This window comes from Kitasatospora sp. NPDC094028, from assembly GCF_049543595.1.
GTDB lineage: Bacteria > Actinomycetota > Actinomycetes > Streptomycetales > Streptomycetaceae > Kitasatospora.
In genome coordinates this window covers 1-55214 of the sequence record NZ_JBMVFA010000043.1, presented here as the reverse complement: position 1 = coordinate 55214, position 55214 = coordinate 1, and the positions used below count along the sequence as shown (strand labels likewise).

Sequence of the window (55214 nt, the reverse complement as noted above, 5' to 3'; positions counted from 1 at the left end):
GGCATGCAGCAGGTCGCCGACGGCACCACCCGCCTCGCCCCGGCCGCCCGCCGCGGTCTCGCCCACCTCGCCCGCCTCGCCGGCGACTTCCCCGCCGCCCTCGCCACCGCCCACCAGCTCGGCTGGGAGGGCCGCGAGCACCGCGTTGCGGGCGACGTGTGGTGGCCCCATGCCGACATCGAACGCGCCACCACCGCCTACCGCGCCGCGGTCGCCGACGCCGAACAGCACACGGCCGCCAGCGAACGCGCCACCGCCCAGGCCCAGCTCGCCTTCACCACCGCCCTCGCCCACCCCGACCAGGCGGACGCCGAGCTCGACCTCGCCGAGCAGTACCTCGCCGGCCTCAACCTGACCGCCACCCGCATCACCGTCCGCATCGCCGCCCTGATCCGCGACGCCGGCAACCCAGACGTCACCGACCGCGCCCGCACTCTCGAGGCCGAGATCGCCGCCGCTGGCGTCGCCTACCAGCAGACGACCCTCGTGCTCGCCCTCGCCCTCCATCACGCCGTCCAAGACGACCAGGCCGAGATCGCCGCCGACATCGCCTGCCTGCGCGACCTCACCGAGAACGGCGACCACGCCTACTACGCCGACATCGCCGCGTTCATGGGCGCCCTCCCCCTCCCCTCTCCCTCCGGCACCCGGTGGATCGACGGCGACGAAGCCGTCCGCACCCGCTGGCGCACCCTCGTCACCACCCGGCAGGACCGCCTGCACCGCGACAACCGCTAGCCCAGGATCCGGACCCGGCCTGCGCCCCGGTGCAGGCCGGAAGGCGACCACGGCGGGCGCGGCCCGGCGACCGGCTGGCACCGGATACCGTGGAACCCAGAGGCAGAGGCAGGAGGAACCCGATGAGCGTCCAACCCGTGTACCACCACCCCCCGCAGCCCCGAGTACCCCGCACCCCGGACGGCATCGCCGCCGCACTCCAGGGCGGCCGCCGGATGGAGTTCTACCGCGAACTCGGCCAGGCCCCCATCGACAAGGCCGAGCAGGTCCTCAACCGCTGGTGGTGCGAAGCAGAGATGGACACCGACCCCGACCAGGACCGCATCATCGCCGCCGCCCGCAACGGCACCCTGCCCACCACCACCATGGCCGACGTCCTGCGGCTGCGCCGCGAACGGGGCGGAGACCTGCCGGGTGAGTAACGAAGAACCGGACGACCTGTGGCCGGTCCTGCCGTCCGAAGCCGTCCAGGACGCCCTGTCCGACCCTGGCCTGCCGGTCGAACTGTTCTCCGCGATCGTCGCGCTCACCGTCGCGATCGCCGAGAACCCGTGGCTTCCGGAGAGCAGCGCCCGCGACAGCGCCGGCGACTGGCGCCGGCTCCCCATCCCCCATGGACGCGGCCTGGTCGAGTACGTCATCGACACCGACAACCACCTCGTACGCCTCACCCGCGTCATCCCCCTCTGACGCGCCGCCTCGCCGCGCGGGCCTGGCCTCCGAGCCGCTGGCGGACGCAGACGGCCTGAAGCGCGGCGCCCGGCGTAGCAGCGGCCCGCCACACCTGGAAGGGACAGCGGGCCGCCAGCACACCGGTCAGGCCTGAAACTCGGCACGCTTCACACCGTAGAACGTGGCGTTAGCCAGCCGCTTCTTCGCCAGCCGGCGGAGACACGTACCGTGTCTCCGCCGGCTTCGTCATGCGGTCAGGCCGTTTCCTGTTCAACCCCGGCTGCGGCGCGCGTACGCCTGGGCGTTCGCCTGCAGTGGCACGGCCGCGCCCTTGGTGGCGGCCCGGGCCTGGAAGTCCCGCACCAGGGAGATGGCGAGGCCCCGGAGGCGATCCTCGCCCAGTTCACGCGCGACGTAGTAGTCCACAAGGTACTGGAAGGCTTCCAGCTCGCCGCCGGTCACCGTGATCTGGGTCCTCGCGTCGTCGGCGAGGATGGCCCGGCTGGCATGGTCCAGACATGCGTTCATGCGCAGGTCCCTGATCCGGTGTTTGCCACCGCGGTATTCGAGGCCGGCCACCGCTTGCAGTTGCCTCACGAGGCCGGGCAGGTCCGTTCCCGGGCGCCGGTAGAGACGACGGTCGGGGTGTCCGACTGCGAGGATGTCGGCCGAGGCCTCGGTGAAGAACTCCGCGACGGCCTTGGGGCTGGGGGTGAGCCCGGCGTTCATCCAACGGGTGGTCTCGGTGCCGTCGAACGTCGCGCCGACGTTCCAACCGGAGATGGCCGACCAGTACAGCCCCAGGTCTTCGCAGCCCTTGCCGCCGCCGAACCGGCGGGCGACGTCGAACGGGAATACCAGCCGGCCTTCGTCCAGGATGTCGGAGAGGTCCTTGGGCATGTCGGTCCACCCGATGCCGTAGAAGTCCACGAGGACCGTCCCGATCGGATATCCGGCCGTGAGCAGCAGCTCGGCGACGTCGGCGAGGTATTCGCCGAAGGTCTTCTCCAGCGTGCTCAACAGCTTGGGGTCGATGCTCTCCCCGTCAGTGGTCACGTGCAGTCCTCTCGTGAAGCGGGTGTGGCCGCGACAGCTTTTGACCAGGCTGACGTGCCGTCAGCCCTGGCGTCCTGAAAATACGTGGAATGGCTGGCCCTCGCGCACGGTGAAGCAGCACCGGTCACGCGGCACCGCTGAGGGTCATCGGCGGGCGGGTCGGGCGCAGTGGGACGGCGCCGGCGCGGAGCGCTTTGTCGTGGCGGGCGCGGCGTTCGGCGAGGGCCTGGCTGCTGTTGGCGGCTGCGGTGCGGGCGGCGGCTTCCTCCTGGTCGGCTTTCTCGGCGAGGCCTTGGGCGAACTGGTCCTCGGGTTCGCGCTGCTGGAGGATGGCCTGCTCCTGGCGGGCGATGGCGGCGACGATGGCCGGGTCGATGGCGGTGGTGGTGCGGCGGATCTCGGCGAGCGCGCGGTGGAAGCCGGGGCTAGCGACGTTGTTGCGGGTGCGGGCCGGGGCCTCGGGCTGCCTGACGGCCCGGTGGTGCTCGGTGTGCTGGTCGGGGCCGGCGGCGATGGCACGGGGCGCCAGGACCCGCAGGTCCTGTACGACGGTCCGGCTGACCTTGCCGTTGATCCGGGCGACGAGCTGGCGGCCAAGCAGGCGCAGCTGGGTGGCGTAGGCCGAGGAGGTGGGCTGGAGGTCGAGGCGGCCGGTGCGCGCGTCGAAGTGGACTGGGATGACCTTGCCGACGAGCTCGGGGGCGATCTCGGCCCACTGGGCGAGGACGTTGCCGCCGGCGGTTGGTGTGTCCCAGGCCCGTTCGGCGACCAGGCCGGCCAGGGCGGCGCCGAGCCCGATCGGGTCGCGGCCGCCGGTGCGGACCATGGTGCGGCGGGTCGGTCGGGTGGTGGAGCTGCGGCCGCCGGGGGCGTCGGCGTTGCGGGTGCGGGCGGCTTCTCGGGCAGCCTTGAGGGCGACGCGGGCGATGTCGACACCGCTGGTGGATGTCTCGGTCACGCGGACCTCCAGGGCTGGTGGATGACCATGCGGGCGGTGTGCCGCAGGCGCAGGACCTGGTCGACCAGGCCGTGGGTGTAGAGCTGGCGGGCGTAGTCCTCGCCGCAGTCCCGGATCGCCATCAGGACCATCTCCGGGTCCTTCTGGCCGAGGGTGCGCAGCTCGAGGACGTTTTCGCGGGTGAGCTGGTGCAGGTCGGTCAGTCCGTCCTGGTCCTGGGCGAACAGGGCCAGCTCCTGGGCGCCGGGGCCGCCGGCCTTCCGGACCTGGGCGAAGGCGTCGTCGACCAGGCGGGCGGCGGCGCGGGTGGCCGGGTCCTGCCAGTCGGTGAACGTCCACTCCGCCGAGGTGCCGTCGTGGCGGGCGCGCTCGGCGGAGCGGGACTCGCGCCAGTGCTCGACCTGGGCGGTGCGCTCCTTGGGGGTGCGCCAGCCGGGCATCTGGGTCATGCCGCGCAGCCGGTGGGCGAGCAGGCCGGAGGGCCGGTAGGTGCCGCGCTTCGGCTCCTCCAGGGTGGAGAGCCAGGCGATGACCTCCTCGGCCGTCCAGCCCGCGTCGGACACCTCCTGCACGACCCAGGCGATCCGGGGCACTAGGGCGCGGCGCAGCCACGGCACCTGGCGGACCAGCTCGGCGGCCAGCTGGTAGCGGCGGCCGACGCGGTTGACGGTGCGCTTGCCCCGGCCCTTCGTGGACTTCTTCGCGGTGGTGGACTTTGGCTTCCCGCTGGCGACCTCTGTCTCAGAGGGGAGGTGAGTACAACCGTCAGCAGGAGAAGGACAGCAACCACCCCCCATTGGGGTGCAATGGCTGATCGTTGCTGAGGTGCCGTCAGCGGCCTGTGACACTTGGGACGAGACCCCGGCCAGAGGTGCCTGATTGGTCGTCGCCGAGGCCTTTGCAGACGCCTTCGCCCTCGGAGCCCGAACCTTGCGCGAGGCCCGCCTGCCGAGCACCGCCATCACCGCCCGCCCCGCCTCCGCGATCCCGACCACCCGTCGCCCGGTGCCCTCCCCGGCGACGCGGACGCCCAAGGCGACGTCGAACTCGGCCGGAATTACCCGCGCGAACTCGCTGGCCTTCGGCTTCTCGCCGCGGACCCGGGTGCCCCTGGCGATGTAGGCGAGCAGGCCGGCCTCGCGCAGCATGTCCAACTGGTACTGCGCGGTCCGCTCGGTCACGCCCAGGCGCCGAGCCAGGTACTCCACACCCGGACGGCACGGCGACAGCTCCATGAGCAGCTGCGCGGTCCGGATCGCGGTGCGGCCCATCTCCCGCGGACCGTGCGAGCGGGATGGCCGGTAGCAGCCCGACGCGACCACCCAGTGCACCGCCTGCATCCAGCTGTACGGGTCCAGCGCGACCCGGCCACGGGTAGTCGTCACCCACTGCTCTGCCGCCAGCACCAACAGCCGAGGCAGCACCGGCACACACGGCACGAACCACCGGGTCGCCTTCGACACCCCCGCAGCAGGGGTTGACTCGACGTCGGCGGTCTCCTGCCGCTGGCCAGGAACGAACGGGGCGGCCGGAAGTGCATGGTTCGGACTCGACCGTGTGACACTCGGAGCCTCAGCCAAACGAGTGATGTGCATCACATTGCTGGCGGTGCGCGCGGCGAGTTCGCCAACCGGTCCGCCAACCGGTCCCTCAACGAATCCCATGGCAGGAACGGGGAAGGAGATCTCTCCCCTCTCCCAGACTGCATCCTCCAAGCTCAAACCGGGGACACCACCCGCCTCGACGGAGACACTGCGGGACTGGAACGGGGCTGTGAGCTGCTGCAAAATGGCAGAGCCTTTCTAGTTAGCTGCTGCAAAGGCAACAGGACCGGCCCGCACTAGCGGGTCGGCAACGGGCCCCCTTGCGGGGGCACGGCAAGACGGCTCCCTCCCAGGCGCCGGTACAGCAAGGCGGGCCCCCTCGGGGGTCCTGGTTCGCCACGAACCGCACTGCGCCCCTCCCGGGCCCTGGCCGCCAAGCCGGAGCCCGTTCCGGGCCATCGCTCGACCTGCAAGTCGAGCGGATTCGTAGGACCGCAACCGGTGGTACCACCCACTGGAAGCGACCCGGGGTTGCTGGCCTCGCCAAAGGCCGGCGCCCCCAAGACGACTAAGTCACACCAAACCCCCTCGGGGGAGAGGTGTGTCCAGACACGACGACGGCACCCCGCCGGAGCGACCTCGAACCGGTCGCATCCACGGCGGGGTGCCGCGCGTGTGCCTCGTGGCGGGTACGGGTACCCTTCACTGCGTCACCACCCTTCTCGTGGTCGACCGGGACGGGCCCCCGGCCAGGGGCGCCGATCCACTCTGATGCCGTCCGGGCTTGTCCAAGGCCCGGACGGCAAAGCTTTTTGATCACTGCATGGCAAAGCGTACCCCTGTGGACAACGCTGAGCGTAGCCGCCAGCACACCGTGTCGATCTGATGCGCCGACGATCCGACGGCCCGACAAGCGCCTCATCCGGCGGACTCCCGCAGTATCTCCAGAGCGTCTTCCACCGAGAGCCCGCCACTGTCCTTCGCGTCCGTCCAACACCGCAGCGTGCTTGCAACCGCGCGCATCACCTCGTCCGGTAGTCCCGACGCGACCAGCGTGTCAGCGGCCTCCTCCAGTTCGGGTGCCCACCTCCACGCCCTCGTTGCGGTTTTGGCGATGTAGTCGGTCTCGAGTAGGTAGCTGCCCGGCCGCGCGCTCGCAACATCCAGCAGTGCCTGGTCTACGCCGTGGTGGTGCGCCAGGCCGTAGGACAACGCAGCGACCACCCGGCTCGCCTTCTGGTACGTCGTATAAGCGACCTTCAACGCGCTGGCCTTACCGATCTCCTCGCCCAAGACCGGCGTCGACACCGAGCTGTTGGTGAAGAGCCTCGCAACGAGACTGGTCGCGTTGGCCGGGCCCGAGAGGAACAGCCGGGCGGTCTTGCTGCCGACCGGAGGCGACCCGATCACCGCGCCGTCGACGACCGCCCGAGCGCTGCGGCCGACGAGACCAGCGATCCGTTCGGCCCGTTCCGGACTGATTGCGTTGCCTTCGATGTACACGCCGGCGAACTGGTGCTCGGCGGCCTCGTGAGCGACATCCTCAGCGGCAGCGGGCGGGCACAGGCTCAGCACGGCCTCTGCCTGAGCCAGCAGCTCGGACAGCTCGGCCACCGGCTCGAGCCCGGCTTGCTCGGCGCGCCGTACGGTGGCTGCGCTGCGTCCGGCCGGGCACCACAGCACTCGCGCGCCAGCCGACGCTGCGCAGGCCGCCACGGCCGCGCCCATGCTTCCCGGGTGGAGCACCCCGAGAACTGGCAGATCTGATGTCACCGCGCCCCACCTCGAACGTGCGCGAGTGCATCCAGGGCGGTCTCGGCGATGAAGTCCGGCTCCGGCCCGCCCGGCCAGGGCCGGCCGTGCGAGATCCAGACGGTGCGCAGCCCAGCATCGCGCCCGCCGACGACGTCCAGCTCGGCGTTGTCTCCGATCATCCACCCGCCCTGGGAAAGCTCCCGGCCGGCTGCCGCGGCGGCCGCCTCGAAGATTCGGGCGTGCGGCTTCCGGGCACCGATCTCCTCGGAGATACAGACGACGTCTACGACGTCGGCGATGCCGGACGCGGTGAGTTTGGCACGCTGGATCGGGCCACCACCGTTGGTGACGACGATGACCTGGTTGCCGGCGTCCCGTGCGGCGGCCAGCGCATCCAGCACGCCGGGGAAGGGCCGCACCGATTTGGCGAGCTCCTTCTTGTAGCGTGCCCAGAGCTTGTCGGCTGCTTCCGGCAGGCTGAGTTCCGCGCACAAGATCTCGAATGTGCCCGGGTCCGCACGGACGCGCATCGTGTCGAGCATCCGCTGCTCGGGCTCCGGCCCCAGACTGTGTTCGGCGCAGTACTTGGCCACCCAGGCCGTCACCGCCGTCAGCCGATCGATCAGTGTGTCGTCGACGTCGACCATCAGCATCTGCCCGCGTGGAGCGGCGAGCGTCCGATGAATCTGCTCGGCCGCTTGCTCAGGCGAGATGGCGTCCGTACGAATCACCACGTCGAACCTGAAGTCCGGGTTCGTCTTGAGGTCGACTTGGGTGGCGTCCCACGCGGCAAGCCGAGCTGGAGTGTCGGCGTCGCCCCGGCCGATTGACCGGGCCTCGGTCACCTCCCGCGGGCACCACAGCAGAACGGTCAGCCAGCCGGCCGCGTAGCCGGAAAGCACCGCCCGGACTCCGTCGACCTGGCCCAGGTGCATCACTGGGACCCCGGTCTCGAAGGCGTCGTCCAGGCCCGGCCGGTCCGTCACGTACGTGCTGTCGTACCTGGCGTTCTCGTACACCACCGAGCCCACCCGTCGCAGCTCCTCCAACTGCTCCTGCGTGGCCATCCGGTAGCCAGTGGATCGGCCGGGGCCGGCCTTCAGCCGTGAGAACAGCCGGAAGGTGGGGTCAAGGCGGTTCAGGGCCTGGGTGATGGTGTCCTTGCCCGTAGCCGGTGGGCCGTAGAGCAGCACTCCCCGCTTCGCGCGGATCATGCGCGCACCTCGGCGAGTGCGAGGCGAGCTTGGTCCGCCAGAGAGATCGCCGCGCCCATGCGGTTGTCCACCACCAGGTGCGGGACCACAGGCCGGGTTTCGACATCGATGGTGGCGATGTACTCCCCCCAGTTGGCGAGCTTCCACGCGTCGCGGGCTGCGGAGCGGAAGGTGATGTAGTCGCGCATGCTCTCGGCATCGCACTGCACCCAGATCGGCGAGACGTCGACGCCCTGGGAGCGGCAGCGGTTGGCGAAGCGGGTCATCCAGCCCTCGTCCGTCATCTCGGCGATGAACGGGGCGGTCAGCACGGTGGAGATACCGCAGGCGATGTTGGCGTAGGCGGCCTGCATCAGGCAGTCGTACTCCAGCCCCCGTACCTGCGTCCGGTACGTCTCGGAGTGCCGGTCGTTCGGGTCCGAGCCGAGAGAGATCAGGAGCTGTTCGACCAGCGGTCTGGTGAGCGGGTCCTTGTCCAGGAGTGGCCACCCGGTCAGCTGCGTCAGAAACCTTGCGAATTCGGACTTACCGGAGCCCGCGAACCCTCCGACCAGCACGATCGTGGGACGGTGCGGGTCTCCACCGGTGTGCCGTCGGCGCCACGCGTCCATGATCCGCTGCTGCAGCATCATGTTGTCGGATTCCGCGGTGCCCGGTGCGATGCGATGAAGTGCCCGCTCGACCGCCAGTACGTGAGCGCCGTTTCGCGTTTCGGAAGTCGGCGTCAGAGCGAATGCCGCAGCGTCCTCTCCCGGCAGAGGATTCCTGAAGCCGAGCTGGGGCTCGGTCGCGCGGTAGAGGGCGCAGTACGCGCGCCGATAGTCCGGCCTGGGGTAGATCTCGCCCTGCTCATGCCCCCAGATCGTCTGGGCGTGAGCAGCGGGAACGCTCTTCAGCCCGGCCTGCTCGGCCACGATCCGCAGGCGCTCACCGGCCTGTTCGAGCGTGAGGCCATGGGCTTCTCGTTGGTCGCGCAACTTGTCCGGCCGCCATCCGGGCCGAGCCCTCACCATGGCTTGTACCTCCGCTGTCTTCATACTCGGGAGCGTAGGACTCGAGTTCGGAAACTCATGTATACGCAGACATTGAAAACGTATTGATGGAGCCGGGTACGGATCTCACCACGGGGATGTGATGGTCACTCACCTGGGAGTCGGATTTGATCGAAGCATCAAGAACCGGCCCAAGGGAGTGCCTGTTGATCACGTTTGGAAGAGCGCCTGCTCGACTCGCTCAAGGCGAGCAGTCAGGTCCGCAACCTGCCGTTGCAGCTCCTGAAGTTCAGAGGACGGGTGGTCTTCGTCCGGCGACTGTCGTACGAAGCTCCCCTTCCCCTGGTGCGAGTAGATCAGCTCGGCCGAGCGGAGCTCTGCGAGCGCCCGCTGCACCGTCCCATGGGCAACGCCGTAGTGAGTAGCCAGTTCGCGTGTGCTGGGCAGCTTGTGGCCCGGCCGAAGTTTGCCTAGACGGATCTGATCGCGCACGTCCTCCACGATCCGCTGGTAGGGCTGGGCGAACTGATCAGTCATGAGCCACATCGTAGAGGCACCTCCTCGCCATAGATAGCTTCACCGACTTAGTTGACACAGTCCGAACTGTATCAGCTAAGCTGGCTAAGCCAACACGGAAGTGCTCGTGAAAAAGGCCCCGGTGCGCCTGGACAGCTTCCACCGGGGCCTCCACGGACCAGCTCGTCAAGGAGAGATCCGCAATGACCAGCATGACCGACTCGCGCGGGGGCCGGAGCACCACCCCCACGATCAACCACCAGCTGATCACGGGCCTCGAGGGCCACTACGAGGCCAAGGTCCTCGCGCTCGTGATCCACGACCTGGCGACCGTCGCCCCGGCCGCCGGCGAGAGCGTCGTGATGAAGCTCGTCGCCGAGGTCTGGGAGCAGGCCGCGGACCACATCGAGAAGACCACCAACACCACCTGGACGCACCTCTCCTGGTTCGTCCAGAACGCCGTCGCCGAGTTCATCAACGGCCTGCGACCGCAGATGGCGGGGTGCTGACGTTGATCGACATCACGACTGGCGCTGCGCCCGGGCCCATTCCGCCCATCGACTCCAAGCAGATCGCCGACGCCGCCAAGGCCGCCGGCCGCCTGCTCGCCGGCCTGCTCGGCCGCAAGGGCGGTGGAAGGTGACCAGCGAGCAGCTGTACTCCGCCGTTGCGAACCTCAACGGCCAGATCGCCGCGCACGCCGCCACCCACGGCATGACCGGTCAGCCCCCGGCCGACGCCCAGATCCCCAGCCCCCAGCCGGCCCCGCAGCCGACCGCCGGCCAGGGCGCGGGAGGTGCGGTCCGGAACTTCGGGCGTTCCTGGGGCCCGCGCGGCGACGGGGGTGTGGAGTGACGATCACCTGCCTCTGTCGCAGCTACGCCGGGGGCGGCACGCCGGCCCCCGCGCCGTCGAAGCCCGCCCCGAAGGCCGGCGGCGGTTCCAGCCCCGGCAAGTAGCCCCTCCCCCTTTCTCCGCTGTGTTCTGCAGCACGGCTTCCCGCCGCCTGCCACCGGCACCGTCCTGGCATGCCCATGCCTGGACGGCGCCGGGAGTGGCGCGGCGGGCCCGCCAGGGCCCCGCCACCACCGTTCCCCCGTTCCACCCCGGTCCAGGAGGCACCCGCATGTCCCGCACGCTGACCGGCCGCCACCAGGCCGTACACATCGCCCGCACCACGGCCTCGTCCTGGTCCTGGGTCGCCGAGGCGCAGGGTCCGGAGCGCGTTCGCCGGGCGGCCGCCCGCCGCCTGGCCCGCCTGACCGGCACCACCCTGGTCCGCTGGGACGGCAAGATCACCGACACCGACTGGCAGACCCTGCTGTCGGCCGGCGCCGACGCGCTGCGCGTCCAGGCCGCCGCCGACGACGAGGACCGGCCGGTCAGCCCGGGCCTGGTCGACGCCGCCAAGGAGTTCGCGGCCGAGGCCGCCGCCGCGGCCGACACCGTGCTGGAGCGCACCACCGTCCTGCCGGACCTGCCGGACGCGGACCTGCCGGTGCCCGGCCGGTTCGTCGACGCCGCGGCCGCCGAGCCCGAGCGCCTGCCCGGCGAGCAGCAGTCGGTCGAGCGCTGGTCGCCGTTCGAGGGCGGCCCCCGCTGGATCTGCCCCTCCGGCCGCTACGGCGACGGCACCTACCCCGATGCCCCGCACTAGCCCTCCGGCGCACGGCCGGCACCACCCCGTCGCCCGCCCGGGCCCGTCCCACCAGCTCCGTTCAGAGCGGCCCCGCTCAGGACCCGTTCACCACCGCACAGAAACAGCGAGGACTGCCCTGACCGTACGGCCGCCCTGGACCGCCGACGCCGCCCCGCAGCCGGCCGTCCAGGGGAGCCCCGGGCCCAACGGCCCCCTCCCACGCCCGGCACACCCGTCGACTCCCAAACAAGGGGGGAAGCACCATGCACCACCAGCAGTTGATCCTCTGCTTCTTCGCCGGTGCCACGGCCGTCCCGGCCCTGGTGCTGCTGCTCTGGGCGATCAAGCAGCACCGCAAGAAGCCGGCCTCGGCGGAGGAGGCCGACGCCACGCTCGGCCGCTGGAGCGCCCGGAACACGGACCCGGCCGCGTTCATGGCCGAGCAGATCCGGAAGGCGGCCAGCAGCGATGTCTGACACCAGGGCCGGCACGGACGCGTTCTCCGGCCTGTTCAACACCGCCACCGCCGGCGCCGGGTCGGGGGGCCTGGACGGTGTCGAGATCGTCGACGCCGAGATCGTCGAGGACGACACGCCGCCCGCCGGCGGGGCCGGGCAGCCGCCGCGCGGGGGACAGCGGATCCACATCCCGCCCCCGCCGCCCGCCCCGCCCGTCGCCGAGCCGGACTGGGCGCAGTACGCGGCCGCCGCCGCGGCCGCGGTGGCGGCCCACTACCAGGCCCCGCCTCCGTACGTGCCGATCCCGCCGCAGTACAGCTACCCCGACCCGGGGTCGGTGGTGCCGGTGGAGGTCGTGGCCCCGCAGCCGGTCCCGGTGGTGGTGGTCGCCCCGCCCGCGCCGCCCGAGCCGTTCTGGGACTTCTCCTGGCTGCAGCTGGGCGCCAACGCCACCGCCGCGGCCCTGGCCGCCGTCCCCGCCTGGTTCCTGCACCACTACCAGCCGGGCCTGGCCGGCAGCTACGGCGTCGACGCCGCCGCGGCCATCGCGATCCTGTGGGGCGGCAAACCCGCCCTGCGCTCCCTGGCCCTGGCCGGCGCCGCCTACTACGGCTGTGCCGCCGTCCACGCCGACACCGCCACCACCGCCGCCGTCGAACTCGTCGCCATCGCCCTGCCGCTGGCCAATACCAAGCGGGCCGAGGTCACCGCGCTGCGCCGCGCGGCGGTGTGGTTGCCCATCCTGTCCGGCTGCCTGTCGCTGCCGGCGCTCACCGATGCCATCACCTGGCTCACCACCGCATTCACCGGAGGACACTGATCATGGACGTCACCCTCGGCACCTACGCCGCTGTCTTCGGCCTGACGGGCTGGCAGCTCGCCCGTACCTACGGCATCCCGATCCCGAAGGTGGGAGGCCACGGCGGCGGGAACTTCGGCCGCAGCGGCGCCGCCGACCACACCCAGCTGATCCCCTACGCCATCGGCACCGGGTTCGGCGCCCTGTGCGGGCTGTGCGCCGGCGGCATCCTCGGCGGCCTGGGCTGGCTCGGCTACAAGGCCAGCGCCTGGGGCGGGCAGCTGTCGCTGTGGAGCAGCACCGGCGCGGACTCCACCGCGCAGTTCCACGGCGCCGACGCGGTGCCGGTCGGCGGCGGCGGCGCCCTGCTGCTGTTCGTCGTCGCCGTCGTGCTGGCCGGTGCCCGCAAGTCGGCCCGGGGCTCGGCGGGGCCGCGCACCTCGGGCGCCACGGCCTCGGGCCTGGACAAGTGGAAGGTGCGGGCCGGCTTCGTCAACGGCTCCGCCCTGGCCGCGATCCCGCTGGTCACCTACTACACCAACGAGGCCCTCTCCAAGGGCGGCCAGGCCGTCCTCGACGCCCTCAACCACGTCGCCTCCACCCGCTGAGAGAGACCGAGAACAAGAAAGGAGGACGTGCCCGTGAGCATCGACCTGTACGCGGAGCCGGCCGAGGACGAGATCCTCGAAGGCGAGCTCCTGGACGACGACGACCCGGGCCCGCGCCCGGCCGGGCCGGACCCGGTCGGGCTGCGCCCGTGGTGGCGGCGCCAGCTCGGGCACCTCCCCGCCGGCCTGCGCGTGCTGGCCGCCGAGCGCGGCGCCTGGCTGTTCGTCACCGAGGACCACCTGACGGACCGGGCCGTGGCCCTGCACATCCTCAACGACCGCCACCGGGTGTGGGAGCAGGGCCGCAGCGCGGAGCACACCGCCCTGGCCGGGCGCGCCGCCCAGGAGATGGCCGCAGCCAAGGCCTCGGGCGCGGCAGCCCAGGCCCAGGGCGTCACCCCGGCCGGCCACACCGCGGCCAAACGCGCCGAACTCGCCGCCCGCACCGCGGCCGCCCAGTGGGAACAGAAGGCCGCCGCCGTGCTGGCCCTCACCTACACCGGGCACGCGCCGGTGGTCACCGGGGAGATCACCCACCACCGGCGGCGCATGTCCCACCGGCGCCGAATCCGCCTGGCGCTCACCGTGCTGGGCACCTACGGGCTGCCCGGCCTGCTCGGCGGCCTGCCCACGCTCGCGGTGGAGGGCGCGGCCACCGGCGCCGCCGTGGTGCTGGCCGCCTGGGGAAAGAGCGTTCTTCCCCGGTGGCGCTCCGGCCGCCGGGCCGAGCCCGACCTGGCCTACACGATGCCCGACGGCGGCCAGGTGATCGCCCCGGCCGGGCAGCAGGCCGCCGGGAACCAGGCGGCCGCACCGGGCGGGGCCGGCTCTCCCACCGCGCCGCCGGCGCCGCCCGCCGGCAACCCCTACCCGATCCGCCAGGCCCAGGGAGTGCAGCAGGCCGGAGAGTGCATCCACCTCGCACTGCTCGCCGAGGGCCTGGCCGTCGGCGCTGTCACCGACATCACCCAGGAGCGCTGGGGCTGGCGGGCCGTCGCCCACCTCACCAAGGGCCGGCCGTCCGGCCTCGTCGCCAAACTTGCCGACCTCGAGGTCCTGCTCGGGGTCCGCGAGGGCGGCGTGATGGCCCAGCCGCAGAAGGCCGCCGCCGGCTCCGTCGTCCTGCGCGTCCTCACCGGCGACCCGTTCGACCCCATGCCCCCGCACCCGCACTACCCGCCGCGCTCCAACAGCATCCTCAAGCCCGCCACCCTCGGCCCCTCCATGGACGCCGAACCCACCCAGGTCATCCTGGCCGGGCAGAACATCATGGTCATCGCCGTCTCCGGCGGCGGCAAAAGCCAGATCGTCCGCAACCTCGTCGACTACATCACCAGCTGCACCGACGCCATCGCCCTCGACATCGACCCCACCGGCCGCGGCTTCGGCCCGCTGCGCCGCCTGGCCGCGATGCGCGCCTACGACGAGGAGCAGATCGACGCCGTTCTCGACTGGGCGATCCGCGAGGCGGAGATCCGCACCGAGCGGATGGGCGACGACGTCGACAACTGGCAGATCACCGACGACGCGCCGGCGGTGTTCGCCATCGTCGACGAGCACCCGCAGCTGACGAAGGAGCAGAAACAGAAGGTCATCAAACTGTCGCGGATCGGCCGCAAGGCCCGCGTCACGGTGGTCCTGCTCTCCCAGGACGCCACCAGCGACGTCGTCGGCGACGCCATCGCCGACACCTTCGGCATCCGGATCATGCTGCCCTCCCGCAAGGCCGACGTCCCCCTGGTCGTCGGTTCGGACACCGCCGTCAACGAGGGCTGGATGCCGCACCGCCTCGTCCCCTCCCCCGGCGACTGGGACCCCGCCGACGCCGGCTGCTTCTACATCGTCGCCCCCGGCCTGCGCGATCCGATCCTGCGCAAGGCCACCCACCTCGACGCCCAGGCCGCCACTCTCCGTACACAGGAACGGCTCGCAGTCGGCACCGTCACCATCACCCCCGAGCCCGCCGAGAAGGACGACGACGAGGAACTGCCGCCGGTGCTGCTGGCGATCCGGGCCGCGTTCGAGAAGCACGGCGACCCGGACTTCCTCACCACGGACGAGGTCCTGGACCACCTCGCCACCATCGGCGACGGGTGGCGGAAGTGGGACGGCCAGGAGCCTGCCGACCGTCGCCGGGAGGGCGCCAAGAAGATCGGCAAGGAGCTCAAGGAGGCCGGCATCAAGGACCTGTCGACGGTCCGCCGGTTCGACCTCGACAAGAAGAACCCGCCGTCCGGCTACTGGCTCAGCAACGTCGAAAAGGCTTTCACTTCGCTCCCCGACGAGAACGCAGCGTAGCCACACGGCGGCCCCGCTGATCCGTGCCGCGATCCGTGGCTGATCCGTGCCGATCCGTGGTGGACACGGATCAGCCACGGATCGGCACGGATCGCCCACGGATCACGAAACGGATCGTGACCTGCGAAAACAGATCACACGGATCAGATCAGCGCACCCCCCGGAAACGGCCCCGACACCGCCGGTCGGGGCCGTTTCCACACCCTGGCCGCCCACCGCCGCCGGGACCCCGCCCGGCCGCCACAGCCACCACACACCGTCACCACGCGAGACAGGAGTCTCCCGCCATGACCCCGGCCCGCACCACGAGCCGCCGTACCCGAAACTCTGCCAAGAAGACTGCGCCCAAGGCCCCCGTGAAGGCGCCCTCGGCCCGGCCGGCCGCCGACCCGATCCTGGCCGACGCTCAGGACCGTGCCGCCGACGTCCTGGCCCTCGCCGAGGACCAGGCGCTCGCCGTCCTGGAGCGCGCTGCCGAGCAGGCCGGCCGCGAGGTGGCCACCGCCGGGCAGTGGGCGGCCGAGGCCGAGCAGCTGCGCGTGGACGCCGCCGCCGAGGCCGAGGCGGTTACGCAGCGTGCCGACCGGGCGGTCCGGCAGATCCTCGACCTGGCCAACGACCAGGCCGACCTGATCCTCCAGTACGCCCGGGAGCAGCGCGAGGAAGCTGATGCCGACGCTCACGCGGCGGCCGACCGGCTGTTGGAGGAGGCCACCGAGCGGGCCGCGGTGCTGCTGGCCGCCGCCGAGCAGCGCGCCGCCGCCGTCCGCGCCCAGGCCGAGGAAGAGGCGGCCCGGATCGTTTCCGAGGCTGAGAAGCGGGCCCAGGCGGTGGCGGCCGGCATCACCGCCACCGCCGAGGAGCAGGCCGCCAAGCTCCTCGCCGAGGTCGAGCGGGAAGCCACCACGGTGCGGCGCCGGGCCGACGCCGCCCTCGCCGATGTCCACGACCGGGTCGCCGACGCCGAGCAGAAGTCGGCGGCCCTCACCCGGGACGCCGCCGGGCAGGCCCAGACGGTGCGCAGCGAGGCCAGCGCCGAGGCCGACCGCATCCGCGACGAAGCGCGGCAGGCCGCCGAGGCGCTGACCCTGACGGCCAGCCAGCAGGCCGCCCTCACCCGCGACCAGGCGCAGCGCGAAGCTGCCGAGCTTCGCGAGCAGGCCGAACGGCAGGCCGCCAAGCTGCGCCAGGGCGCCGCCGAGCAGGCCGACGTTGTGCTCGCCGAGGCCCGGACCACCGCGGAGGAGCTGCGGCGGGCCGCCCAGGCCGACGCCGACCGGGTGCGTGGCGAAGCCCGCGAACTGCGGGAGAGCGCGGACCGGGAGATCGACCAGGCGACGGCGGCGGCCCGCGAGGTCCGCACCGGCGCCACGGCCGAGGCCGACCGGATCCGGAACGAGGCCGAGCAGGCCGCGCAGCGCCGGCGTTCGGAGGCCACCGCCGAGGCGGGCAGGGTCCGGGACGAGGCCCGGCAGGAGGCCGCCCGGATCCGTAAGGAAGCCGAGGAGGCCGCCGCCGCGGACAAGACCAGCGCCGCCAAGGCGCTGGGCCGGGCGCAGAAGCTGGAGGCCGAAGCCCAGGAGAGCAAGCAGCTCGCGCTGCAGGAGCTCGGCGCGGCCCGCGAAACGCTGCGCGAGGCCACCGGCCGGACCGCCCGGAAGTTGGAGAAGCGCCGGCTGAAGCGGGAGGCCCGGGCCGCCGAGCGGGCCGGCAGGCCCACGCTCACCGGCCGGACGGGGTCGTTCATGCGGGCCAACAGCGAGCGGCTGCTGGTCGTCGTGCCGATCACCGCGCCGATGGCCGTCGCCTGGACCGGCCAGGCGCAGTTCGCCGGCGACATCCTCGGATGGATCGCGCCATTCACGATCCTCTTCGCCGCCGCGTGGGAGCTGTCCACCACGTTCACCGCGTGGATGTACCACCAGGCCCGCAAGACGGGGGACGCCGGGACGCTGTACCGCCTGAGTACCTGGGCGTTCGCGGCCGGTGCCGCAGCGATGAACTTCTGGCACGCCTCCGGCAAGGTCGTCGGGCGCACGTTCAACCCGGCGAACGGCGAGTGGGTGGACCAGGTGACGTACTGGAACACCACGCCGAAGGCCGTCTCGTTCGCGGCCATGTCGATCGTCGGCATCGTGCTGTGGGAGCTGTACGCCAGCCTGATCCACCGCAAGGCGCTGCGCGACGAGGGCCTGGTGGCCCGGGTACGGCCGCGGATCGGCGTGATCCGCTGGCTGCGCTACCCGGCGCACTCCTTCACCGCGTGGTCGCTGGCGATCACCGACGAGTCGCTGTCCACGGTGGAGCTCGCCTGGACGGCCGCAGCCGAACACCGCGAATTGGTTCGGCGAACCGGCTTCGGCACGGTTCGCCGGTTCGTCGCCGGGATGATCGGCGTCGGCAACTGGGTGCCGGTTCGCGCACTGCCCCGCATCTCGAACTCCAGCCTCGCCGTCGCACTGGCCGGTTCGCCGAACCCGGCCACCATCCCGCAGTTCGCGGTTCGCCTCACCCGCGCCGGTTCGCCGAACCGCAACCCGAACCCGCCCGGCAGTTCGGCGAACCACACCCTGCCCGCAGCCCGAACCGGCGAGGTGGCCGCGCGCCGCGAACTGGAAGCCGCGAACCACCCCGCGCCGGTCTGCGAACCGGCTGAGGCGGACGGCGAGCCGCGAACCGCCGCTGAGCAGGCACAGTTCGCCACCGCCCAGGCCGGTTCGAACCGGCGCAGCGCCGCGCAGCTGGCCGCCACTGAGCAGGTTCAGCAAGTTCTCGAGCTGATCGAGACCCGCGGCTACGACACGGTCGACCTCGAGTACGTCATGACGAACACCGGCATGAAGAAGACCACCGCGTACCACCGTCTCGCGGACGCTCGCACGAAGTTCACGAACCGCGTGGGCGTCTGACGGCGAACCGCGAACCGCTCCTCGCGAGCCGCGAACCGGTTCGCCGAACCGAACCGCGAACCACGCAGTACGGCCCCGGGATGCATGAACCACCCCGGGGCCGGTTCGGGCAACCAGAGCCCGGCGGGCCGGTCTCGTCCCCGGTCCGCCCTCATCGTCCCGCACCCCGAACCACCCACCGCCCCGCTTTTCCGAAAGGACTCTGCCCCTTGATCGCTCTGAACCGCGACGACAAGATCGCCGCTCTGCGCAGGGCCCGCCGCCCCCTCGGCGAGGAACTCGCCAACATGCCCACAGGCTCCGCCTCCCACGCCCAGCTGCTCGGCGAGTGCGAGGCCATCACCTCCCGGATCGAACAGCTCAAGAAGTGCGTCAACATCCCGTCGAACGCGCTGCTCACCCTCCTCGCCCTCGCGGCCGTCGCGGTCCTGGCCCTCATCAGCTGACCCGGCCGCCGGCCCCGCCCCGGCCCGTACCGCCCGCCCGGCCCCCAGCCCGGCGGGCGGCGCGCGCTCCGGGGACAGGGGCCGGCCGCCCGGCCAAGCCCGAACCCCGCCACCGCACCCGAGGAGACCCGTGAACTTCACTTACGACCCCGGCACCGTTGTCGTCCTGGTCGGCCTGAGCGGCGCCGGCAAGTCCACCTTCGCGCGGAACCGCTGGCCCGCCACCTGGCGGCTCAACCTCGACTCCTACCGCGAGATGGCCACCGACAACGCCGCCGACCAGTCCGCCACCCCGGTCGCCGCCCAGATCCAGGACCTGCTCCTGGACGCCCGCCTCTCCCGCGGCCTCACCGTGATCGTCGACTCCACCGGAATCCTCCCCCACGTGCGCGCCCACCTGCTCGCCCGCGCCCGCTACTGGCAGCGCCCCGCCGCCGCCGTGCTGTTCGACCTGCCTCTCGACCTGTGCAGGCGGCAGAACACGGACCGGACCCGCGTCGTGCCGGACCACGTCCTGGCCGAGCAGCACCGCCACCTGCCCACCACCGACCAGCTGCTCGCCGAAGGCTTCCGCATCGTCGACCGCATCACCACCACCTCCCCCGTCTACCTCGAACCGGCCCACGCCCGCTGACCACCGGACGACCGGCTGCGGCTCCCTGCCTCCCGGACCGTCCGCCCGCCTCACCCGCACCACCCGGGTCAGCACCGTGGCTGACCGTCACCCGGACCGGTCGAAAGTCACCAACTCCCGGATCCAGCGCCGCATCACTGCCGAAAATCACCCGCACCACTCACGAAGGGAACCCGATGCACCATCTCGTCACCCTGTCCGGCGTCGCCGCCGTCGTCCTGGCCCTGTGGGCCGTCCAGCTGACCGTGCTGGGCCTCCACGTCCGCTACACCATCCGCTACGGCGTCAACGACGCCGCCACCGAAAACTCCAGGTTCTCCCTGCAGACCGCCTGCGTCATCGCCACCCTGGTCAGCGCCATCGGCGGGGGAAGCGCCATCGGCACCAGCCTCAAGGCCACCGAATGGGGATGGGCTCACGGGATCCTCGCCATCGGCACCACGGCGTCCTACATGCTCCTGGCCTACGCCACCGGCTGGGACGCGAAGTCCTGGTGGGACGGGCGGAAGGCCGGCAAGCCCGGCCGCGCCGACGAAGCCGTCGAAACCGCGGCCTGACAGCCCTCACCCGGGCCCCCTGCTCCACCCCGGAGCAGGGGGCCCTTTCCCTGCCCGCACCGCTCGCCCGTCGCTGACCCGGGCCGCCACGGTGCCCGCCGAACCGTCCCCGCCCGCCCCGCCGGCGGCGCGGTTCGGTGCGCGCCGCGGCCACCCGGCCGACACCCGTACCACCCGAACCGGAGGACACCGTGAACCTGTTCCGCCGCTCCCCCACCCTTCTCCAGCCCGCGCCCATGCAGCAGCAGATCGGACCGGACCACTGGACCCCGGAGGGCCTGCTCGTCCGGATCCGCTTCGCCAACCTGGCCGGCGCCCGCGTGCTGCTCTACGCCCGCGCCCTGAACGACGGGAAGGCCTCCGCCGAGCACGGCATCCACTGCCTCGGCTGCACCGGCACCTGGACCACGACGGGCTCGTCCTCCTACACCCTGGACTTCTTCGAGGGGCGGGAGAAGGCCAACGAGCACGCCGGCCAGTGCCGCGCGCTGCCCGGCCCGATCCCCGGCCGCCCCGACGACGAGGCCGCCACCCGCATGCTCACCAGCCGCATCGCACGCGGCCAACGCGACCACGAGTTCAGCCTCTACGTCAGCGACTTCACCGCGGACCGCGTGTTCCTCCAGCGCACCGACGCCTGGATCCACGAGCAGCTCGCCGACATCGCCAACCGGTGCCGCGACCTGCTGGCCGTCAGCACCGACACCACGTCCATCGGCACCACCCATGTCTACCACCGGGTCCTCGCACGCCCCGGGGCCACCGCGACCCGCTGAACAGCCAGCCGGCGCCCGTCCACCACCCACTCCCCGAACCGACAGGACGATCATGACCCCGACCGACCCCGCCGAGAAACTGCTCGCCGACTTCACCCCCGACCCGTTCGACCGGCGACTGCGCCTGGACGACGCCTACCGCGTCCTGCTCGCGATCCTCGACTACCAGCGCGAGCTCGGCCAGGCCCGCACCAGCGTCCGCGAGATCCACCAGACCCTGCTGGTCCTGGACGGCGGGACCGCGGTCGGCCACCACGACCGCATCCTCCACCTGCTGCAGATGGCCGCCGACCACGGTGAGGTGCGCCTCAACGGCGCCGAGGCCTTCCTCGGCGACGCCCCGCAGGGCCCCGGACCCGGCCACATCTGGATCCGCTACGCCAACACCGCCGGCGCCACAGTCGAGATCACCGGCGCCGACCCCTGGCCCGCCCACTCCATGCGCCCGCCGGCCGAGCACAGCTGGTGGCACTGCACCGGCTGCCGCGACGGCAACGGCATGACCGGCATGCCGATCGACGTGGCCCGCAAGGCCGCCGCCGACCACGCGGCCGCCTGCACCGCCCTGCCCCCGCTGCCCACGACGAACTGAGCCCGGCAGCACCCCGGCCCCCGGGCACCACCCCGGGCGCCGGGGTGCCGCACGGCCGGCCCCTGTCCCCGGCCCGCCCCGCCCGCCCGGCACCCAGCCCGGCGGGCGGCGCGCACTCCGGGGACAGGGGCCGGCCGCCACGGCCGACATCACCACAACCGGAAGGACACCACCGTGCGCACCAAGAAGGCCGTCACCTACTACCTGGCCACCCGCCCGGACGGCACCGTGCTGACCCACGCCACCGGCCCCACCCCGATCCCCCTGCCCGCCACCGCGGACGGGATCGTCCGTCACCCCACCCCCGGCGAGCCCGGCCGCTGGTACTCCGGCGGCCACTTCATCCTGACCACCGCCCCGGGCGAGGCCCTGCACCGCCTGTGGACCTGGCCGGTGCGGCTGTTCGTCGTCGAGCCGGTCGGCGAGAACGAGCGAGGCGGCCGCTACGAAGGCCACACCCTCATGACCCGCGCCCTGCGCGTGGTGGAGGAAACCGAAGCGCACCAGGTCTTCGGCCCCCGAGGCCGCCAGGTCCTGGAGCACCTCGACGCCGTCCCCGACCTCGCCCGCCAGTGGGCCTCCGACTGGGCCGCCGACCCGGCCGGCCGACACGAGGCCTACGAGAACTGGCGGCTGTGCGCCCACCACGAGCACACCAGCGGCATGCGCGCCGTCTGCACGGCCGGGATCGTCGCCGGCCGCGCTCACCGGCAGGCCGCCGACACCACGGTGGAGCGGATCGCCATCCAGCGCGCCACCGACGCCACCGAGGCCGCCGGCGCGGACCACCGCGCCGCCCACTACGCCGCCATGCGGGCCGCCCACACCACCAGGGCCGTGCTCCTGGAGGACCGGCTCTCCGAGTACATCCTCACCGCCCTGCGCGGCACCACCCTCGACCGGCACCTGACCGCCACCAGCCACTGACCGGGAGCCCCGCCATGAACGACGCCCACCACGGACTCCAGGCCCGCGACCCGGACCCGGAGATCGACCGCGAACTCCAGGCCCACGCCCTGGACGCCACCCAGCTCGCCGACGCCGCCCGCCAATACACCGCCCGCCTCATCTACGGCGTGCGGCCCGAGGACGCCGACCACCTGCACGCCCTCGCCGCCCGTGCCGGCCAGGCCGCAGGCACGGCACGCCGCGAGGCCGCCCGACCGAACCCACCACACAGAGAAGAGCCGAGATGACCGAGACCTTCGAGACCATCCGCTACACCGCCGACGTAGTCGCCCTCACGCCGGACGGCCGGATCCTGCTGATCGAGCGCGGCTGGCCGCCCCACGAGGGCGCCTGGGCACTGCCCGGCGGACACGTCGACCCGGGCGAGACGAGCCGTCAGGCAGCCGCTCGGGAACTGGAGGAAGAGACCGGCGTCCGGGTCGCCCCCGCGGACCTGATCCAGATCGGCGCCTGGGATGCCCCCGGCCGCGACCCCCGCGGCCGGTACGTCACCGTCGCCTACCTCGCCGACGTGCCGGACGACACCCCGATCACCGCCGGGGACGACGCCCGCACCGCCCGCTGGTGGCCGTGGAACGAACTCCCCGGGCAGCTGGCGTTCGATCACGCCGCGATCCTCGCCACGGCGCTGCGCGCAGAGCCGGCCAACACCGGCGACTCCGCCGGCACCGCGACCTGACCGGATCCGCCGAACCGGCCCGGCCCGCCGACACCCGGCAGGCCGGGCCCCGCGTGCCGGAGGCCCGATGACGCGCGCCAGCCGTGCGATCGGTCTCGACCGCGCGGGCGTCCCCGTCTCGGCCTGACCCGCGGCACATCGAAGGGCCCGTACTCCTCTGGTGTCGACACCAGAGGAGTACGGGCCCTTTCGCGTTTCCGACCGAGCCTGCGCGTGGCTGAAATGGCGGTCTTGCCCCGATTGCCCGTCTGGCCTCACCGTGCACGCAGGGCCCGCACGTGGCCCAGGTGAGGAGCCGGCCATGTCCACCACCCCGACCGCCGCCAGACCGACCGCCGTCCAACTCCGTGCCCGCGCCCGTACCTGGCAGGGCATCGCCGCCAGCTGGATCGCGGTCGCGATCCAGCGCACCGTCGCCGGTGCCGGGATCCGCCAGACCTACCGGGCAGCCCGCGACCGCGCCATCCGCGTGGCCCTGCGCCAGGGAGTGCCGATCGACCGCCTCGCCCGCCGGCTGGGTCTGGCTCCCGCGACCATCCGCGCCATCAAGAGGGGCGAGCGAACCGCGGAGTAGCCACACGGCGCTCACGGCCGGGCGTGTTCACCGCCCCGGCCTGATCCCCAGCACGCGAAGGGCCCGCCTCCCCTCCGCTTCTCCGCTGGAGGGAGGCGGGCCCTTCTGTGTTTGGGGGCTAATGCCGCGCTGTTCGCGGGTGCCGGTGCGAGCGGTGTCCTGCAGGTCCTGGCGATTTTCCATGGAAAATCGCCAGGACCTAATGGAAGATAGCGGGTCATTTCATAGCTGACTGAGACCGTCTGACATGCTGTGTCCGAGTCCTGTGCCGGGAGATGGTCCGGGTATGGGCGTCCGCAGTACCAGACCCCTGGTCTGGGAAATCAACGGAGAAGGAACACATGTCATCAGTTCTCGTCGTTTCCACGGACCCTCAAGGGTCCGCGGTCCTTTGGGCCGAGCGCGTGGGGGTCAGGCTCCCTTTTGACTTCATGGCCGCCCACGACCAGGCGCACCAGCTGTACAAGCTGAAGGAGACGGGCGCGCGGATCCACGTCGTCGCCAACCAGAAGGGCGGCGTCGGCAAGACCACCGCGACCATCAACCTCGCCGCCTGTACCAACGAGGTGCTCGGCAAGGGGGACGGCGGCTACAAGCACATCTTCATCGACACCCCCGGAACTCTGGCCGACGAGGAGATCCTGCGCAAGGCCCTGGAGATCGCCGACGACGTGCTCGTCCCGATGATCACCGAGCCGCTGTGCTTCGACCCGACCGCCCGAACGGTCCAGAAGATGCTCGAGCCGATGCGCAAGAAGTTCGCAGTCGTGATCAACAACTGGGACCCGCGCGACGGTACGTCCGACCTCGAGGACACCAAGGCCTACATCGACGCCAAGGGATGGCCGAGGGCGAACACCGTCCTGCGCCGCTACAAACTCCACGCACGAGCCGTCGCCGAAGGCCAGGTCGTGACCCAGTACCGGCCGAGCGCCACGGCCTACCGCGGCCGCGAGGACTTCATGAAGCTCGCCCTTGAGCGCGGATACGGAGGCTGACATGGCAGGCAAGAAGGTCAGCTTCGCCAGCATGGCCGACGACCCCGTCGTCGACGAGCCCGGCATCGACCCCAACAACAACCCCGTCGCGGAGGGCCCGGCGCGCTGGGTCCTCACCGAGAACTGCCGCTACAACCCGCGCAACCCCCGCGACCTCGGCGATCTCGACGACCCCGACACCATCGACGTTAGCGACCTCGAGAGCATCGCCGACAAGCAGCTCCAGAGCTGCCTCGGCGTCACCCCCCAGGCCTACCTCAAGCTCTGGCCCGAGGACGAGCCCCGGCTCCGCCTCAACGGCCCGGACAACGTCGTCATCATCAACGGCAACCGTCGCCTGCTCGCCGCCAGCAAGTACGGCCAGCCCAAGCTCATCGTCGTCGTCGACGACTCCCACGCCGAGTCCAAGACCAAGCTGCTGCGCGCGGCGCTCGACGAGAACATGAGCCGGGTGGACTTCGACCCGATCGAAGAGGCCCGGGGCGTTATGCAGATCGTCTCCGAGTACCCCACTGCGAAGGACGCGGCCGAGGCTGAGGGCTGGTCCCCGACGTGGATCACCCAGCGCAAGAGCCTGCTGAAGCTGCACCCGGACCTCCAGCAGATGGTCCGGGCCAAGGCCCGCGGCGGGGAAGGCATCGCCATCCGGCACGCCCGGGCGATCGGTTCGACCCCCGGGATCGAGCAGCTCGCGGCAGAGCAGCAGATCGCGATCCTGCACCAGCTCATCGACGCCGAAGCGGAAGCCGCCCTGGAGCGCAAGCGAATCCGGGAGGAGAAGAAGGCAGCCCGCACGAAGGCCCAGCAGTCCGCAGTGAACGCCGAGGCGGCCACGGCGCCGTCCGGACTGGGGGAGGAGACCCCTGCCCCGAGCGCCTCGGCTGGAACCGCTGCGGCGGTCGGATTTTCCATGGAAAATCGGCCGACTGCCGATCCGGCAGATCCGGGCCCGCAGACCTCGGCGCCGAACCCGGGAACCGACGGCCCGGCCGAGCCCGCTGCGGTCGGAACCAGGGCCGACGAATTTTCCATGGAAAATCGCCCAGCGGCCGCGGCACCCGGGGACTCGGAGGTACCGGAGCAGCGGGCCACGTCGCCCGCGTCTGCCGGCACGGCCGGACTCGGCCTTCCTGACTGGCGTGACCTGGACAGCGTCGCCGGATGGATCTGCCGGTTCCTGCCGCCGGACGAGGCACGCGTCGTGGCGCAGACCGTCCTGAACAAGGTCGAAGAGCTTGAGCACCGGAGCAGCACAGCGGCCCGGTGACGGTTACGACTACACGGAAGCCCGGTATCCGCCTCACTGGCGGGTACCGGGCTTCCGTCTCATGTGGGTGCTGATCAGATCCGGGGGGAGAGTCGGCCGCTACCTTCTCCCGGGCCTGATCGCCACGGCGGCAGTCGGCTCCAGGAGATCACCGCCCGCGCCACCCCGACGCCCCCGGCCTCCAGCGCCGCCCCGCCACCCCGGCAGGCCTGGCGGGATGGGCCTGGGGCAGCCTCTCCTTCACCGGCGTCGAGATCACAGAGGCTGACCTGCTCGGTCCTCTCGGCGACGGCCTGCCGGTGTTCCGCGAGCACTTCGCGAGCTTCCGCCCGCTGGTCACCGCCACCGCGCTGGGTACCGCCGCCACCCTCACCGCCCGCGTCACCTCCGGTAGCCTGCCTCGTCTGCGCGACACCGCCCGGGTCACCCTCGCCCGCACCCACGCCGAACTCAACGCGGCCCTGCTCGCCGCCCTCACCAGCGCCCGCCTGACCGCCGCCGGCCACCCGCAGGCCGACCTCTGGTCCCGCTCCGTCAAGGCCACCGCCGTCGACACCGCCCACCGCACCACCAGCGACCTCACCCTCCTGGTCGGCGCGGCCGCCTTCCAGGCCGACTCCACCCTCGCCAAGACCCGCAACGACCTCGGCGGCCTCCTCTACGCAGACGGCATCCACGACTCCCTGCTGCGCTCGGCGGACCGCACGCTCACCACCGCCGCCCGCATCCCGGCGCCGCGCGCCGGCCACGCCCCCAAGGAACAGCGCATCGCCTGACCGCCACGAACGTGAAGGGGAGGCCTCCACCCGGAGGCCTCCCTTTGCCGTGCAGCCTGCGCTCAGTCCAGCGTGGGCACGCCGTTCTCCAGGTAGACCGTCGTCCCTGCCTGTCGCGCCCGCACGCACGCCTCGACCCGGCGGGCGAGCAACGGGATCAGCCGTCCGCCGACCTGCTCGACGGGCACGAAGTCGAACCTCCGGAGCTCCTCGGCCTGGAGCCGAATCCCGGCCACCTGCTCGTCCGTCAGCACCCCGCCAGCGGCCGTACCCGGTCATGAGGTCCGCAGTCGGTCCTGCCGTTCGGACGAGCAAGCTGCCCCGTCCGAGAGGTTGTGGGACAGGGTGGTATTGGCCACTTCGAGCGTGGGGCAGGCGATCATGACGGACCAGAACAACGATGGCGGTAGCCGTCTGCGGCCTGAAGAGCCGGACGACGCGACGGTGGACGCGCTCGGCCTGCTCTCCCAGGCGCTGGAGACCACCGTGCGGGCACGCGGCGCCCTCTACGCGTGGCACCAGCTGACCGGTAGCGCGGACAAGCTGGTCGGCGACGCCGTCGAGGCGCTCCGCCGCGCAGGCCACGCTGAGCAGGCCGACCTGGTCCAGCGGGAGACCCAGGGGCGCGATGTACTCCCCGCCGAGCCAGGCGGCGGTCCGGGGAAGTGGACCTTCGAAGTGATCGAGGCGTACGACGTCGGCTACTACCGGCACTTCGAGGCGATCGAACGGCAGGTGCGGCAGAAGCTGGCCGGGGGTGTGAAGCACGGTGCGGAAGCGGAGATGAAGCGGCAGCGCCGTACGCGATGTCTGACGGTCACCCCGTGCTGCCACCCTCACCCGGTTGACTGATGAGGTGCGCATGGCCGGCTGCAGGATCCGTACCTGCTGATCGGCCGTGGGCTCGCGTCAGGGCTCCTCGCCCTGGGGTAGACGCCGTACCTCGTATGTGTCACCGAGGCAGGCGGTTGCGGGGGATCAGTCTTCCCTGTGCTCTTCCTGATCGCGCAGGCGGCGCCGGGCTTTGGTCTGCTCGAGTTGGGCACGGATGTCGGCGGCGTGGCGGCGGGCGCTGTCGGTGGACTGTGGCGGGGCGCCGGTGACCTGGCGGCGTTCGAGGTCGACCGCGAGGTGGTAGCCGATGCCGCCGAGGAGGGCTGGGTCGTGCATCTCGTACAGCTTGAGCAGGTCGACGATCGTGCGCAGTTCGCCTGCGCGCAGTGTGATCTGGGCGTCGTGGTCGTCGGCGGTCAGGTTGGTAAGAGCGCGGCGGGTGAAGTGCCAGTCGCGGAAGTGGGCGAAGTGGGACCTCCACGGCTGGTCGCCGGCGCCGACGTGGTCGGGCAGGTAGTGGCCGAGACGGCTGATGAGGGCGGCGACGTCGGCGCCGGGGTCGCGGTAGTAGGGGCGCTCGCCGCTGCCGGCGGTCGTGCTGTCGAGCATCAGCACGGAGGCGAACGCGGCGACCCGGGCTGGCTCGGGGACCAGGCCATCGCCCAGCCAGCGCGCGCCGATGACGGATTCGGACGGCAGCCTGTCGTCGGAGTCCACGAAGAAGTACCAGCCGGACTGCCCGTCCCAGCCCAGGCTCGGCCGTCCCGGGACGGCCTGGGCGGTGAACGCGCGGCCCAGGTGGAGGACGGCCTGGGCCTCCTGGAAGACCTCGACCAGCATGCCCTCGTCGTCGGGGTCCTTGTCGTCGACGATTCCATGCCCGCGGACCTCGTCGATCCGAACGGACAGGCCGTCGCGCAGCAGGGCCTCGGCGACGGCGGCCGCGTAGTAGCCCAACGTCCTGCTCAGCGACTCCGACTCGAGTTCGTCGACGACTACCTCGTCCATGCTGTGTCCTCCCCTTCATCGATGTGCCATCAGCTTCGCGGCCCGGTTCCTGCCCTGCCGACCTGCGTCGTACGGGCGCGCTGCCCCGGCAGCCAGGCCTGGTTGCCTCTTGGGCCCGCTCTCCGCCGGTACAGCGAAAGGGCCGCCTCCCTTATGGCTGGCAGACCAGGGGAAACGGCCCTCGTCTGATCAAACGGTGAACGTCTTCGCGAACGCTACGAGCTCGGCGAACGCCTGGGGTGTGACGAGCAGGGCGGGGCCATCGGGGTTCTTCGAGTCGCGGATGGCCACGGCTTCGAAGCGGGTGTGGGTCAGGTCGGCGATCTCGACGCAGTTGTTGCCGGCACCGCTGTAGGACGACTTGAACCAGTCGGCCACGCCGACGAGTTCGGGGGCAGTGATGTGGGTCATTACGTGATCTCTCGGGTGAGTTGTTGCAGGAACTCCTGTGTCGCCTCGGCGGGGAGGGCCGAGCGGGACAGCGCCTCGAACATCCGGGTGAACCGGCCGACTTCGCGGGACTTGTCCGTGAGGGACATCCCGGCCCCCGGGGTGTCCACCTGGACCGTCATGGGCAGCGTGCTGCCGAGGTCCAGGAGCGTGAAGTCGGAGAACGACAGGTAGCCGCGGACCGACTGGGGCAGGATCTGCACGGTCACGTTGTCGAGCTTCCCAATCCGGGTGATCTCCTCGTACTGCTCGCGCATGATGTCGACGTCGCCGACCACGTACCGTAGCGCCGGCTCGTAGAGGATCGCCCAGAGCTTGACAGGATCATCGGGGGTCACCAGCCGCTCCTTGCGCCTCATCCGCAAGGCCACGCTCTTCTGGATGAACTCGGTGGTGTACTCCTCGATCGGTTTGGCGATCTCGTGCAGTGCCTTCGCGTACCGCTCGGTCTGCAGCAGGCCGAGCACACACGTCGGGTGGTAGGCCCTTATGGCCTGAGCCGCGGACTCGACTCCGAGGAAGCGGGGCATCGCGGGCGCCATCGTCGCCACCGTGTAGGGCGTCCACCAGTCCTGACGCGAGGCGGTCCGCTGGAGCTCTACCAGGCGTTCGATCTCGTCCTCGTCGTCGACGCTGTACCGGGCGAGGAGCTTGCGCAGGTCTCCTGCGTTGCGGAGGTCCTGGAACCCGGTCTCCACGCGCTGGAGTTTGGTCTCGCTGAACGAGAGGCCCTTGACGGCGTCTTCGAGGGTGATGCCGGCCTGCTGACGCAGAGTCCGAAGGTCGTGCCCCAGCTCGATCCGCCGCGCTGTCGGCCTCGGCCGTGCTGCCACGTGCTTACCTCCCGGGTGCATGCGTATGCCGTCCGTGTCGATTCGCGCAGTGTTGCACGTCACATGCGCGCCGTGCCAGGTCATGCGCTTGCGCTGGCATGTGCCACTTCTCCTTCGCGGGGTGATTCGCTGCCGATTCCGTTGCAGATTCAGCGTAGGCGCGACACCGTGTTGGAACGCCCCGGTTGACGGGGTATCAGCGGCGGCCCTTTCGACGCGTCCCCCGACACCGGAGGGCCGCCGCTTCACAGTCGGACTCCGGAGGCCTTCGTGCGCCGATCCTCTGACGACCAGTTGCGCCGCAGGCTGCTGGCCGATGTCACTGTTGGCCGTCCTGTGTCACTGGCCTCGCTGGACCTGGACCAGCTCTTGAGCCGCGTCTTCCCGGCAGGCGTGCCCAGGGGTGCGTGGCGGAAGCGGCCAGACGGCGCCGAGGTCTTCGAGGAGGGCTTCGAGTGCGCCTTGCGCCGCGCCACGGTCTTGCGGCGGCTGGAGGACGGACGGTGGCTCAAGCAGTACCGGGGGCTGGCGTGACGACCGCCGAACTCGCCCCCGCCGAGTCGGCTCCCCGGCCCGGACCCGCCACGGCGTCCCTGCGCTACCGCCCGGAGTCGGCGCGGGCCGCCCGCCTGCTGGTGCGGGGCAAGCTCCAGGAGTGGGGCTTGGCCGAACTGGTCGACCCGGCTGAGCTGATCATCACCGAGTTGGTCTCCAATGCCTGCAAGACCGGCTGTCTGACCGTCATGCAGGTGGCCGTCCGGCGCCCCTCCCCGGGGTTCGTCCGGGTCTCCGTACGGGACGGCTCCTGTGAGCTGCCAGTGCTGCTGAAGGCCGGCGAGGATGAGGAGTGCCACCGCGGGCTCGCCCTGGTCCACGAACTGACCGGCGGCCGGTGGGGGGCCACCCTCGAACCCCGGGGCAAGTGTGTGCACGCAGACCTCTCGATCCCCTGACCGCCCGTCAACTACTCGCAGTCGGGCACGCACGAGCCATTGCTGTCCGTCACTGCACGACTACGATTCACCGCTTCGGTTCGACCCATCAAGGAGTACGCGTGGAAGGAACCACCACCGCCATGAGCCCGCCCGGAACACTGAGGCCGGCGAGCGTGAGGGACAGCTGGCAGGCGCTCGCGGACGGCCTGCACGTGCAGCGGGTGCACCTGCACCAGGACCAGTGGCGCCAGGCCGCGAGGCTCGCACCCGAACAGCTCGGGCTGCCCGCCGAGCTGGACCCCGTCGACCTGGTGTCGAAGCCGGTCCTCGTGGTGCCGTGCGACGACGTCCTGATCAGTGCTGCCGGCCTCACGCCGTGGATCGAGGTGCCGTACCGGCTCGGCCACGAGGGCACCGCCGGCGGCCCGCTCACCCTCGCGGTGGACGAGGTGGCCCGGATGCTGACCGAGGACCTGGACGGCGGCCTTGAGGCGGCCGTGCACGGCGTGACGCGGGCCAGCGCCTGGTGGGTCGGGGTGTTCGCCGTCATCCACCACGAGAGCGGCCGGACCGCCTCCTTGGCGATGCTCCAGTCCGCCGTGCGGGCCGTCGCCCTCGGCGCGGGGATGCGCGTTCTGCGGGCGGCCCTGCGGACCCGGGGCGAGGAGAGCCCGGTCTTGCGGGCCGCGTACTGCCGGGCCGTCGCCGAGGTTGTCGTGCTGGAGGCGTCGCTGCCGCAGCTGCTCGGTGATATCGGCGGGATGCGGCTCACGGACCTGGTGACCACCTCGGTGCCGTGGCGCGGGCAGTTCACCAAGTACCAGTCGGGCACCGGAGCGGGGCAGGTGGAGTAGGGATGGAGCAGTATCCGTTCGTCGTGATCGAGGGCCTGGACGGCAGCGGCAAGACCACGTTGCGCAAGGGGCTGTTCCGGCTGTTCGAGAATCTGTATGGGGTGACGCCGTTGTCGGTGCTCACCACGAACTTCCTCGTCCCCGAGGTGGCCGCGGACCTGGTGGACGGCAAGTACGCGCCCACCGAGGCCAACCGCGAGCGCTACCTGCGGGCCCTGCGCGCCGACAAGCAGGCGACCGTCGAGCGCCTGATCGCGCCGGCGCTGTTGCAGCGGCCGGTGATCGCGGACCGGTGGCTGCTGTCGGAGCTGGCGTTCTTCCAGGTCAAGCACGGCCAGACGCCGCAGGCCACCTACGGCGGCCTCGCCGACGCGATCGACCTGGTGCCGGATCTGACGCTCATCCTGGACGCGCCCACCGGCACCACGATGCAGCGGGCCGCCTCCCGCAGCGCGGGGGACTCGGTGCGCGACGACTGGGACGTGGACCACGTGCAGACCATCGTGCGCGTCACCTACCAGGCGATCACCGCCAGCCCGGCCGCGTTCCCGAAGATCGGGCCGACCGTGACGATCGACGCCAACCAGGCCCGGGCCGACGTGCTCGCGAACGCCTGGACCGCGCTGCTGGAGCGCGGCCTGACCCCCGACCTGGAAGGAAGGATCCGGTGAGCGCCGCCATGCCTGAGATATCCGCGGCCGGCCGTCTGCGGGCCGCCCTTGGTGACGCCGCCGCCTCCCGGCGTCCCGTGCAGGCGATCGGCGCGGTCAACGCCATGGCCGCGCGGGTCGCCGTCGAGGCCGGGTTCGACGCGCTGTGGGTGTCGGGCCTGGAGGTGTCGGCCGCTTACGGGCTGGCGGACGAGAACCTGCTCGGCTCCCGGGACCTGGCCGACGTCGTCACCTCGCTTCGCCGCGTCACCGACCTGCCGGTGATCGTGGACGTCGACAACGCCGCCGGCACCGGGGCCGCGGCCGCCAGGTTCGGCTTCGACCTCCAGGCGGCCGGGGCGGCGGCCGTCTGCCTGGAGGACAGCCGCTACCCCAAGTGCAACTCGTTCTCCGAACACCGCGCCCAGGCGATGGCGGCAACGGAGGCGGTGTGCGAGCAGATCAAGGAACTCAAGGCCGCCGCCCCCGGCCTGCTGCTGATCGCCCGCACGGAGACGCTGATCTGCGGCGCCAGCATGGACGACGCGCTGGCCCGCGCCGCCTCCTACGAGGCGGCCGGAGCGGACGCCGTGCTCCTGCACTCCAAGGACGCCACCGGCGGCCAGGCGCTGGAGGTGGGCCGCCGCTGGTCCGGCGTGCCGCTGGTCACCGTCCCCACGGCGTTCCCGCACCTGGACCGCCGGCTCCTCGGGGAGGCCGGGTTCGTCCTGACGATCTACGCCAACCAGCTGGCGCGCGCCGCACTGGCCGCGATGCACAGAGCCGCGGTCGGCTTCCGGGCCACGGGCGTCTTCGAGGCCCACCAGCTCGCCGACGTCCAGGACCTCATGCGCGTCGGCGACCCCGACGCCCGCGCCTGCCTGTGACACCCCTGCTCCGACAACCAGTACGGAGGCACCCTTGAGCGATCTGCCCAGCATCAGCGTGTCGGTGAAGGCCGCGATCATCCACCAGGAGCGGATCCTGCTCCTGTCCTACGACGACAGCGCGGACGGCGGCTGCTTCCACTACAACCTTCCCGGCGGCAAGGCGATCGAGGGCGAGCCGCTGCGCGAGGCGGTCGTGCGCAAGGTCCACCAGGAGACCGGGCTGAGCGTGCGGACCGTGCGGGAGATGTTCGTCGTGGAGTACGTCCCCGGCCAGTTCGGCAAGGACCTCGGCCCGCAGCACAAGACCCAGCACAACTTCCTCGCCGAGATCACGGATGGCCGCACGACACCCCGCTTCTCCGACCCGCGCGACCCGATCCAGGTCGGCTTCGAATGGCTGCCGCTGGCCGAGCTCACCACGGTGACCCTGATCCCGCAGGTCGCCCCCGCGATCCTCGCCGCTCTCACGGACACCCGTGACGTCCTCGTGGACCGCGCCCAGACGGAGACGACGCGATGAGGGCGCCCACGATCCTCGTCGCCAAGGGGGCGGGCGATGCGAACGCCCTGGTCCGCTCCCTGAGCCGGTACGACGTCTACGAGTTCACCAGCCTCGACGAGCTCGGCGGCGCCGTGCGCCGCGCGGAACTGCTCGTCATCCGCTCCGGGGTGCGGCTCGACGCGGACCGGGTGGCCGCCATGCCGAAGCTGCGGCACGTCATCCGGGCCGGCTCCGGGCTCGACGGCATCGACACCGCCCTCCTGGCCAGGCGGGGGATCGGCCTGCACCGATACCCCGAGGCATCGGCCCCGGCAGTCGCCGAGTGGTGCCTGGCGGCACTGCTGGCCCTGGCCCGGCGCATCCCGCTCGGCGCCAACGGCCTGGCCCTCGGCGACCATCTCAGGACGACCTGCCTGGGGACGCCGGTGGTGTCGATGCGCCTGGCGGTCTGGGGAGCCGGGCCCATCGGCCGGGCCGCGGCCGCCGTGACCGAGCGATTCGGCGCGGAGGTCGCCTTCGCCGCCCGGCCCAGCATCACCGACGGGCTGCGGCAACTGCCCGCCTCCGAGCTGCCCGGCTGGGCGGACGCCCACATCGTCGCGCTGCCCGCCACCGCGGAGAACACCGGGGCGTTCGGCACGGGCTTCCTCCGCTCGGCGGCCAGGCGCCGGCCTCTGCTCGTCGTCGCCGGGCGCCTGGCCACCATCGACACAGCCGCATGCCTGGAGGCCCTTGCTGACGGCGGCCTGACCGGCCTGGCCGTCGATCCGATCGAGGCGAGCGACGCGCACCTGTTCAAGGCCGGCCCCGCCCCGCTGAACCTGCTCGCCACCCCGCACATCGGAGCCCAGCGCGCGGACGTCCGCGCTGCCCTGGACGCCTGGGTCACCCACACCGCCGGCGCCGTCCTGAGCGGGGAGGCAGCCCGGTGAACGCGTGGGTCGAACAGAGACGGGCGGCGGCCCGCACGGTCGCAGGCCGGCTCGCCGAGGAGTACCCGGACTCGCCGGTGTGGATGACGGGGCCCGTGGCCTGCGGGATCGCGCACGCCCGCAGCGACGTCGACCTTCGGGTGCTGTTCACCGAAGGCCCGGTGCCGGTGCTGCAGTCCCGCATCGTCGACGGCGTCCGCGTCGACCTGGAGGCCCAGGCCGTGACGGAGGCCGACGAACTGCGCGGCTACCTGCGGCAGTTCCACATCCTGGGCGACGACGTCGACCTGTTCCGCACCGTGAGGCGCCGCCTTCCGGCGCTGACCGTGCTGCGGAGTGCCCGCGCGATGCACGACGGGGAACAGCCGGTGCTCGGCCAGGCCGAGCGGGACGTCTACCGCCGGTGGGCGCTGGCCGACCGCGTCCAGCACGCGATCAGCCTGGTCGAGGACCTCGACGGCCTGTTCCAGGCCGGACTGAGTGACGCCGTGGACCTGGTCACCGGGCAACTGCACCTCGCCATCCAGCAGGCCGAGAACGTCGCCGCCGGCCACCCGCTCCTCGGCGACAAGTGGACCCCCGTCCTCGCCGGAGCCCCGACGCCGACCGCGGCGTCCGTGCACCAGGCCCTGCGCCAGGCCCGCGCCCGGCTGCTGGCCGCGCTGCTGACGGTGTGGCCCGAGACCGCCTGCCCGGACGGTACGGTGCCGGACGACTGGCTGGAGGCCGGGTGGCTGCCCCAGCGCTACAGCGATGGCTGGCGACTGAAGTTCGCCGACGCCACCATCCGCCTCACCCCCGGCCAGCTGGCCGCGTGGCACCAGGCGCTTCGCTCCTGAACGGGCCCGAGCCCGCCCTCTCCCCTGGGAGGCACCCGATGCACCCCACCAGCCCGAACGAGCAGATCGGCCACCTGTACCGGTCGCTGGACACCTCCGACGAGGACGCCGTCTCGCTCATCCTCAAGGTCCGCGGCGAGACCTGCGACATCGACTGCCTGCACTGCTACGAGAAGCGCAAGGAAGGCCCCGGCGGCGCGCGGATCAGCGACGACCAGGTCCAGCTTCTCCCGAACCTCTTCGCGGGCCGTCCGCTCGCCATCGAATTGCACGGTGGCGAACCGCTGACCGCCGGGAAGGAGCACATCGCCCAGTTGCTGCGGGCCTTGGCGGCGATGCCGCAGGTCAAGCGCCTGTCCCTGCAGACCAACGGCGTCCAGCTCGACGCCGAGTGGCTCGACCTGTTCGACGCCCACTATCCCGGCCTGGAGCTGGGGATCTCCCTGGACGGTGACGCGGAAGGCAACCGTTGGCGCGTGGGCTACGACGGCAAACCCACCTACCCGCTCGTGGTCAAGGCCCTGGAACTGCTGGCCGAACGCGGCCGGACCTGCGGCATCATCACCACCGTCACCCCCGCGGTCCTCGGCCGGCCCGCCGAAATCCTCGACCACCTGGCCGCGTTCACCGCCGTCACCTCGGTGAGCGTCGTACCGTGCTTCGACACCGCCGTCACCCGGCCCACCACGCACACCGGCAGCCGCCGCCCGCCGAGTAGGGCCCTGCAGCAAGCCGCCCTCAACCGGCCCGGCGGCCCGGCCTGGGCCATCACCCCCGACCAGTACACCGACTTCGTGCTCAGCCTCACCCAGCACTGGATCACCACCGGCCTGTTCCGCCGCCTCAAGCTCTCCCCGGCCGTCCCCACCATCCGCCGGCTGCGGGGCCTGGGGGCGTCGTTCTGCCACTTCTCCGACATGAAGTGCGACCACGTCTTCACCCTCTACCCGGGTGGCCGGCTCGGCAGCTGCGACGAACTCCCCTGGCCCCAGGCCCGGCTCACCCACCTGACGCCCGCCACCATCCGGGCCGACATCATCACGGCCCAGCGTGGCTCCAACTTGCTCGGCCAGGGCAAGAGCCTCATGACCGCCTGCCTGACCTGCGACTACCGCACCACCTGCGGCGGTGGCTGCATCGCCACCCGCTGGCGCATGAACCTCGCCGGCCACCACGACGCCTACTGCGACCACCGCATGCGCCTGATCGACGGAACCGCGGCCCTCCTCGCCGACCCCGCCCACCCGGACGGCGCCTGGTGCCGCACCGCCCGCTGGCGCCCCACTCCCGTCAACCGGATGCGCGACGTCCAAGCCTTCCTGACCACCTGGGACAACCCCCAAGCCGCCCGCCACCCGGCCCAGCTGGTCACCAGCGCCTTCGGCAACATCAACACCACCGGCCTGCCCGGCCCCACCGCCCAGCCCGCCGACGACCTCGACCCCGCCCACCCGCAGTGGAACGACGCGATCGAGTCCGGCATCAAACCGCTCGTCGACCACCTCACCGGCCGCTGGCACCTCGTCACCTACGACAGCTGCGAAGGCCACCACTACGACGGCACCCGCAATAGCCAGACCCGCGAGGTCGGTCTCCTCCCACGAAACAGCGCCGAGTGCGCCGCCACCGCCGCCGCCCTGTGCCGGGCCGCCACCCGATGCGCCCCCGCCGTGCCGCCCGCCGTCCGCCTCCTGATCGCCCGCAACAACCTGACCTGCGAGACCACCGGCCGCACCCACCCGGTCCTCGATCTGCGGCTCCTGCCCACCTCCGAAACGCCCGGCGCCGCCTACTTCGCCGCCCTGGACGACGCCACCGCCCAGCTCCTGACCGCCCTCGAAGCCGAAACCCCCACAGAAGGGCGCCCGTGCGCCTGCCCCCTCCCGCCCGGCACCCAGCCGGTCGCAGCCCCACAGGCCGTCGCGTGACCCCCACACCACGGGGGCGCGCACCCCCGACCAGCCCGTACGGCCCCAGCCCAACCCCAAGAAGCCCACGCAGAGAAGGAACCGGCGATGAAGAACGACACCTGGGCCAAGGACTTCCTCGACGCCGTCGAGGAACTCCGCGACGACGGGTCCGTCCGCTTCACCATGCACTCCTCCCGGGAGGGCGCCGACGACTGGCCGACCGAGCCGACCGTCCACGCCTGATCCGACGCGCTGAACCCAGCCGGGGCCAGGGCCGCAAGCCCTGGCCCCACCCCTTCCCCGCCAAGGAGACCGCGATGGACCTCAGCACCGTCTTCCGCATGCCCGCGATCCACGACCTCCACCAGGCCAAGACCCAGCGCATCCACCACGCCCTCGCACGCGCCGTCGGCCGCGCCATCACCGCGCCCGAGCCCACCGCCGCGGCCTACGCGCTCGCGCACCACGGCCTCGAAGGCGCCGAACACGCCGCCCGCACGAACGACCCCGACACCTTCGCCTGGTACACCGAGCACGCCGGCGCCACCGACCTCGCCCCGACCGGTCCGCTCACCGTCGCCCCCGGCGAGGAGAACCTGATCACCTCGTCCATCTCCGACACCCCGTACTACGTGCTCGGCCCCGCCACCCAGGCCGCCCCAGAGCACCTGCAGAAGCTCACCCTGGAGTCGGCCGCCCTCGCCGCCGAGCACGGCTTCGGCGAACTCGTCGATGCCCACGCCCCCGTCGTGTGCCTGCTCACCGGCAAGCCGCTGGGCAGCCCCCTGCGCTCCTGGACCATCAGCCGCATGCCGGGCACTGTCTTCCTCGACTACGTCCCGGACAACCCCATCATGGTCGCCCGCGACCTCGTCCACGAGGCCGGCCACAACTGGCTCAACGACGCCCTCACCGCCACCGGCTGCGAGATCGACAACGCCCAGACCTTCTACTCCCCCTGGAAGAAGACCCACCGGCCCGCCTACGGATTCCTCCACGGCTGCTGGTCGTTCTCCCTGGTCTCCCTCTACGTCGCTGCCGTCCTGCCCACCACCAGCGACGAGACCCACACCTTCCTCACCGCCTACCTCGACCGCCAGCGCACCCAGCTCCGCATCGTCACCGGCGACCACGAGACCGCCCTGCAGACCATCACCGACGCCACCCTCCGCGCCAGGCTGCGGACCGTCTACCGGTACGCCCTCGCCCTGTAGTGGCACACGACACTCGGCTCCCGGACCTGCGCGGAGGAGCAGGTCCGGGAGCCAGGTGTTGAGGTGATCGGGCCGACGTGCTTCGCGGCGGCCGGGATCGCCGCCCCTGCGACACAGGCGATCAACCTTGGTGGCCGGGACGCAGTTGTTCCGGGAGTCCGTTGTAGCCGGGCAGGTGGACGGTCGGGGGGTGCGGCGGAGGCGGCGGGGCGTTGGCCGGCCGGGGCGCCGCAGGGGTGGCGGGTGCCGGTGGAGCGAGGAGGTAGTCGTCGGGCTCCGGGAGAGGGTGCTGGACCGCCACGCGTCCTGGACCTTCCACAGGGGTTGGTTCGGCGGGTGCGGTCAGTGGGCTCGTCGACGGCTCGTGGTGGTCCTGCTCGCTGCCGGGGAGCGGCTGCACGGTGGCCGGCGGTTCGGTGGCCCGGGCGCGGACGGCGAAGGCCGCCTCGGCGGGCGGGGTGGGGGCCGAGGCGGGTTCCGCCTCGGCCCCGGAGAGGGCGGCGGGGAGTTGCCGGCTCGGCGTGGTGTCGTCGTTCGGTACGGGGGCGGGTCGGGCCTGGGGGAGCGGGCGCGGGCGCACCGGTGTTGTCGTACGGGCTGTTCCAGGCCGGCGGCTGGGCGCTGCAGGGGCGGTGCGGCGCGGGGGAGCAGGAGCGGTTCGGGGGCCGGGCGGGAGCGGCCGGGGGCAGGAGATGCCGCAGGGCGCGCCGGTGCCGGGGTCGGTGTCCCAGTAGGCGAGTTGCCAGTGGGCTTCCAGCCAGAGGCGGACCTCGTTCGCCTCCGGCCAGAGTTTCCAGGTGCCGATCGCGAGGATGTGCCGGCCGGGGCGCAGCTGGTTGAGGAGCGCGGGGTGCTGGGTGCGCAGGCGGACGCTGAAGGTCTTGCCGCCGTCGTGCGGGTGTTGGTCGGTGGCGAGGGTGGCGTACGCCTTGCCGCCCTTGCTCTGAACGGTGGTGACGGTGCCGTAGAACGCGACGGGGTGCCGTGGGGGGCCGCCCGCGAGGATCTGGTGGAGGTCCGCGGCGGTGTCGGGGTGGTAGCAGAACCGGTGCCAGGGGATCGGCTTGGTGGCGTCGCCGTAGACGACGGAGAACATCTCGACGGCTTCGTCGTTGAAGCCGTGCAGCTGAAGGAAGTGCACGATCTTCGCGGCGGAGTTCAGCGCCGGCGGGATCAGGGGCCGCGTAGTGGTGAAGGTGAGCGTCCGGGTGCCCGCGGTGGCCTCGCCGTCTGCGGGCCGCGGCGGCTTCACGATGGAGGAGCCGAGGTCGCCGGGCACGACCAGGCGCAGCCGGCCACCGTCCTCGGCCTGGGCCAGGCCGAGGGAGCCGCGGGCGATGGCCTTGACGACCTCGGTGGGGTTGTATCCGCAGTCGGGGGCGTGGTGCTGCTTGGGGTAGAGGGCGAAGTGGGCGCCGACCTCGGTGGGGTTGGGCCCGTCCTCGCCCTTGAAGTGGGCGCGCACCCGCTTCACGTTGGCCTCGCAGTAGCGGCACAGCAGGGGCTTCGCCTCTGCGGGAAGCGGTTCGGTCCGGGAGGCCCGGATCTTCATCCCCTGCTGGGTGCGCGCCTCGAGCATCGTGTAGACGGTCTTGGCCATGCTCCCGCCCCCCTTCGGATCCTGTGTGGTCCGATCATGCCCACTTCGGGGGAATTCCGGGTGCGAACCGGCGAGCGGACCACCGGGCTTACCCGTCTCGGCCCGGTTCTGCAGCTCCTGGTAAGGCGTCAGGATGCCGCTCGCCGGTCCTCGGCTGGCACGCCCCTGACGGACACCCGGCCGCTGCCTGCGAGATGCAGGCGTGCGGCGATGCCCGGTGCGAGCCTGCTGGACTGGTGGTCGACGCTCATCACCTGGGCCCGGGCATGTTCTTCGACGGCCGTACGGACGTCGGGCGGTAGGTCGTCCCATCCGGGTCGGGTGGCAGGGGGTGTGGAGACCATGGCGGGCCTCCGGGCGTCGACGGGGTGGGCCGACCGTACCGCGCCCACTGCCGTGATCGTCGCGAATTCTGCGCTGGCGAAGGCGACTTCGGCCGCACGCGCACCACCGCAGCCCGGCAGGGGTCAGGTGAGCGGCCCAGATGCCGGTTGTTGCCGGTGGGCTGTCGCCCCGTCGCCTGCCGAGGGTGTAGGGGCCCGAGCGCTCGGTAGGGGCCGCGCCGTTGCGGGGTCGGTGGCGCAGAGTCATAGCGGGGTAAACCAGGCGAACACGTCAAAGTCGGTGTCGCTGCGAGGTCTGACCGGGTCGGTCCGTTTCGGGGCGGATTGCGACCGGACCATAGCGGATTTTTTCCGGATGTTCAGCCAAATTCGCGCACGGGTTAGCCGATATGACGGGGAATCGCATTAATGACCTGCGCGGCTACCACTGTGCGTGTTGTGGCAGCTACTGTCACTGGTCTGCGGGCCCCGGCAGCCGGTCGTCGAAAACTGCATGCCGGGGCGCCGCTTCACCTTCGCCACGTTCAGAGGAGGACTGATGTCCCTACTCCGCAGCAGGTCCGGCAGCACGCAGGCGCCGCCGGACGGTGCATCCGACCGTAACATCCCGCGCTCGGCGGGTCTCCAAACCAGAAGCCGGCGGCTGGCCGTTGACCTGGTGGTGAACGTCCGGGTCACCGGCGCGACCGCGGTCCTCATTGCGCCGCTGCTGTTCGCGCCCGCGCTCGGCGGAGCGTCTCCGGCCATGACCGTGGCCGGGCTCCTGCCCTGGTTGCACGGCTCGTACCTGCGGCTGGGCGCCCGCGCCCGCCTGTGAACGGCCCGGGCCGCCGCCCGGAAGAAGCGCGCGCGGCGGCCCGGCCTGCGCTCCGGCGGGCCCATCACCGGAGTGTTTCCCCCGCACCATCGGCGGGGCCGTCACGGCCCCAGGTGCCCGGCCGCGTCCCGCGAGCGCGGCGCGGCCGGGCGAGGAGATCCACCACGATGAAGTCGAACCCGATGATCACCTGCAGGCGGTGCAAGGCGACGTTCCCGCGCCCCAACAGCCGCGGCCGGACCCCGCAGTACTGCACGGAGGAGTGCCGGAAGGTCGGAATCACCATCAGCCGCAAGGACAAGAGGCTGGGCAAGCTGGCGCTCGCCCGCGACACCGGAGCGGTGGCGGTCTCCCGCTCCGTCGCCGAGCGCGGCGTGGAAATCGACCGCCTGACGCGGATGCGGCAGCCGCTGCGGGTCCTCGAGCAGATCTCGCTGCTTGAGCAGGACCTGGAGGACCTCAAGGCGTACGCGGTCCGGCAGGCCCGCCATCAGAAGAACGGCTGGGAAGCGATCGGCGGCACGCTGCACCTCACCGCGAAGGCGGCGGGGCGCCGCTACACCGAAGAGCACCTCCTCAGCCGACGCCAGGGCCGAAGCCTGCGAGCGCGGACCCAGCAACCGGCTTTCCGCCTCGCGGTCGAGGCCGGCCTGACCGCTGCCTTCGCCCACCCGGCGGCCGTCGAGAGCCAGGATCAGGAGGCAGGCGAGGCCGAGGCCGACGGCGGCGCCACCGCCGAGGGCGAAGCGCCACCGGGCCGCACGGCCGAACGCCGGGACACCGCCTGCCTCTCCCGGGCCCTGTCCCACCTCCAGCGCGCCTCCGGTACCACCTTCAGGACGCTCTCGACGGCGACCGGGGTGTCACCGTCGTACGTCAGCCGGGTCCTGTCCGGACACAAGATGCCCTCCTGGCCGGTCGCGAGGGCCATCACCGAACGGTGCGGCGGAAACCCCGCGGACGTGCGCATCCTCTGGGAGACCGCCCAGGGCGCCCGCCCACGCCCCCCGGTGATCCGCCGCAACGACGCCGACCTGATCGCCGAAGCCCTGGCCACGCTGCGCTCCGCCATGCGCGGCCTGCACCTGGCCGCCTTCAGCCCGCCGCCCACCCTGGTGTGCGAGCGCGTGGACGGGCCCCTCACCCCGCGGGAGGTCACCGGCCTCCTGGACGACCACGCCACTGCGGCCTCCCTGCCCGACTGGCCCGTCATCCGCGGCGTCGTCGGCGCCCTCAACGCCGACGCCGACATGGTGCGCCCGCTGTGGGAGCACGTCCAGGTCGCCCAGGACCCGTACTGGACTCCGGAGCACGGGCCCTCCCGCTCGACCGTGCCGGCGGTCTTCGGCTGAACCCCGCCGGGCCGGCCGCCCAGCGGCGGCCGGCCCGGCCCTGGCAACCACCCCGCACCAGGAGGGAGAGAACATGCCCACCACACCCCCAGACTTCGCCCCCGAGACCGTCTCCCCCGCCGGCCCGCCCCACCACCACACCCTCGGCCCGCACGCCCTCTTCGACCTCCACCACCACCGCTACCACGCCTACGCCGACCTCCTCCTCGCCCCCGACGACGCTCACCTCGCACTGCGCGCCACCCGCGGCTACCTCGAGGATGAATGGGCACAGGCTGCCCGCGCCAACCCGGCCGCGTTCGCCTGGCAGGCACTGCGCCACCGGGTGTGCCTGCTCGCTGGCCCCGGCCCGCTCAGGCCGCTCGTCCACCTCGGGCCCCGCCAGCAGGACATCGTGCTGCTGCACCACGCCCTCGCCATGCGGGCGCAGGAGATCGCAGCGGTGATGGGCACCGAGGCCGCCGCCGTGCACGCCGAGATCCTCGCGCTCGCGCACCCCCGCCACAGCTGAGAAGCCAGCCGTCGCCACCCGGGCCAGGTGCGGGCCGCCAGGTTCCCGCGAGGGTGGTGGGTCGTTGAAGCGGTTGTGAATGACGAGAGGGATGACGGCCGGGCCGGGGCTCCGGTGGTGTGGGCGTTGGCGGTGCGCGAGGCGGCGCAGGGGCCCCCGTTCGCGGAGATGATCGTGGAGGTCGGGGAGGACCTCTACACCGATCTGGTGGAGGCCGCGGCCGAGAGTGGCTTCACGCTCGCGGCGGGGCAGCCCCCGGACACCAGCGGCGTCATCGAGGTGGGTGGCGGCCAGGTGCGGCGCCTGGTGCTGGTCGGCGGGCGCCAGGTGTGGGAGCCGGACACGCGCGTCGAGACGTCGCCTGGCTGGACGGCGGCTGCCCGGGGCCGGGCCGTCGCCGTGGTGATCGTCGTGCCGCCGGGCACCTGGCCGCCCGGCCTGATCGAGCTGGAGCCCGCGGCGCGTCTCGCCCTGTTCGCCCGGCGCCTCGAACAGGGCATCGCGGCCGGCGAGGTGCTGCACGGGATGGCATCGGTGCAGTTCGCCCCGCAACCGGAGGAAGACCGGTGATGGGCAGCGCGAACTGCTGACGATTGATCACTCGAACAAATTATCGAACAATGAGGTGTGACCGCCGTACCCGCCACCTCCGCGACCCCGGCGAGCGAGCCGGGTGACGCTCGGCCCGCTCCCCGCGAGCTGATGACCCTGCCCGGGCTGTCCCACGACGTCCGGCGCTGGCGGCTGGTGGAGGTCCGTCTCGGCGGCGCGTGGCGGCCAGCCCTGCTGACCGTGTGGCGGCGCCCGCCCACCAGCACGACCTGGGTCGTCCACGTGCGCTGGGGCCCGGACGGCGGCCCCGGCCAGGCGTGGGCCTGGCTCCTCTACGAAGCGGCGGCGATCCGCCCACTGCCCGAGCCCGCCGAACCCGCCCCGCACCTGCGGCGGGACGCCGTCGTGGTGCCACCGGAGATGGCCGGCCCGCCCGCCGAGGACGACGCGGGCCGCTGCTGGCGCCTGGCCTGGCTGCGCACCGGCGGTCGGTGGCGCTCCGCGGTGGTGACCGAGCAGCGCCGCCCCGGGCCCGACCTGCCGTGGATCGTGCACGCCCGCTGGGGCGAGGGCAGGGACGCGGCCTGGCTGGTCGCGGACGTCGCCGCACTCCTGCCGGTCCCAGCCCTCGGGCACGTGGGGACGGCCGGCGGGGACGGAGGCCCGCGGTGAGCCCGGCGGCCGCGGGTGCCGGGCCGCAGGCCGAGCGCGGCCCGCGGTTGGCCGCCCTGTTGGAGGGGACTTCCCCGCAAGCCCGCTCCCGAGACGACCGCGCCACGTGTCCTGCCGGTGCTGCAGCCGCTCGCCACGCTGCTGCCACACGGCGGGCTCGCCCGGGGAACCGTGGCGGAGGCCCCGGACATCGGCCTGATGCTCGCGCTCGCCGCAGGTCCCGCGACCGCCGACCCGCACGCCTGGGCAGCCGCTGTGGGCCTGCCCGACCTCGGCGTGGAAGCCCTGGAGGGAAGGACCCTGGCTACCGGGTGGGCGTGTTACCCAGCTGCTGCCTGGAGTTCGCGGACCGACGCGCGGAGGTCGATGACGGCGACGCCGTCCGGGGCGTCGATGCCGCCTTTGCCGAAGCGGATCCAGATCGGCACGGCGCCGGCGTCGCGGGCGAAGGCGAGCTTGGCGGCGGAGCCCGGGTTGGGCGCGGAGTCGATCTCCACGACGATGTCGCGGGCGCCGATCTGCCGGATGACGGTGTCCAGGCGGCCGTACCGGGTCGCGCCGGGTGGCACGACCGGCAGGCGGAGTTCCCGGTACGGCTGGGCGGGGATGCCGAACAGCGGGTCACTCAGGCTGCGGCCGAGTTCACCGACCTCCTTGGTGAGGATCCGGGTGATCGCCGCGGTCTCCGGCACGGCCTTCTCTGCCCGCACGGCGGTGAGGGCTTCTTCGGCCCACTCCGTGAGCCAGCCGCGGAACACGCCGGTCACCTCGTCCAACTCGTCCGCGTCCACGGGTCGGGGCTTTCGGCCGGTGAGGTAGTGGAGCCAGCCCTCGGCCCAGTGCGCGTGGTCCAGGATCTTCAGCACGCCGCCGGCGGCGGAGGCCCGTCCGGCCTCCGCCTTGGTCGGCAGGAGCACCGCGGCCTGGACGGTCACGCGCACCAGCACGGCGTTCACCTCACCCTCGCGGTTGTCGAGAGCCGCTTCGGCGCCGAACGCGCCCTGCAGGTGCTTGGCCGCCCAGAACCGCCACTCGGCGACCAGCGGCGGCGGGACCTGGGGCGGTAAGGTCACCTCGTCCAGCAGCTTGGCCGCCTTCGGCGCGGAGGCCTTGGCGACCCTCGCCATCTTGGCCTTGATCCTGGCCTCGTTCTCGGCCCACCACGTGGTGTGACAGCGGAAGCAACGCGGGTGCGCCGCGGCCTTGTGCCGTTCGGCAGCCTCGGCGGTGACCTTCACGGTGCACCCGCAGCCCGGGTAGGTGTACAGGACGCGGGAGTCCGTGCAGTGTCGGCAGGCGGCGACGTCGCCGTTCTTCCACCTGGGCATCATCGCCCGCTGCGCGACCTTCTCCTGCCACTCGTGGCCGGCCGGGCAGCGCCACCAGGCGTCGAAGGAAGACTTCGCCGCGATTGCGTCGGGTGTCAGCGAGCCGTTGCGGTCCGGGTGCCAGGTCGGTACCAGCGCGGGGCGGGCTTCGGCGAGCGACCGGGCGAACGGCCGGCCGACCTTGGTCGCCGAGCCGCGGGAGGCCGGGCCGGTGGAGGCTGCGGGAGTTCTCATGGCCCCACCTTCCGAAAGGCATCCGACACCGTGTCCGCCGTCTGAGGGACACCGCGGTTGCACGGCGGCCGGACTTCACCCGGACAGAGCATCTCGCCACCACCCGCAAGACGACCTTCTGCTCCAGAGCGTGGTCCGAGGTCGGCTCAGCAGCGTTGCCGATGGGGGCGTCGGGCGAGGTGGGCGCGGGCGTCGGCGCGGGGGACTGTGCGGCACAACTGCCCGGTCTGAGCCTGGCAGTGAGGGCAGGGGCGGGTCATCGCGTCGAGGTACTCCTCGGTCTCTTCCCAGTCGAGGTCCCACAGGCGAGCGATGTGGGCGACGCCGGCGATCCGGCGCGTCGACGGGATGCTGCGGCAGGCCCGGCCCGCGCGCGCGTCGCACAGCCAGCAGACCCGGTCGCAGACCGGGCACCCGTCCGCGGTCCGGAGCGCGGCGCAGCACAGGATCTCGTGCTCGCCGGGTCCCAGGGCGGAGGCGTGGAGTTCGGTAGGACCGGGCCTGCTGGAGTCGTCGTCCCACTGCGGCGCTTCGGGGTTGTAGTAGCCGTCCCACGGCGCGCGGACGGCCGGCGCGGGAACGGCCGGCTGGTGGAGGGGGCGTGAGACCGCGGCACCGTCCCGGGCTGCACCGCGTCGTACGGGATGGGCGCTGCTGCGGCCGCCGCACATGACGCCGGGCTGGGCCTTGCACCGGGGGCATCGCACCGCCAGCGTGGGGTCCTGGTCACTCGTCGCCACTCGCTCGTCCTGTCTGAGGCCCTGTGCCGGATTCTCCGCTCGGGTCGGGCCACCGACCGGACGGCACACTCGCCGACACGCTACGTCGCCACCCGGGTACCGCGGGCGGGAACACAGGGACGAGTTCCGGGGCCGCAATCGTCCGGCGGTGCTGTCGGAGGCGGCTGCCACTGTAGTGACGCCATGTCAGGCGTCGATCACCAGGGGTGAGCCATGGAGTACCGCAGGATGTCGCCGGAGGCGAAGGTCGCGTTCCTCGCCGAGCGGCCCAGGTGCGAGCTGTGCGATCTCCCGTCCCAGGAGGTCGACCACGACCACGCCACGGACAAGGTGAGGGGCGCGCTCTGCCGGATGTGTAACTCCCGGCTCGGCTCGCTGGAGGCGGCGCTGCGCCTGCCCGCAGGGATGTTCCAGAGCTTGGCGGGGGATCTGCACCGGGCGCTGTGGCGCAGCGGGGCGGTGGAGCTGGACAGGTACCTGGGACACATCGCCTATCTCGGGCTGACGGTCGGGGAGTACGAGCAGCGGCTGCACGCGGTGCACGAGCAGTTGGTGCTGCCGTATGTGTACTGGGCGCCGGTGACGGAGGAACCGACGATGCGGGGGAGGGCGTGGCTGAAGATCGGGCCGCTGTGCGACGACGCGGAGGCCGAGCGGCACCTGTTGCGGCTGGCGACCCCAGTCGGGCCCCGCATCTGTGGGTCAAGGTGACGCGGGAGCCGGACGACGGCGTCAACTCGCCCTGGCCGCGCACGCTGGCGGTGAACAGCGGCTGGACCGAGGGCGCGCGCGAGCTTCACCAGGAGCTGCGCGGCCCCGTCGACATGAGCCGCCACAAGGCGAAGGACCGCGCCTTCGCCGAGTTGGCGGTGCCCGTGCTGCTGAGCCGACCCCTGACGGCGGAACAGTTCCGAGTCGCGCACTGGCACGAGCGGCTGCCGGCCACGGCAGAGGAACTGCGGGAGCTGTTGCTGCACTACGGCTACAGGCCACGCTGGCTGGACCTGGCGGTGCGGATCGTGCTGGAGGACCTGGCGGGGGATCTGCCGGACGCGGGGTGGGTGGTGCCGAGCCGGGCTCGGTGGCACTGGCGGGTGCTGTTCGCGCACTGGAGGGACCGGCGAGTATCTATCTGAAAACAATATTCAACAAGGGTTAAAGAAAGAGGGCAAAGGAACTAGATAACTGGAATGGCTAATGATGTGTTAGGTTGGTCCTGGAGGTGAGGCTTGATGCCCACGCAGGACGAATTGTTCGCGGCGGTGGACGCGCTGCTGGCCGGGGAGGAGCCGGGGCCGCAGCTGCCGGAGCCGGCCGAGCGGGCGCGCCTTCGGGAGGCCGCCGGGGTCACCCAGGCGCAGTTGGCGAAGGTGCTTCGGTCCACGACGCAGACGGTGAAGAACTACGAGAACGGCCGCTCGACGCCGAAACCGCCGCGCCTGGAGGCGTACGCGCGCCTCCTGGAAGGCTGGGCTGCGAAGTACCCGGCCGCCGAGACCGCCCCGGCCGCCTCGACGGTCGACCAGGTACCGGCGGCCTTCGCCCCGGTGCCCGCCCCGGTCGCGCCGGTGGAGGCCGAGCCGGCGCCCGCCGCCGACGCGGTGGAGGAGCCCGCCGAGGTCGCCCCGCAGGCGCCCGCCGTCCGGGCCGCAGCGGGGCGCCCGGGCAAGCAGCCGCTGCGCCGCGCCGCGCGCCCGGCCCCGTACTTCGACGGCCAGTACCCCAACGGGCCGCTCGTGGTCCTGGACGGCGACGGCGTCGCCTACGGGGTCGGCGGCCTCCTCCTGGAGTGCCCGGCGACCACGCTGGCGCAGCTGGTCACCTGGGCACTGGGCGAGTCCGGCCTGGGCACGGCCCGGTTGCACCGTGCTGGCAAGGACGGCGACCCGCTGATCGTGCTGACCGCTGAGGCCGCCGCCAAGTTCGGGCTGCCGGCCACGCTGGACGACGACCCGGCGACCCGCCGCTCCCAGCGGCTGCCGGAGGACCACAAGGCGGTCAAGGCGCTGGCCCGCTCGAAGTGGCAGTTGACGAGGCGCGGGTTCGGGCCGTGGGCGCGGATCTACCGGCCGGTCAAGGACGGCCGGCGCCAGTGCGTGCAGCTCGCGATCCTGCCCTGGCGCGCCCTGGACACCCGGGCCTGGGGCAACGCCGCCGACCTGCCGGCGCCGGACCTGGCCCGCGTGCTCGGCGTCTACGCCCAGCGCGTCATCACCCCCCGCGGCTCGACCGCGACCTGCGGCCTGGAGCTGATGACCGCGCTGCGGCCGCCGACCCGGGCGGTGCGCGACGAGGCGACGGGTGGGTGGGTGTCGGGGCCGATGCCGGGCGCGCTGACCGAGGTGGTCGAGGCGGCGCCGCCGGAGGTTCCGCCGGAGCACCCGGCCGCGCAGGAGTGGACCGGCGGGTTCCTGGACGAGGAGTCGTACCAGTGGATCCGCCCGGTGGAGACCCTCTCCGAGGCGGAGATGATCGAGCCGTTCGCGGTGGGCATCGACATCAACACCGCCTACCTCGCGGCGGCCTCCCGCCTGAGCGTCGGCCTGTCCGGCCCGATCCACGTGACCAACCCGGTGTTCGACAAGAAGAAGCCCGGCTCCTGGTTCGTCGACCTGTCCCACATCCCGACCGACCCGCGCCTGCCCTCCCCGTTCACCCCCACCGGCAAGCCGCCGACGGGACCGGCCTGGTACGCCACCCCCACCGTCGCCTACGCCCAGGAGCTCGGCCACGACGTCCAGCCGATCGAGGCCTACCTGCGCGAGAAGGCTGGCGCCTACCTGGACCCCTGGCACGACCGCCTGCGCGAGGCCTACGTGACCACCATGGCCGAGGCCGGCATCCCCGTCGACAAGGACACCGACGAGCGCGCCTTCCTCGCCGCGATGACCGCCCACCGCCTCCTCAAGAGCGCCAGCGCCGACCTGGACGCGCTGCGCACCGCACTCACAGACGAGGGCCTCGGGCACCTGGCGGCGATGGGAGACGACCAGCTGCACGCGGCCATCTGGCGCCACCACCAGATCGCCATGGTGCTCTCCGCGGTGAAGTCGACGGTGAAGTTCGGGCTGGGCAAGCTGCGCGAGCGCCCCCAGGGCGTCACCTACAAAAAGGGTGACCCGTGGCCGGCGCTGGAGCGGGAGACCTGGCGCCCGGACATCCGGGCCGCGGTCATCGCCAAGGCGCGGGTGAACATGCACCGCAAGATGGCCAACGTGGCGAAGGCGAACGGCCGCTACCCGCTAGGCGTCAATAACGACTGCGTCGTCTACGCCTCCCCGGGCGCCTCGCCGCTGGACTTCCTGCCGCTGACCGGCTCCGGCAAGGGCGTGCTGCCCGGAACGTTCCGACTCGGTGCGACGCCGGGGCTGGCGAAGGTCGAGGGCGTGCAGCAGATGCTGACCGTCGTCGACTGGCTCGAGCGCGACCAGCCCGTCAACCCGGCCCGCCACATCAAGGGCTACGACGCCAACGACGTCGACGGGAAGTAGGAGAGACCCGTGGAGGAGATCACCGACGCCATCGACCGAGCCGCACCTGAGCACTTCACCCAGACCCTGCCGAAGTCCGCGCAGGCCCAGATGCGGGCCCTGGTCAAGGCCGCCAAGGGCGACAAGAAAGCCGTCGCGGACCGCCTGGGCGTCGACCCGAACACCGTGCGCCGCTACCTCAAGGGCGAGCGCAAGCACCCGCGCGCCGCGCTGCGCGAAGCCCTGCTCCGCGAGCTGCAGCGGGTATGGCAGCCCGGCATCCGCCGCCAGGCCCGCAAGAAGGCCGCCACCACCGGCGGCATCACCGTCGAGGTCTGGGCCTACTTCGGCTACACCGCCCCGGTCGGCACCACCGACGAGGCCCGGCTGCGGCACCTGACCGTCCACCTCCCCCCGGAGTACGCCGACCGCCTCTTCACCGCTCAGGACCAGGGAGCCAGCGACCAACAGATGCGCGACATCATGGCCGAGGGATTCCAGGATGTGTATTTCAAGGACGGCGGAAGAGCCCAAGGACTCGAAGTCGAATTCACCGGAATCCAGGCAATCGACGTGCAGTACTAGCAGGAATTCAGATTCCATGAACGGAGCCCTCCACAACCGTGGAGGGCTCCGCTACCGTGCCTTCAGTGCCCCCAACCATCTCCCGGGGCGCTCGGAGGCTTGAATGACCAACCCGGCACCGCCGACGACCACCGCCCTCACGGCCACTCACATCGAGCGTTGGGCAGCACCGTTCGGCGACCTCGTAGACACCCTCAGCCGACGCGTGGTTGGCCACATGCGACCCAGCTGGCAGTCACCCGCATCCTGCGAGATAGCCCAGACCTCCACACTGCTTCGCAGCGACGGCACCCCCTGGGGCGTGAACCCCGCCAGCACCACGCTCGCGGTGACCGAACTCCTGCTGCGCGCCGCACTCGAGCACGCCGATGCCGTCCGCACCCTGCTGCTGCTGCGTCCACGATCCGTGATGTCCATCGAGACTCTGGTGCGCAACGCGCTGGAGGCCGCCGCGCAGGCCTGGTGGCTCCTTGAACCGGGCATCGGGAGCCGGCAGCGCGTCGTTCGCCGGCTGCTCCTGCAGCGGCAAACCGCCAACGCCCTCGAGAAGTCCGCAGCGAAGATGGGCTACGCCGTCAGCTCGGACTACGGCAAGACCGTCGCGGACACAGATCAGGACCGAGCCGAGCTCATGGTCAAGGACGACTTCAGCACCAACGGGAACTGGGTTGGCGCCGAGGGCCAGAGGCCACTGGGCTACACCGAGCGAGTCGCGAGGTTCATGGAACAGACCGGACAGACTCCCCGGAACGGTCCCTATGCCTTCGTCTCCGGCACCGCGCACGCGGAACTCTGGCGCATCTACTACTCCTACACCTGGGAGAAGGACTCCGCTGGAGCCGACATCATGATGCCGCACGCCCCTGCCGAGTTCGTCCGGTTCGCCGTCTCCGTCTGCACGGACGCGGTCGCTCAACCCGCCATCCGGGCCTTCCAGTGGCTCGACCAGGGGGCGGCGCTTGCGGAGATCAGCCGACTGCGCGACCCGATCCGGGCAGCGATGAAGCCCTAGGACCGGCACAGTCGGCCCGATCGGCGTGCTGCGTCTCGCTCTCGGGACTCACCCGATCGTGGGACCGCGGGCGGTGCCGTCTCTGCCTGGTCCCTATGAGCGGCCGCCAGCGATCTGTCGCGTCCGGGCGAGGAGCCGGCCGGTGATGCCGGGGATGTCGTAGTAGAGCGTCGAGCGCGAGACCTTGAGCTCCCGTGCCACCGAGGCGATGGTCCGGTCAGGATCGGCGAGCAGTTCCTTCGCCCGCTCGATCTGCTCGGCCGTCATCTTCGTCAGGCGCCGCAGCGCCACGGGGCGGCCCTGCTCGTCGCGCTCGATCAGCTCGTTGCGCCGTCCCGTCAGTTGCTCCTGGGCCACCGCGTCCGCGAGGTCGCGGTCGACCCGCTGCCCCTGCCGCGCGGTCTCCGCCCAGAAGGCATGGAAGGCGTCGAAGGCGGCCTCCAGCTCGGCGAGACCGACCTCCTGCTCCACTCCGTCGACCGTGACGAAGCGGTAGCCGTCCTGCGCGGTGGCCAGCCGCTTCATCACGGCGACGGCCTGGTCGAACACGGCGTTGTCCATGCGTGGCCCAACCCGGCCCCGCGGGCCTTCGTCACGGCCTCTCGCTCGTACGGACCACCCGCCCGTCCCGCCGCCGGCCGGGCGCATGGTCGCGGTGCTGGGCAGGACCCGGCCGCCGGCGACGTGGATGCGGGCGGCCCTGGAGACGGGCGGCACCAAGGCCCTGGCGGCCCGCCTGGGCGTCTCCCAGCGCACCGTGCAGCGCTACCGAGCCGGAACCGTCACCAAGCCGCGTACGGCCGCCAGGGAGGCCTTGCAGGACGAGACCTGCGAGCACTGGCAGGAAGACGTGCGCGCCCAGGTCCGCGAACACGCGGCCAACAGCGGCGGGCTGACGATCGAGACCCGGGCCCGGTTCGGGTTCGACGCCGGAGCCGGCACCTCCGACGACCCACGCAGGCGCCAGATCACCCAGCATGTCTCCCCGGCCCACGCGGCCGCCATCATCGCGGCCCGCGAGGCCGGCGCCGACGAGGAACAGCTGACCGACCTGGTCGCTGAGGCCCTCGCCGACGCCTACTTCCACACCAGCGGCCCCGGCGCCATCGACCTGCGGGTGGCCATGAGCGACATCGAGTACATCGATTTCGCCTTCCACTGACCAGCTCCACCATCACCCCGTCCTGAGCTGACGAAGCAGCAGAGCAAGACGCCAGTCCCACCGAGGCAGTTGGCTACCGCTCGATGCGGGCCGGGAAGAGATATGTCCCTCCTAGGGGGACACAACACGCGGAAAACGTCGGCACCGCCGACATATCTGTCAGCCAGGCTGACATACTGCTGATCCGAGCGATCACTGAGGATAGGAGCACCACGTGGCCCTCGAGCCCGAGGAGAGCCGTCCGGCCGGCGCCAAGCGCGCTCCGAGGTCGGAGCCGCCAGTCGACGACGCGATCCTGGCGTGGGCCCGGCCGCTGTCCCCCGTGCGGGACCTGGACGACGTCGCCCGGCGCTACCCGAGCCGGAAGCTGACCCTGGAGGGCGAACGGGCCCCGGTCGAGTTCTACGGCACCCCAGACCGGCCCAACGCGTTCTCCATGGACAGCCTGGAGTTCTTCTTCCTGATCGCCCAGTACTTCCGCGAGGCACTGCCGCTGCGCCTGATCCTGCTGCTGATCGCCTGCCAGCGGGCCGGCGGCCGCATCGTCCTCACCCAGGACGAGATGGCCACCGTGCTCGACGTCTCCCGCACCAAGGCCTCCGAAGCCCTGCAAGAGGTCATGAGCCACGGCATCGTCTTCAAGGTCAAGCGCGGCTGCTACCAGTTCAACCCGCCCTTCTCCTACCGCGCCGCGGAGTACATCCCCGGCCTGGAGACCGCCGGCCGCAAGCCCGAGTACATTCGCGTCGAGCAGCATGACACCATCGCCAAGATCCGAAAGGACGCCACCCTGCCGGAACTGGTCCGCTACCCGTCCCTGGAGCACATGCGCAAGGCCATCGACGAGCTGCGCCAGGAGCGGTCCCGGCAGCGGGCCCAACGCCGCCGCGAGCGCACCGCACGAGAGGAAGGAACCGAGCAGTGAGCCAGCTGCGATTCGCCGCAGTCAACGCCGACGGCCTCCTGGCCGACCTCGACCTCCCGCCAGCCGCCTACCGCGCGCTCCTCAAGCTCCGCGCCCTGAGCGAACCCGGCGGCCGGATCACCATCGACCAGGCGGCAGTCGGCGAGATGCTCGGCCTCAGCCGCCCCAGCGCCAACGCCGCACTGCGCACCCTGGAGCTCGCCAAGCTCGTCAGGAAGATCCGCAACGGCGTCTACCAGATCAACGCCATGTTGGCCGGCTACAACTCCCCGCAGGACGCCGTCCTGGCGGTCAGCGAGATGCCCCAAGCCGACCGCCTTGACGCTCCCGGCTTCATCGCCGCCTACCAAGACGCGGTCGCCGCCTACCAAGACCAGCTCGCCGAGCAGCGCAAGAAGCGCGCCACCCAGGCCGCCGCGAAGAAGGCCGCCGCAGCTAAGCGCCGAGGCACCCTCCACGCCGTCAGCTAACCCCGCCTCACCCCACGCCTCCCGCTCCAGCACCAACGGAACGGGAGGCGTTTCCGTGCTCGAAGGACAGCCCGGGCAATCCGCAGCACCCGGACATTCACCTGAGTAACTCTCAACAAATGTCAGCCACGCTGACATTCCTATCGCTTTGGTGTCAGCCACACTGACATTCTGGCCACCTTATGCACCCTCAGGAGAGACACAACCAACGCGATCTGTCCCCCCAGCCGGGACAGATCGTCAGACCCATCAAGCCTCTGACCTGCGGCGATGCCAGCTCTCTCCTTATCTAGATCGCGGCTGGCGTTATCGCGGGGCACTAGGCCGTCGCACAGCATCGGCCTACGGCCGATCCGGCAGTGCCGCGCTCGCTTCGCTGCGCCTGGCCGGACTGCGGGAGGAATGCCCTGCCGCCGGGTGTGCCTGGCTTCCAGCTGTGCGGAAGCCCCGGCAGGGGCTCCGGACCCCGCCCCGCAGGATCGGCACGACGGGCTCGCCACCGTCCACGAGCTGCGCGATGCGAGGGGGCCAGGTGTACCCGGCGCCGCTTTTCGACGGTTGCCCTGCCTGAATATTCCGCCATTTCATCCGCCATTTCTATATCTGATCCTCCTGCCACTCAAAAGAATTCGCTGACTGGGATATGAGGGGCGAGTCACTGCGCCCTCGGGTGGTGGCATTCAATCTCTGAACTTACACAGTGCATCACTGTGATACATCGGGATTGACGGTTGACTCACACTCCCGAGTGATGCGGGCGATATTAGGCATGGGCCGGCCACTCCTGGTGGCATGCTTCTCCCGTATCGACAGTTTCCGTGGTTGGGGTGACGAGCGGTCAGGGTGGGCGGAGCGAAGCGGAGTCCACTGGGCTCAACAGGAGGTGCTGGCCCTGACCGGAAGTGAGGTCACGGGAAGTGAACTGCCGAGGATACCTTGGGATTCCTGAGCCTACACAGTGCCACACATGATGCACCCACCCCTTCCAGTCCGCCATCGGATTCCCGCTTGCGGGAATCCCGGAAACCCCGCGAAGCGGGTTTTCCGATCGCTTTAGAATTCCGCTTGCGGAATTCAATTCCCGCGCTTGCGCGGGAATTCCGCCGGAGCGAAGCGAAGGCGTTCGCTGCCCGGCGGCTTGCCGCCGGGATACCCGCTCCGCGGG

At 71.8% G+C, this 55214-nt stretch carries 64 protein-coding genes and 1 pseudogene (1 of these 65 running past the window's edge); 50 read left to right on the top strand and 15 right to left on the bottom strand.

From position 1 onward, the window contains the following. The 3 genes from ACPC54_RS37520 to ACPC54_RS37510 all read left to right on the top strand — a co-directional run. Positions 1-738, top strand: partial view of an ATP/GTP-binding protein gene (locus tag ACPC54_RS37520; RefSeq protein ID WP_498971412.1) — the end only. 1950 nt of this gene lie to the left of the window's left edge; only the last 738 of its 2688 coding nucleotides appear in the window; its start codon lies beyond the left edge, outside the window; its stop codon occupies positions 736-738. Between the two features lie 122 nt (positions 739-860). Beyond that, entirely contained in the window at positions 861-1160 is a 300-nt protein-coding gene (locus ACPC54_RS37515) for a hypothetical protein (protein ID WP_498971410.1), read from the top strand. After that, entirely contained in the window at positions 1153-1428 is a 276-nt protein-coding gene (locus ACPC54_RS37510) for a hypothetical protein (protein ID WP_498971409.1), read from the top strand. The genes ACPC54_RS37515 and ACPC54_RS37510 overlap by 8 nt, the downstream gene beginning before the upstream one ends. Positions 1429-1680: 252 nt before the next feature. On the opposite strand, the gene ACPC54_RS37505 is transcribed toward ACPC54_RS37510, so the two are convergent. The 7 genes from ACPC54_RS37505 to ACPC54_RS37475 all read right to left on the bottom strand — a co-directional run bounded on the left by ACPC54_RS37505 (position 1681) and on the right by ACPC54_RS37475 (position 9466). After that, positions 1681-2430 carry a hypothetical protein gene (locus tag ACPC54_RS37505; RefSeq protein ID WP_498971407.1) on the bottom strand — a complete coding sequence of 250 codons (750 nt, stop codon included), beginning with the start codon at positions 2428-2430 and terminating at the stop codon, positions 1681-1683. A 160-nt stretch (positions 2431-2590) separates the two neighbouring features. After that, positions 2591-3424 (bottom strand): DciA family protein, encoded by an 834-nt coding sequence (locus ACPC54_RS37500; protein ID WP_498971405.1) that lies wholly within the window; start codon positions 3422-3424, stop codon positions 2591-2593. Then, positions 3421-4809, bottom strand: coding sequence for a transcriptional regulator (locus tag ACPC54_RS37495; protein WP_498971402.1), 1389 nt, complete (start codon positions 4807-4809; stop codon positions 3421-3423). Before ACPC54_RS37495 ends, ACPC54_RS37500 begins: the two co-directional genes overlap by 4 nt. A gap of 1077 nt (positions 4810-5886) precedes the next feature. Next, positions 5887-6696 carry an NAD(P)-dependent oxidoreductase gene (locus tag ACPC54_RS37490; protein ID WP_498971400.1) on the bottom strand — a complete coding sequence of 270 codons (810 nt, stop codon included), beginning with the start codon at positions 6694-6696 and terminating at the stop codon, positions 5887-5889. Positions 6697-6737: 41 nt separating this feature from the next. Then, positions 6738-7937, bottom strand: coding sequence for an HAD-IA family hydrolase (locus ACPC54_RS37485; protein ID WP_498971399.1), 1200 nt, complete (start codon positions 7935-7937; stop codon positions 6738-6740). Next, on the bottom strand, positions 7934-8974 hold the full coding sequence (locus ACPC54_RS37480) for a P-loop nucleotide/nucleoside kinase family protein (protein ID WP_498971397.1): 1041 nt from the start codon (positions 8972-8974) through the stop codon (positions 7934-7936). The genes ACPC54_RS37485 and ACPC54_RS37480 overlap by 4 nt, the downstream gene beginning before the upstream one ends. 165 nt (positions 8975-9139) lie before the next feature. Next, on the bottom strand, positions 9140-9466 hold the full coding sequence (locus ACPC54_RS37475) for a GntR family transcriptional regulator (RefSeq protein WP_498971395.1): 327 nt from the start codon (positions 9464-9466) through the stop codon (positions 9140-9142). Positions 9467-9648: 182 nt separating this feature from the next. On the opposite strand from ACPC54_RS37475, the gene ACPC54_RS37470 reads away from it, so the two are divergent. From ACPC54_RS37470 to ACPC54_RS37370, 21 genes are all read left to right on the top strand, one after another. After that, positions 9649-9954, top strand: coding sequence for a hypothetical protein (locus tag ACPC54_RS37470; RefSeq protein ID WP_498971393.1), 306 nt, complete (start codon positions 9649-9651; stop codon positions 9952-9954). Next, a complete protein-coding gene (locus tag ACPC54_RS37465) occupies positions 9948-10088 on the top strand; it encodes a hypothetical protein (protein WP_498971392.1) in 141 nt (46 codons plus the stop codon). Before ACPC54_RS37470 ends, ACPC54_RS37465 begins: the two co-directional genes overlap by 7 nt. After that, positions 10085-10300, top strand: a complete 216-nt coding sequence (locus ACPC54_RS37460; RefSeq protein ID WP_498971390.1) for a hypothetical protein — start codon at positions 10085-10087, stop codon at positions 10298-10300. The genes ACPC54_RS37465 and ACPC54_RS37460 overlap by 4 nt, the downstream gene beginning before the upstream one ends. A gap of 271 nt (positions 10301-10571) precedes the next feature. After that, the gene (locus ACPC54_RS37455; RefSeq protein WP_498971389.1) at positions 10572-11102 is read left to right on the top strand and encodes a hypothetical protein; all 531 of its coding nucleotides are present in this window, start codon (positions 10572-10574) and stop codon (positions 11100-11102) included. A 245-nt stretch (positions 11103-11347) separates the two neighbouring features. Next, the gene (locus ACPC54_RS37450) at positions 11348-11560 is read left to right on the top strand and encodes a hypothetical protein (RefSeq protein ID WP_498971388.1); all 213 of its coding nucleotides are present in this window, start codon (positions 11348-11350) and stop codon (positions 11558-11560) included. Then, complete coding sequence (locus tag ACPC54_RS37445; RefSeq protein WP_498971386.1) at positions 11553-12362, top strand: hypothetical protein; 810 nt, start codon at positions 11553-11555, stop codon at positions 12360-12362. The genes ACPC54_RS37450 and ACPC54_RS37445 overlap by 8 nt, the downstream gene beginning before the upstream one ends. Positions 12363-12364: 2 nt before the next feature. Next, complete coding sequence (locus ACPC54_RS37440; protein WP_498971384.1) at positions 12365-12949, top strand: hypothetical protein; 585 nt, start codon at positions 12365-12367, stop codon at positions 12947-12949. 33 nt (positions 12950-12982) lie between these two features. Continuing rightward, positions 12983-15247 carry a hypothetical protein gene (locus ACPC54_RS37435; protein ID WP_498971383.1) on the top strand — a complete coding sequence of 755 codons (2265 nt, stop codon included), beginning with the start codon at positions 12983-12985 and terminating at the stop codon, positions 15245-15247. A gap of 287 nt (positions 15248-15534) precedes the next feature. Next, positions 15535-18156, top strand: coding sequence for a hypothetical protein (locus ACPC54_RS37430; protein ID WP_498971380.1), 2622 nt, complete (start codon positions 15535-15537; stop codon positions 18154-18156). Positions 18157-18365: 209 nt separating this feature from the next. Then, positions 18366-18602, top strand: a complete 237-nt coding sequence (locus ACPC54_RS37425; protein WP_498971378.1) for a hypothetical protein — start codon at positions 18366-18368, stop codon at positions 18600-18602. A 130-nt stretch (positions 18603-18732) separates the two neighbouring features. Beyond that, positions 18733-19236 carry an AAA family ATPase gene (locus tag ACPC54_RS37420; protein ID WP_498971376.1) on the top strand — a complete coding sequence of 168 codons (504 nt, stop codon included), beginning with the start codon at positions 18733-18735 and terminating at the stop codon, positions 19234-19236. Between the two features lie 176 nt (positions 19237-19412). Beyond that, positions 19413-19793, top strand: coding sequence for a hypothetical protein (locus ACPC54_RS37415; protein WP_498971374.1), 381 nt, complete (start codon positions 19413-19415; stop codon positions 19791-19793). 191 nt (positions 19794-19984) lie between these two features. Beyond that, positions 19985-20569 (top strand): hypothetical protein, encoded by a 585-nt coding sequence (locus ACPC54_RS37410; protein ID WP_498971372.1) that lies wholly within the window; start codon positions 19985-19987, stop codon positions 20567-20569. A gap of 52 nt (positions 20570-20621) precedes the next feature. After that, positions 20622-21161, top strand: a complete 540-nt coding sequence (locus ACPC54_RS37405) for a hypothetical protein (RefSeq protein ID WP_498971371.1) — start codon at positions 20622-20624, stop codon at positions 21159-21161. Positions 21162-21335: 174 nt separating this feature from the next. After that, positions 21336-22088, top strand: coding sequence for a hypothetical protein (locus ACPC54_RS37400; protein WP_498971370.1), 753 nt, complete (start codon positions 21336-21338; stop codon positions 22086-22088). A 14-nt stretch (positions 22089-22102) separates the two neighbouring features. After that, a complete protein-coding gene (locus ACPC54_RS37395) occupies positions 22103-22357 on the top strand; it encodes a hypothetical protein (RefSeq protein WP_498971368.1) in 255 nt (84 codons plus the stop codon). Continuing rightward, positions 22354-22809: an NUDIX domain-containing protein gene (locus tag ACPC54_RS37390; RefSeq protein ID WP_498971366.1), complete on the top strand. Its 456-nt coding sequence runs from the start codon at positions 22354-22356 to the stop codon at positions 22807-22809. Before ACPC54_RS37395 ends, ACPC54_RS37390 begins: the two co-directional genes overlap by 4 nt. Positions 22810-23110: 301 nt before the next feature. Continuing rightward, positions 23111-23383, top strand: coding sequence for a hypothetical protein (locus ACPC54_RS37385; RefSeq protein WP_498971364.1), 273 nt, complete (start codon positions 23111-23113; stop codon positions 23381-23383). A gap of 431 nt (positions 23384-23814) precedes the next feature. Then, positions 23815-24381, top strand: a complete 567-nt coding sequence (locus ACPC54_RS37380; protein ID WP_498971362.1) for a ParA family protein — start codon at positions 23815-23817, stop codon at positions 24379-24381. Position 24382: 1 nt separating this feature from the next. Next, positions 24383-25648 carry a ParB/RepB/Spo0J family partition protein gene (locus tag ACPC54_RS37375; protein ID WP_498971360.1) on the top strand — a complete coding sequence of 422 codons (1266 nt, stop codon included), beginning with the start codon at positions 24383-24385 and terminating at the stop codon, positions 25646-25648. A 209-nt stretch (positions 25649-25857) separates the two neighbouring features. Next, positions 25858-26424, top strand: coding sequence for an acyl-CoA dehydrogenase family protein (locus ACPC54_RS37370; RefSeq protein ID WP_498971432.1), 567 nt, complete (start codon positions 25858-25860; stop codon positions 26422-26424). Between the two features lie 62 nt (positions 26425-26486). Here ACPC54_RS37370 and ACPC54_RS37365 read toward each other — a convergent pair whose 3' ends face one another. Continuing rightward, the gene (locus ACPC54_RS37365) at positions 26487-26660 is read right to left on the bottom strand and encodes a hypothetical protein (RefSeq protein WP_498971358.1); all 174 of its coding nucleotides are present in this window, start codon (positions 26658-26660) and stop codon (positions 26487-26489) included. A gap of 145 nt (positions 26661-26805) precedes the next feature. Between ACPC54_RS37365 and ACPC54_RS37360 the strand changes: the two genes are divergently transcribed. Continuing rightward, on the top strand, positions 26806-27276 hold the full coding sequence (locus tag ACPC54_RS37360) for a hypothetical protein (RefSeq protein ID WP_498971356.1): 471 nt from the start codon (positions 26806-26808) through the stop codon (positions 27274-27276). A gap of 126 nt (positions 27277-27402) precedes the next feature. Here the strand turns inward: ACPC54_RS37360 and ACPC54_RS37355 are convergent, their stop codons facing one another. The 3 genes from ACPC54_RS37355 to ACPC54_RS37345 form a co-directional block, all read right to left on the bottom strand. Continuing rightward, positions 27403-28266: a DUF6292 family protein gene (locus ACPC54_RS37355; RefSeq protein ID WP_498971354.1), complete on the bottom strand. Its 864-nt coding sequence runs from the start codon at positions 28264-28266 to the stop codon at positions 27403-27405. Positions 28267-28455: 189 nt separating this feature from the next. Beyond that, a complete protein-coding gene (locus tag ACPC54_RS37350; protein ID WP_498971353.1) occupies positions 28456-28677 on the bottom strand; it encodes a DUF397 domain-containing protein in 222 nt (73 codons plus the stop codon). Continuing rightward, positions 28677-29549, bottom strand: a complete 873-nt coding sequence (locus ACPC54_RS37345) for a helix-turn-helix domain-containing protein (protein ID WP_498971351.1) — start codon at positions 29547-29549, stop codon at positions 28677-28679. The genes ACPC54_RS37350 and ACPC54_RS37345 overlap by 1 nt, the downstream gene beginning before the upstream one ends. Positions 29550-29885: 336 nt before the next feature. On the opposite strand from ACPC54_RS37345, the gene ACPC54_RS37340 reads away from it, so the two are divergent. From ACPC54_RS37340 to ACPC54_RS37290, 11 genes are all read left to right on the top strand, one after another. Then, positions 29886-30083, top strand: coding sequence for a hypothetical protein (locus tag ACPC54_RS37340; RefSeq protein WP_498971350.1), 198 nt, complete (start codon positions 29886-29888; stop codon positions 30081-30083). Then, on the top strand, positions 30080-30502 hold the full coding sequence (locus tag ACPC54_RS37335) for an ATP-binding protein (protein WP_498971348.1): 423 nt from the start codon (positions 30080-30082) through the stop codon (positions 30500-30502). The genes ACPC54_RS37340 and ACPC54_RS37335 overlap by 4 nt, the downstream gene beginning before the upstream one ends. A gap of 101 nt (positions 30503-30603) precedes the next feature. Beyond that, complete coding sequence (locus ACPC54_RS37330; protein WP_498971346.1) at positions 30604-31338, top strand: hypothetical protein; 735 nt, start codon at positions 30604-30606, stop codon at positions 31336-31338. Positions 31339-31340: 2 nt separating this feature from the next. After that, a complete protein-coding gene (locus ACPC54_RS37325; protein ID WP_498971344.1) occupies positions 31341-32009 on the top strand; it encodes a dTMP kinase in 669 nt (222 codons plus the stop codon). Between the two features lie 8 nt (positions 32010-32017). After that, entirely contained in the window at positions 32018-32875 is an 858-nt protein-coding gene (locus tag ACPC54_RS37320; protein ID WP_498971342.1) for an isocitrate lyase/phosphoenolpyruvate mutase family protein, read from the top strand. Positions 32876-32909: 34 nt separating this feature from the next. Next, complete coding sequence (locus tag ACPC54_RS37315; RefSeq protein WP_498971339.1) at positions 32910-33398, top strand: NUDIX domain-containing protein; 489 nt, start codon at positions 32910-32912, stop codon at positions 33396-33398. Continuing rightward, positions 33395-34312, top strand: a complete 918-nt coding sequence (locus tag ACPC54_RS37310; protein ID WP_498971337.1) for an NAD(P)-dependent oxidoreductase — start codon at positions 33395-33397, stop codon at positions 34310-34312. The genes ACPC54_RS37315 and ACPC54_RS37310 overlap by 4 nt, the downstream gene beginning before the upstream one ends. Then, positions 34309-35151, top strand: coding sequence for a hypothetical protein (locus ACPC54_RS37305; RefSeq protein WP_498971335.1), 843 nt, complete (start codon positions 34309-34311; stop codon positions 35149-35151). Before ACPC54_RS37310 ends, ACPC54_RS37305 begins: the two co-directional genes overlap by 4 nt. 38 nt (positions 35152-35189) lie before the next feature. Then, a complete protein-coding gene (locus tag ACPC54_RS37300) occupies positions 35190-37079 on the top strand; it encodes a radical SAM protein (RefSeq protein ID WP_498971334.1) in 1890 nt (629 codons plus the stop codon). A gap of 87 nt (positions 37080-37166) precedes the next feature. Further along, positions 37167-37304 carry a hypothetical protein gene (locus ACPC54_RS37295; RefSeq protein WP_498971332.1) on the top strand — a complete coding sequence of 46 codons (138 nt, stop codon included), beginning with the start codon at positions 37167-37169 and terminating at the stop codon, positions 37302-37304. Positions 37305-37378: 74 nt separating this feature from the next. Further along, positions 37379-38275, top strand: coding sequence for an aKG-HExxH-type peptide beta-hydroxylase (locus ACPC54_RS37290; RefSeq protein WP_498971330.1), 897 nt, complete (start codon positions 37379-37381; stop codon positions 38273-38275). Positions 38276-38396: 121 nt separating this feature from the next. On the opposite strand, the gene ACPC54_RS37285 is transcribed toward ACPC54_RS37290, so the two are convergent. Next, complete coding sequence (locus ACPC54_RS37285; RefSeq protein ID WP_498971329.1) at positions 38397-39875, bottom strand: hypothetical protein; 1479 nt, start codon at positions 39873-39875, stop codon at positions 38397-38399. Positions 39876-40757: 882 nt separating this feature from the next. Here ACPC54_RS37285 and ACPC54_RS37280 point away from each other — a divergent pair. The 6 genes and pseudogenes from ACPC54_RS37280 to ACPC54_RS37255 form a co-directional block, all read left to right on the top strand. Beyond that, the gene (locus ACPC54_RS37280; RefSeq protein ID WP_498971327.1) at positions 40758-41036 is read left to right on the top strand and encodes a hypothetical protein; all 279 of its coding nucleotides are present in this window, start codon (positions 40758-40760) and stop codon (positions 41034-41036) included. A gap of 167 nt (positions 41037-41203) precedes the next feature. After that, entirely contained in the window at positions 41204-42388 is a 1185-nt protein-coding gene (locus ACPC54_RS37275; RefSeq protein WP_498971325.1) for a helix-turn-helix domain-containing protein, read from the top strand. A gap of 73 nt (positions 42389-42461) precedes the next feature. Further along, complete coding sequence (locus ACPC54_RS37270) at positions 42462-42899, top strand: RNA polymerase sigma factor sigma-70 region 4 domain-containing protein (RefSeq protein WP_498971323.1); 438 nt, start codon at positions 42462-42464, stop codon at positions 42897-42899. A 75-nt stretch (positions 42900-42974) separates the two neighbouring features. Next, positions 42975-43469 carry a hypothetical protein gene (locus tag ACPC54_RS37265; protein ID WP_498971321.1) on the top strand — a complete coding sequence of 165 codons (495 nt, stop codon included), beginning with the start codon at positions 42975-42977 and terminating at the stop codon, positions 43467-43469. A gap of 57 nt (positions 43470-43526) precedes the next feature. Continuing rightward, positions 43527-44123: a hypothetical protein gene (locus ACPC54_RS37260; RefSeq protein WP_498971320.1), complete on the top strand. Its 597-nt coding sequence runs from the start codon at positions 43527-43529 to the stop codon at positions 44121-44123. Between the two features lie 15 nt (positions 44124-44138). Further along, positions 44139-44405, top strand: a pseudogene (locus ACPC54_RS37255) (ImuA'/RecA-like NTPase); the annotation flags it as partial. 38 nt (positions 44406-44443) lie between these two features. On the opposite strand, the gene ACPC54_RS37250 reads toward ACPC54_RS37255, so the two are convergent. Both ACPC54_RS37250 and ACPC54_RS37245 read right to left on the bottom strand, forming a co-directional pair. Next, positions 44444-45685 (bottom strand): zinc-ribbon domain-containing protein, encoded by a 1242-nt coding sequence (locus tag ACPC54_RS37250; RefSeq protein ID WP_498971318.1) that lies wholly within the window; start codon positions 45683-45685, stop codon positions 44444-44446. Positions 45686-45831: 146 nt separating this feature from the next. Beyond that, the gene (locus ACPC54_RS37245; RefSeq protein WP_498971316.1) at positions 45832-46425 is read right to left on the bottom strand and encodes a zinc finger domain-containing protein; all 594 of its coding nucleotides are present in this window, start codon (positions 46423-46425) and stop codon (positions 45832-45834) included. Between the two features lie 213 nt (positions 46426-46638). Between ACPC54_RS37245 and ACPC54_RS37240 the strand changes: the two genes are divergently transcribed. The 5 genes from ACPC54_RS37240 to ACPC54_RS37220 all read left to right on the top strand — a co-directional run bounded on the left by ACPC54_RS37240 (position 46639) and on the right by ACPC54_RS37220 (position 51492). Further along, positions 46639-47136: an endonuclease domain-containing protein gene (locus ACPC54_RS37240; RefSeq protein ID WP_498971314.1), complete on the top strand. Its 498-nt coding sequence runs from the start codon at positions 46639-46641 to the stop codon at positions 47134-47136. Next, entirely contained in the window at positions 47133-47561 is a 429-nt protein-coding gene (locus ACPC54_RS37235; protein ID WP_498971312.1) for a hypothetical protein, read from the top strand. Before ACPC54_RS37240 ends, ACPC54_RS37235 begins: the two co-directional genes overlap by 4 nt. 96 nt (positions 47562-47657) lie before the next feature. Further along, complete coding sequence (tap, locus tag ACPC54_RS37230; RefSeq protein WP_498971311.1) at positions 47658-49916, top strand: telomere-associated protein Tap; 2259 nt, start codon at positions 47658-47660, stop codon at positions 49914-49916. Positions 49917-49925: 9 nt separating this feature from the next. Next, positions 49926-50480: a telomere-protecting terminal protein Tpg gene (gene tpg / locus ACPC54_RS37225; RefSeq protein WP_498971309.1), complete on the top strand. Its 555-nt coding sequence runs from the start codon at positions 49926-49928 to the stop codon at positions 50478-50480. 103 nt (positions 50481-50583) lie between these two features. Then, a complete protein-coding gene (locus tag ACPC54_RS37220) occupies positions 50584-51492 on the top strand; it encodes a hypothetical protein (protein WP_498971307.1) in 909 nt (302 codons plus the stop codon). A gap of 93 nt (positions 51493-51585) precedes the next feature. On the opposite strand, the gene ACPC54_RS37215 is transcribed toward ACPC54_RS37220, so the two are convergent. Beyond that, positions 51586-52053: a helix-turn-helix domain-containing protein gene (locus ACPC54_RS37215; protein WP_498971305.1), complete on the bottom strand. Its 468-nt coding sequence runs from the start codon at positions 52051-52053 to the stop codon at positions 51586-51588. 94 nt (positions 52054-52147) lie between these two features. Between ACPC54_RS37215 and tpg (ACPC54_RS37210) the strand changes: the two genes are divergently transcribed. From tpg (ACPC54_RS37210) to ACPC54_RS37200, 3 genes are all read left to right on the top strand, one after another. Beyond that, complete coding sequence (gene tpg / locus ACPC54_RS37210; protein ID WP_498971303.1) at positions 52148-52654, top strand: telomere-protecting terminal protein Tpg; 507 nt, start codon at positions 52148-52150, stop codon at positions 52652-52654. A 214-nt stretch (positions 52655-52868) separates the two neighbouring features. Further along, positions 52869-53579, top strand: coding sequence for a hypothetical protein (locus ACPC54_RS37205; protein ID WP_498971301.1), 711 nt, complete (start codon positions 52869-52871; stop codon positions 53577-53579). Next, positions 53576-54049 (top strand): MarR family transcriptional regulator, encoded by a 474-nt coding sequence (locus tag ACPC54_RS37200; RefSeq protein ID WP_498971300.1) that lies wholly within the window; start codon positions 53576-53578, stop codon positions 54047-54049. Before ACPC54_RS37205 ends, ACPC54_RS37200 begins: the two co-directional genes overlap by 4 nt. The last annotated feature ends 1165 nt before the right edge of the window (positions 54050-55214 follow it).

Excerpts from the sequence above, each read along its gene's own strand:
- ACPC54_RS37515 (WP_498971410.1), top strand. The coding sequence starts at position 861 with ATGAGCGTCCAACCCGTGTACCACCACCCCCCGCAGCCCCGAGTACCC.
- ACPC54_RS37490 (WP_498971400.1), bottom strand. The coding sequence starts at position 6,696 with ATGGGCGCGGCCGTGGCGGCCTGCGCAGCGTCGGCTGGCGCGCGAGTG.
- ACPC54_RS37485 (WP_498971399.1), bottom strand. The coding sequence starts at position 7,937 with ATGATCCGCGCGAAGCGGGGAGTGCTGCTCTACGGCCCACCGGCTACG.
- ACPC54_RS37480 (WP_498971397.1), bottom strand. The coding sequence starts at position 8,974 with ATGAAGACAGCGGAGGTACAAGCCATGGTGAGGGCTCGGCCCGGATGG.
- ACPC54_RS37475 (WP_498971395.1), bottom strand. The coding sequence starts at position 9,466 with ATGACTGATCAGTTCGCCCAGCCCTACCAGCGGATCGTGGAGGACGTG.
- ACPC54_RS37470 (WP_498971393.1), top strand. The coding sequence starts at position 9,649 with ATGACCAGCATGACCGACTCGCGCGGGGGCCGGAGCACCACCCCCACG.
- ACPC54_RS37455 (WP_498971389.1), top strand. The coding sequence starts at position 10,572 with ATGTCCCGCACGCTGACCGGCCGCCACCAGGCCGTACACATCGCCCGC.
- ACPC54_RS37450 (WP_498971388.1), top strand. The coding sequence starts at position 11,348 with ATGCACCACCAGCAGTTGATCCTCTGCTTCTTCGCCGGTGCCACGGCC.
- ACPC54_RS37445 (WP_498971386.1), top strand. The coding sequence starts at position 11,553 with ATGTCTGACACCAGGGCCGGCACGGACGCGTTCTCCGGCCTGTTCAAC.
- ACPC54_RS37440 (WP_498971384.1), top strand. The coding sequence starts at position 12,365 with ATGGACGTCACCCTCGGCACCTACGCCGCTGTCTTCGGCCTGACGGGC.
- ACPC54_RS37430 (WP_498971380.1), top strand. The coding sequence starts at position 15,535 with ATGACCCCGGCCCGCACCACGAGCCGCCGTACCCGAAACTCTGCCAAG.
- ACPC54_RS37415 (WP_498971374.1), top strand. The coding sequence starts at position 19,413 with ATGCACCATCTCGTCACCCTGTCCGGCGTCGCCGCCGTCGTCCTGGCC.
- ACPC54_RS37405 (WP_498971371.1), top strand. The coding sequence starts at position 20,622 with ATGACCCCGACCGACCCCGCCGAGAAACTGCTCGCCGACTTCACCCCC.
- ACPC54_RS37395 (WP_498971368.1), top strand. The coding sequence starts at position 22,103 with ATGAACGACGCCCACCACGGACTCCAGGCCCGCGACCCGGACCCGGAG.
- ACPC54_RS37390 (WP_498971366.1), top strand. The coding sequence starts at position 22,354 with ATGACCGAGACCTTCGAGACCATCCGCTACACCGCCGACGTAGTCGCC.
- ACPC54_RS37385 (WP_498971364.1), top strand. The coding sequence starts at position 23,111 with ATGTCCACCACCCCGACCGCCGCCAGACCGACCGCCGTCCAACTCCGT.
- ACPC54_RS37380 (WP_498971362.1), top strand. The coding sequence starts at position 23,815 with ATGGCCGCCCACGACCAGGCGCACCAGCTGTACAAGCTGAAGGAGACG.
- ACPC54_RS37375 (WP_498971360.1), top strand. The coding sequence starts at position 24,383 with ATGGCAGGCAAGAAGGTCAGCTTCGCCAGCATGGCCGACGACCCCGTC.
- ACPC54_RS37360 (WP_498971356.1), top strand. The coding sequence starts at position 26,806 with ATGACGGACCAGAACAACGATGGCGGTAGCCGTCTGCGGCCTGAAGAG.
- ACPC54_RS37355 (WP_498971354.1), bottom strand. The coding sequence starts at position 28,266 with ATGGACGAGGTAGTCGTCGACGAACTCGAGTCGGAGTCGCTGAGCAGG.
- ACPC54_RS37350 (WP_498971353.1), bottom strand. The coding sequence starts at position 28,677 with ATGACCCACATCACTGCCCCCGAACTCGTCGGCGTGGCCGACTGGTTC.
- ACPC54_RS37325 (WP_498971344.1), top strand. The coding sequence starts at position 31,341 with ATGGAGCAGTATCCGTTCGTCGTGATCGAGGGCCTGGACGGCAGCGGC.
- ACPC54_RS37320 (WP_498971342.1), top strand. The coding sequence starts at position 32,018 with ATGCCTGAGATATCCGCGGCCGGCCGTCTGCGGGCCGCCCTTGGTGAC.
- ACPC54_RS37310 (WP_498971337.1), top strand. The coding sequence starts at position 33,395 with ATGAGGGCGCCCACGATCCTCGTCGCCAAGGGGGCGGGCGATGCGAAC.
- ACPC54_RS37300 (WP_498971334.1), top strand. The coding sequence starts at position 35,190 with ATGCACCCCACCAGCCCGAACGAGCAGATCGGCCACCTGTACCGGTCG.
- ACPC54_RS37295 (WP_498971332.1), top strand. The coding sequence starts at position 37,167 with ATGAAGAACGACACCTGGGCCAAGGACTTCCTCGACGCCGTCGAGGAA.
- ACPC54_RS37290 (WP_498971330.1), top strand. The coding sequence starts at position 37,379 with ATGGACCTCAGCACCGTCTTCCGCATGCCCGCGATCCACGACCTCCAC.
- ACPC54_RS37285 (WP_498971329.1), bottom strand. The coding sequence starts at position 39,875 with ATGGCCAAGACCGTCTACACGATGCTCGAGGCGCGCACCCAGCAGGGG.
- ACPC54_RS37280 (WP_498971327.1), top strand. The coding sequence starts at position 40,758 with ATGTCCCTACTCCGCAGCAGGTCCGGCAGCACGCAGGCGCCGCCGGAC.
- ACPC54_RS37275 (WP_498971325.1), top strand. The coding sequence starts at position 41,204 with ATGAAGTCGAACCCGATGATCACCTGCAGGCGGTGCAAGGCGACGTTC.
- ACPC54_RS37270 (WP_498971323.1), top strand. The coding sequence starts at position 42,462 with ATGCCCACCACACCCCCAGACTTCGCCCCCGAGACCGTCTCCCCCGCC.
- ACPC54_RS37250 (WP_498971318.1), bottom strand. The coding sequence starts at position 45,685 with ATGAGAACTCCCGCAGCCTCCACCGGCCCGGCCTCCCGCGGCTCGGCG.
- ACPC54_RS37240 (WP_498971314.1), top strand. The coding sequence starts at position 46,639 with ATGGAGTACCGCAGGATGTCGCCGGAGGCGAAGGTCGCGTTCCTCGCC.
- tap (WP_498971311.1), top strand. The coding sequence starts at position 47,658 with ATGCCCACGCAGGACGAATTGTTCGCGGCGGTGGACGCGCTGCTGGCC.
- ACPC54_RS37220 (WP_498971307.1), top strand. The coding sequence starts at position 50,584 with ATGACCAACCCGGCACCGCCGACGACCACCGCCCTCACGGCCACTCAC.
- ACPC54_RS37215 (WP_498971305.1), bottom strand. The coding sequence starts at position 52,053 with ATGGACAACGCCGTGTTCGACCAGGCCGTCGCCGTGATGAAGCGGCTG.